General features: G+C 68.9%; 54 protein-coding genes (2 of these 54 cut by a window edge). 25 read left to right on the forward strand and 29 right to left on the reverse strand.

Translation table 11 applies throughout. The features are described 5' to 3' along the window. The 4 genes from SFB74_RS01935 to SFB74_RS01950 form a co-directional block, all read right to left on the reverse strand. Positions 1–104: the beginning of a response regulator gene (locus SFB74_RS01935; protein WP_432728981.1), read on the reverse strand. It extends 619 nt beyond the left edge of the window; the window shows 104 of its 723 coding nt (coding positions 1–104); it begins with the start codon at positions 102–104; its stop codon lies off the left edge, out of view. Between the two features lie 117 nt (positions 105–221). Beyond that, positions 222–1,088, reverse strand: a complete 867-nt coding sequence (locus SFB74_RS01940; RefSeq protein ID WP_432728982.1) for a beta-ketoacyl synthase chain length factor — start codon at positions 1,086–1,088, stop codon at positions 222–224. After that, positions 1,085–2,287, reverse strand: coding sequence for a beta-ketoacyl-[acyl-carrier-protein] synthase family protein (locus tag SFB74_RS01945; protein WP_432728983.1), 1,203 nt, complete (start codon positions 2,285–2,287; stop codon positions 1,085–1,087). The genes SFB74_RS01940 and SFB74_RS01945 overlap by 4 nt, the downstream gene beginning before the upstream one ends. Positions 2,288–2,485: 198 nt before the next feature. Continuing rightward, positions 2,486–3,868: an AmpG family muropeptide MFS transporter gene (locus tag SFB74_RS01950; protein WP_093206865.1), complete on the reverse strand. Its 1,383-nt coding sequence runs from the start codon at positions 3,866–3,868 to the stop codon at positions 2,486–2,488. 59 nt (positions 3,869–3,927) lie between these two features. Here SFB74_RS01950 and SFB74_RS01955 point away from each other — a divergent pair, with 59 nt between their 5' ends. From SFB74_RS01955 to SFB74_RS02015, 13 genes are all read left to right on the forward strand, one after another. Then, positions 3,928–4,791, forward strand: coding sequence for a M48 family metallopeptidase (locus SFB74_RS01955; RefSeq protein WP_432728984.1), 864 nt, complete (start codon positions 3,928–3,930; stop codon positions 4,789–4,791). Positions 4,792–4,927: 136 nt separating this feature from the next. Further along, on the forward strand, positions 4,928–6,664 hold the full coding sequence (gene atzF, locus SFB74_RS01960) for an allophanate hydrolase (RefSeq protein ID WP_432728985.1): 1,737 nt from the start codon (positions 4,928–4,930) through the stop codon (positions 6,662–6,664). A gap of 12 nt (positions 6,665–6,676) precedes the next feature. Next, entirely contained in the window at positions 6,677–7,684 is a 1,008-nt protein-coding gene (locus SFB74_RS01965; RefSeq protein WP_432728986.1) for an ABC transporter substrate-binding protein, read from the forward strand. A 5-nt stretch (positions 7,685–7,689) separates the two neighbouring features. Further along, a complete protein-coding gene (locus SFB74_RS01970) occupies positions 7,690–8,517 on the forward strand; it encodes an ABC transporter permease (protein WP_432728987.1) in 828 nt (275 codons plus the stop codon). A 123-nt stretch (positions 8,518–8,640) separates the two neighbouring features. Then, entirely contained in the window at positions 8,641–9,474 is an 834-nt protein-coding gene (locus SFB74_RS01975) for an ABC transporter ATP-binding protein (protein WP_432728988.1), read from the forward strand. Beyond that, positions 9,471–9,857 carry an oxalurate catabolism protein HpxZ gene (hpxZ, locus tag SFB74_RS01980; protein ID WP_432728989.1) on the forward strand — a complete coding sequence of 129 codons (387 nt, stop codon included), beginning with the start codon at positions 9,471–9,473 and terminating at the stop codon, positions 9,855–9,857. The genes SFB74_RS01975 and hpxZ overlap by 4 nt, the downstream gene beginning before the upstream one ends. A gap of 53 nt (positions 9,858–9,910) precedes the next feature. Continuing rightward, on the forward strand, positions 9,911–11,035 hold the full coding sequence (locus tag SFB74_RS01985; RefSeq protein WP_432728990.1) for a BMP family ABC transporter substrate-binding protein: 1,125 nt from the start codon (positions 9,911–9,913) through the stop codon (positions 11,033–11,035). 19 nt (positions 11,036–11,054) lie between these two features. Next, on the forward strand, positions 11,055–12,122 hold the full coding sequence (locus SFB74_RS01990; RefSeq protein WP_432728991.1) for an ABC transporter permease: 1,068 nt from the start codon (positions 11,055–11,057) through the stop codon (positions 12,120–12,122). Continuing rightward, on the forward strand, positions 12,119–13,042 hold the full coding sequence (locus tag SFB74_RS01995; protein WP_093301315.1) for an ABC transporter permease: 924 nt from the start codon (positions 12,119–12,121) through the stop codon (positions 13,040–13,042). Before SFB74_RS01990 ends, SFB74_RS01995 begins: the two co-directional genes overlap by 4 nt. Positions 13,043–13,047: 5 nt before the next feature. Continuing rightward, the gene (biuH, locus tag SFB74_RS02000; protein ID WP_432728992.1) at positions 13,048–13,740 is read left to right on the forward strand and encodes a biuret amidohydrolase; all 693 of its coding nucleotides are present in this window, start codon (positions 13,048–13,050) and stop codon (positions 13,738–13,740) included. A gap of 5 nt (positions 13,741–13,745) precedes the next feature. Next, positions 13,746–15,335, forward strand: a complete 1,590-nt coding sequence (locus tag SFB74_RS02005) for an ABC transporter ATP-binding protein (RefSeq protein ID WP_432728993.1) — start codon at positions 13,746–13,748, stop codon at positions 15,333–15,335. 259 nt (positions 15,336–15,594) lie between these two features. Further along, positions 15,595–16,284: a cysteine hydrolase family protein gene (locus tag SFB74_RS02010; RefSeq protein WP_432728995.1), complete on the forward strand. Its 690-nt coding sequence runs from the start codon at positions 15,595–15,597 to the stop codon at positions 16,282–16,284. A 29-nt stretch (positions 16,285–16,313) separates the two neighbouring features. After that, positions 16,314–17,057, forward strand: coding sequence for a GntR family transcriptional regulator (locus SFB74_RS02015; protein ID WP_432728996.1), 744 nt, complete (start codon positions 16,314–16,316; stop codon positions 17,055–17,057). A gap of 41 nt (positions 17,058–17,098) precedes the next feature. Here SFB74_RS02015 and SFB74_RS02020 read toward each other — a convergent pair whose 3' ends face one another. Together SFB74_RS02020 and SFB74_RS02025 are read right to left on the reverse strand one after the other, a co-directional pair. Beyond that, a complete protein-coding gene (locus SFB74_RS02020) occupies positions 17,099–18,076 on the reverse strand; it encodes a Bug family tripartite tricarboxylate transporter substrate binding protein (RefSeq protein ID WP_432728997.1) in 978 nt (325 codons plus the stop codon). Between the two features lie 44 nt (positions 18,077–18,120). Continuing rightward, positions 18,121–19,359, reverse strand: a complete 1,239-nt coding sequence (locus SFB74_RS02025; RefSeq protein WP_432728998.1) for a flavin-dependent oxidoreductase — start codon at positions 19,357–19,359, stop codon at positions 18,121–18,123. Positions 19,360–19,461: 102 nt separating this feature from the next. Between SFB74_RS02025 and SFB74_RS02030 the strand changes: the two genes are divergently transcribed. After that, complete coding sequence (locus SFB74_RS02030; RefSeq protein ID WP_432728999.1) at positions 19,462–20,367, forward strand: LysR family transcriptional regulator; 906 nt, start codon at positions 19,462–19,464, stop codon at positions 20,365–20,367. Positions 20,368–20,388: 21 nt separating this feature from the next. On the opposite strand, the gene SFB74_RS02035 is transcribed toward SFB74_RS02030, so the two are convergent. Continuing rightward, complete coding sequence (locus SFB74_RS02035) at positions 20,389–21,192, reverse strand: exodeoxyribonuclease III (RefSeq protein WP_126022399.1); 804 nt, start codon at positions 21,190–21,192, stop codon at positions 20,389–20,391. Positions 21,193–21,204: 12 nt separating this feature from the next. Here SFB74_RS02035 and pyrE point away from each other — a divergent pair, with 12 nt between their 5' ends. Both pyrE and SFB74_RS02045 read left to right on the forward strand, forming a co-directional pair. Further along, complete coding sequence (pyrE, locus tag SFB74_RS02040; protein ID WP_432729000.1) at positions 21,205–21,894, forward strand: orotate phosphoribosyltransferase; 690 nt, start codon at positions 21,205–21,207, stop codon at positions 21,892–21,894. 19 nt (positions 21,895–21,913) lie between these two features. After that, positions 21,914–22,612, forward strand: coding sequence for a DUF4124 domain-containing protein (locus tag SFB74_RS02045; RefSeq protein ID WP_432729001.1), 699 nt, complete (start codon positions 21,914–21,916; stop codon positions 22,610–22,612). Positions 22,613–22,712: 100 nt separating this feature from the next. On the opposite strand, the gene gatB is transcribed toward SFB74_RS02045, so the two are convergent. Genes gatB through gatC form a run of 3 tightly spaced genes read right to left on the reverse strand, consistent with a single transcriptional unit; the run spans position 22,713 to position 26,012 of the window. After that, entirely contained in the window at positions 22,713–24,197 is a 1,485-nt protein-coding gene (gene gatB, locus SFB74_RS02050) for an Asp-tRNA(Asn)/Glu-tRNA(Gln) amidotransferase subunit GatB (RefSeq protein WP_432729002.1), read from the reverse strand. Between the two features lies 1 nt (position 24,198). Beyond that, complete coding sequence (gatA, locus tag SFB74_RS02055) at positions 24,199–25,713, reverse strand: Asp-tRNA(Asn)/Glu-tRNA(Gln) amidotransferase subunit GatA (RefSeq protein WP_432731860.1); 1,515 nt, start codon at positions 25,711–25,713, stop codon at positions 24,199–24,201. Next, a complete protein-coding gene (gene gatC, locus SFB74_RS02060; RefSeq protein WP_432729003.1) occupies positions 25,713–26,012 on the reverse strand; it encodes an Asp-tRNA(Asn)/Glu-tRNA(Gln) amidotransferase subunit GatC in 300 nt (99 codons plus the stop codon). The genes gatA and gatC overlap by 1 nt, the downstream gene beginning before the upstream one ends. 215 nt (positions 26,013–26,227) lie before the next feature. Here gatC and SFB74_RS02065 point away from each other — a divergent pair, with 215 nt between their 5' ends. From SFB74_RS02065 to mrdA, 4 genes are all read left to right on the forward strand, one after another. Beyond that, positions 26,228–27,271 carry a rod shape-determining protein gene (locus SFB74_RS02065; protein WP_007833435.1) on the forward strand — a complete coding sequence of 348 codons (1,044 nt, stop codon included), beginning with the start codon at positions 26,228–26,230 and terminating at the stop codon, positions 27,269–27,271. Between the two features lie 86 nt (positions 27,272–27,357). Further along, positions 27,358–28,317, forward strand: a complete 960-nt coding sequence (mreC, locus tag SFB74_RS02070) for a rod shape-determining protein MreC (protein ID WP_432729004.1) — start codon at positions 27,358–27,360, stop codon at positions 28,315–28,317. After that, positions 28,314–28,835 (forward strand): rod shape-determining protein MreD, encoded by a 522-nt coding sequence (gene mreD / locus SFB74_RS02075; RefSeq protein WP_019655414.1) that lies wholly within the window; start codon positions 28,314–28,316, stop codon positions 28,833–28,835. The genes mreC and mreD overlap by 4 nt, the downstream gene beginning before the upstream one ends. 56 nt (positions 28,836–28,891) lie before the next feature. After that, positions 28,892–30,862: a penicillin-binding protein 2 gene (gene mrdA, locus SFB74_RS02080; RefSeq protein ID WP_432729005.1), complete on the forward strand. Its 1,971-nt coding sequence runs from the start codon at positions 28,892–28,894 to the stop codon at positions 30,860–30,862. Between the two features lie 43 nt (positions 30,863–30,905). Here mrdA and fahA read toward each other — a convergent pair whose 3' ends face one another. The 6 genes from fahA to SFB74_RS02110 all read right to left on the reverse strand — a co-directional run bounded on the left by fahA (position 30,906) and on the right by SFB74_RS02110 (position 37,534). Next, the gene (gene fahA / locus SFB74_RS02085; RefSeq protein WP_432729006.1) at positions 30,906–32,171 is read right to left on the reverse strand and encodes a fumarylacetoacetase; all 1,266 of its coding nucleotides are present in this window, start codon (positions 32,169–32,171) and stop codon (positions 30,906–30,908) included. A gap of 141 nt (positions 32,172–32,312) precedes the next feature. Then, positions 32,313–33,287: a Bug family tripartite tricarboxylate transporter substrate binding protein gene (locus SFB74_RS02090; RefSeq protein WP_432729008.1), complete on the reverse strand. Its 975-nt coding sequence runs from the start codon at positions 33,285–33,287 to the stop codon at positions 32,313–32,315. After that, positions 33,284–34,597 carry a homogentisate 1,2-dioxygenase gene (gene hmgA / locus SFB74_RS02095; RefSeq protein WP_432729009.1) on the reverse strand — a complete coding sequence of 438 codons (1,314 nt, stop codon included), beginning with the start codon at positions 34,595–34,597 and terminating at the stop codon, positions 33,284–33,286. The genes SFB74_RS02090 and hmgA overlap by 4 nt, the downstream gene beginning before the upstream one ends. A gap of 63 nt (positions 34,598–34,660) precedes the next feature. Further along, positions 34,661–34,870: a DUF2783 domain-containing protein gene (locus SFB74_RS02100; RefSeq protein WP_432729010.1), complete on the reverse strand. Its 210-nt coding sequence runs from the start codon at positions 34,868–34,870 to the stop codon at positions 34,661–34,663. 5 nt (positions 34,871–34,875) lie between these two features. Then, positions 34,876–36,513 (reverse strand): FAD-dependent oxidoreductase, encoded by a 1,638-nt coding sequence (locus tag SFB74_RS02105; protein WP_432729011.1) that lies wholly within the window; start codon positions 36,511–36,513, stop codon positions 34,876–34,878. Between the two features lie 61 nt (positions 36,514–36,574). Then, complete coding sequence (locus tag SFB74_RS02110) at positions 36,575–37,534, reverse strand: MBL fold metallo-hydrolase (protein ID WP_093206905.1); 960 nt, start codon at positions 37,532–37,534, stop codon at positions 36,575–36,577. Positions 37,535–37,680: 146 nt separating this feature from the next. Here SFB74_RS02110 and SFB74_RS02115 point away from each other — a divergent pair, with 146 nt between their 5' ends. Continuing rightward, positions 37,681–38,550 (forward strand): IclR family transcriptional regulator, encoded by an 870-nt coding sequence (locus SFB74_RS02115; RefSeq protein ID WP_432729012.1) that lies wholly within the window; start codon positions 37,681–37,683, stop codon positions 38,548–38,550. Then, complete coding sequence (locus SFB74_RS02120) at positions 38,547–39,314, forward strand: SIR2 family NAD-dependent protein deacylase (RefSeq protein WP_432729013.1); 768 nt, start codon at positions 38,547–38,549, stop codon at positions 39,312–39,314. Before SFB74_RS02115 ends, SFB74_RS02120 begins: the two co-directional genes overlap by 4 nt. 6 nt (positions 39,315–39,320) lie before the next feature. On the opposite strand, the gene SFB74_RS02125 is transcribed toward SFB74_RS02120, so the two are convergent. From SFB74_RS02125 to SFB74_RS02150, 6 genes are all read right to left on the reverse strand, one after another. Further along, positions 39,321–39,542: a hypothetical protein gene (locus tag SFB74_RS02125; protein WP_432729014.1), complete on the reverse strand. Its 222-nt coding sequence runs from the start codon at positions 39,540–39,542 to the stop codon at positions 39,321–39,323. A gap of 27 nt (positions 39,543–39,569) precedes the next feature. Continuing rightward, entirely contained in the window at positions 39,570–40,244 is a 675-nt protein-coding gene (locus tag SFB74_RS02130) for an ABC-type transport auxiliary lipoprotein family protein (protein ID WP_432729015.1), read from the reverse strand. A 31-nt stretch (positions 40,245–40,275) separates the two neighbouring features. Then, positions 40,276–41,235, reverse strand: a complete 960-nt coding sequence (locus SFB74_RS02135; protein ID WP_432729016.1) for an MlaD family protein — start codon at positions 41,233–41,235, stop codon at positions 40,276–40,278. A 9-nt stretch (positions 41,236–41,244) separates the two neighbouring features. Then, positions 41,245–42,069, reverse strand: a complete 825-nt coding sequence (locus SFB74_RS02140; RefSeq protein ID WP_432729017.1) for an ABC transporter ATP-binding protein — start codon at positions 42,067–42,069, stop codon at positions 41,245–41,247. Between the two features lie 163 nt (positions 42,070–42,232). Continuing rightward, positions 42,233–43,399, reverse strand: coding sequence for an MlaE family ABC transporter permease (locus SFB74_RS02145; RefSeq protein WP_432729018.1), 1,167 nt, complete (start codon positions 43,397–43,399; stop codon positions 42,233–42,235). A gap of 144 nt (positions 43,400–43,543) precedes the next feature. Then, on the reverse strand, positions 43,544–44,473 hold the full coding sequence (locus tag SFB74_RS02150; protein WP_432729019.1) for a LysR family transcriptional regulator: 930 nt from the start codon (positions 44,471–44,473) through the stop codon (positions 43,544–43,546). A 120-nt stretch (positions 44,474–44,593) separates the two neighbouring features. Here SFB74_RS02150 and SFB74_RS02155 point away from each other — a divergent pair, with 120 nt between their 5' ends. Continuing rightward, positions 44,594–46,102 (forward strand): CoA-acylating methylmalonate-semialdehyde dehydrogenase, encoded by a 1,509-nt coding sequence (locus SFB74_RS02155; protein ID WP_432729020.1) that lies wholly within the window; start codon positions 44,594–44,596, stop codon positions 46,100–46,102. 81 nt (positions 46,103–46,183) lie between these two features. Then, on the forward strand, positions 46,184–47,812 hold the full coding sequence (locus tag SFB74_RS02160; RefSeq protein ID WP_432729021.1) for a GMC family oxidoreductase: 1,629 nt from the start codon (positions 46,184–46,186) through the stop codon (positions 47,810–47,812). A gap of 9 nt (positions 47,813–47,821) precedes the next feature. Here SFB74_RS02160 and tetR read toward each other — a convergent pair whose 3' ends face one another. Then, the gene (gene tetR / locus SFB74_RS02165) at positions 47,822–48,514 is read right to left on the reverse strand and encodes a tetracycline resistance transcriptional repressor TetR (protein ID WP_432729022.1); all 693 of its coding nucleotides are present in this window, start codon (positions 48,512–48,514) and stop codon (positions 47,822–47,824) included. Positions 48,515–48,588: 74 nt separating this feature from the next. Between tetR and tet the strand changes: the two genes are divergently transcribed. Then, complete coding sequence (gene tet / locus SFB74_RS02170; RefSeq protein ID WP_432729023.1) at positions 48,589–49,809, forward strand: Tet(A)/Tet(B)/Tet(C) family tetracycline efflux MFS transporter; 1,221 nt, start codon at positions 48,589–48,591, stop codon at positions 49,807–49,809. Between the two features lie 7 nt (positions 49,810–49,816). On the opposite strand, the gene SFB74_RS02175 is transcribed toward tet, so the two are convergent. The 6 genes in view from SFB74_RS02175 to SFB74_RS02200 are tightly spaced (at most 21 nt apart) and all read right to left on the reverse strand, a layout consistent with a single transcriptional unit that may run on beyond the window. Next, a complete protein-coding gene (locus SFB74_RS02175) occupies positions 49,817–50,866 on the reverse strand; it encodes an ABC transporter substrate-binding protein (protein WP_432729025.1) in 1,050 nt (349 codons plus the stop codon). A 21-nt stretch (positions 50,867–50,887) separates the two neighbouring features. After that, the gene (locus SFB74_RS02180) at positions 50,888–52,042 is read right to left on the reverse strand and encodes an NAD(P)/FAD-dependent oxidoreductase (protein ID WP_432729026.1); all 1,155 of its coding nucleotides are present in this window, start codon (positions 52,040–52,042) and stop codon (positions 50,888–50,890) included. Further along, positions 52,039–53,442, reverse strand: coding sequence for an FAD-dependent oxidoreductase (locus tag SFB74_RS02185; protein WP_432729027.1), 1,404 nt, complete (start codon positions 53,440–53,442; stop codon positions 52,039–52,041). Before SFB74_RS02185 ends, SFB74_RS02180 begins: the two co-directional genes overlap by 4 nt. After that, positions 53,439–53,738, reverse strand: coding sequence for a (2Fe-2S)-binding protein (locus SFB74_RS02190; protein WP_432729028.1), 300 nt, complete (start codon positions 53,736–53,738; stop codon positions 53,439–53,441). The genes SFB74_RS02185 and SFB74_RS02190 overlap by 4 nt, the downstream gene beginning before the upstream one ends. 12 nt (positions 53,739–53,750) lie before the next feature. Continuing rightward, positions 53,751–54,545 carry an ABC transporter permease gene (locus tag SFB74_RS02195; protein ID WP_432729029.1) on the reverse strand — a complete coding sequence of 265 codons (795 nt, stop codon included), beginning with the start codon at positions 54,543–54,545 and terminating at the stop codon, positions 53,751–53,753. Positions 54,546–54,549: 4 nt separating this feature from the next. Continuing rightward, positions 54,550–55,364, reverse strand: partial view of an ABC transporter permease gene (locus tag SFB74_RS02200; protein ID WP_432729031.1) — the 3' portion only. Its footprint extends 46 nt past the window's final position; 815 of the gene's 861 nt are visible here — the last part of the coding sequence; its start codon lies off the right edge, out of view — the gene reads right to left on this strand; its stop codon occupies positions 54,550–54,552.

Below are 55,364 nucleotides of genomic sequence, written 5' to 3' on the forward strand. Positions count from 1 at the left end.
TGGTTGAACGCGAAGCCCGACTGCGTCAGGTACTCGCCCACCATCTGCGCCAGGCGGGCGTCGTCTTCGATCATCAGGAGTTGGGGGGTGCTCATGCGCTTCATGGTCGTCCACCGGGAGCAAGCGGGCTTGAACGCTCCGTAAAGTTGGGTAAACCTCGGCAACCCCTGTCAACCGGCCATGCTGCGAAAAGCATAGCGCCGGTTGCAGTGGCCGTGGGCTCAGCCCCGCGCGAGCGGCCGCAACTGCAGCCGCAGCGACAGGGACGCGGAAAGTGGCAGGTCGACCGGCATGCCCGCGCCGTCGCCATTGCCGTCATCGAGATGTGCCAGGGATTCGAAGAGACCCAGCGACTGGGCCATGGGGTTGATCTCGGCCAGCGACTTCGCGGCTTCGGAGCGCGGCTGCGTGGCCACAGGAGCCGTGCCGCCTTCGCTGACCAGCGACCAGTCGAGCGCCGCGACGGTGCGCTCGCTCGGCTCGCTGGCGATCACCAGCGCCACCGCGAGCAGGCCTCGGCTGTCGGTGACGGAAGTCAGCGCGCCCACGGTGGGGGCGTCGTAGCCCACCAGCAGCACCGGTTCCTGGTCGCAGGCGGATTGCACGGCAGCTTCGAGCAGGCCCGACGCGAAGCTGTGCTCGTAGGCAGAGACCGCGTTGCTGGCCGCCATGCAGCCCGTGCCGATGGTCCAGTAGCCCACGGCCGCGTTGTGCACCGAGTTGTGGAACTTGGTGGGCGACAGTCCCTTCGGATCGCTCGCGAGCGTGCTGCACATGTAGTCGTTGATCGACAGGTCGCCGTGCGCCGACGTGAACACGCAAGGCACGTCGGCCGCGTTGCGGCCGGAGCCGGCGAGGGCGGCGGCGGCCACCTCGAGCGCCAGCGCCACGGTGTCGGGCGCGCGGCGGCGCTCGGCCGGCGCCAGCACCTGCGGCGAGGGCCGCTTGGCGGGCGGATCGGTCAGCGTGCCTTCGCCGCGGAAGGCGGCGCGCGCGGCGTCCCAGCCGGGCAGGGTGGGCGTCCAGAAGGCAGGGCCTTCGATGTAGAGGGTGGGGGGCTTGGGTGCGGCCTGGTTCATGTCGTTCATGCCGCCTTGCCGAAAACGAGCGAGCAGTTGTTGCCGCCGAAGCCAAAGGAATTGCTGAGGGCGTAGCGCACTTCGCCGCGCGCGGGCTCGAGCCGGATCTGCGGGCCGAAGCCTTCGTCCAGCGTGTGGGTGTTGACGGTGCCCGGCATCAGGCCGCGCTCGATCGCCAGCAGGCTGATGACGGCTTCGACGATGCCCGCCGCGCCCAGCGTGTGGCCCATGAAGCCCTTGGTCGAGCTGGCGTGCGTGCGTGCCGGGAAGCGGCGCGCCACCAGCGCGCCCTCGACCTCGTCGTTCTTCTGGCTCGCGGTGCCGTGCATGTTGATGTAGTCGATGGCGTCGGGCGTGAGGCCGGCGCGCGCCAGTGCCTCGTCGAGTGCGCGCTCGGCGCCCAGGCCCTCGGGGTGCGGCGTCGACATGTGGTGCGCGTCGCTGGCCTCGCCGTAGCCCAGCAGGAGCAGCGGCGCGGCATCGGCGCCGGTCTGCACGCGCTCGACCAGCGCGAAGCCCGCGGCCTCGCCAAGGCTGATGCCCTTGCGCGCGGCATCGAAAGGCCGGCACGGCTCGCTCGACACCAGTTCGAGCGAGTTGAAGCCGAAGAGCACGCTGCCGCACAGCGTGTCGGCCCCGCCGACCACCGCCGCGTCGGCCAGGCCCAGGCGAATGAGCCGCTCGGCCGAGGCGAACACCTTGGCGCTCGACGAGCAGGCGGTGGAGATGGTCTCGCTCGGGCCACTGATGCCCAGCAGCTGCTGCGCGAACATGGCCAGCGAATGCGGCGTGTGCACCGCGGCGCGGCGCTGGTCGGGCGGGAACATGCCCTGCGCGTCGAGCTGGGTGTAGGCCAGTTCGGTCTCGCCGATGCTGGCGGTGGAGGTGCCCAGCACCAGCGCGATGCGCGAGGCGCCGTACTTCTCGCGCGCCGCGGCCACGGCCTCGAGGAAGCCGTCGGCCTGCAGGCCCATCCAGGCCAGCCGGTTGTTGCGGCAGTCCCACTGCGCGAGCGATTCGGGGAGCCGGACCTCCTCGACCCCGTCGACGCGGCCGATCCAGGTGGGCAGCGGCGCGTCGCCGAAGTCGTTGGCGCGCAGCCCGCTGCGCGACTGCGCGAGCGCGTCGGCCAGCACTTCCTTGCCGACACCGACGGCGCAGGTGGCCGTGTAGGCACTTATTTGAAGAGGAGAAATTCGGGACGGCACGATCTTGTAGGTGTTGGGCTGTCGGTCAGGCGGACGATGGGCGCGCGGGGAAGGCAAGCAGAACGGAAAGGGCGCGCCGGCGAGGAAAGGAGATTGAAAGAAATTTCGAAGGAAACGAATGTATACCGGTACAGCCTACCAGTTGCGCGGCCCGTGCAGCGTCGGCCGTTTCCTATAAGGCGCAGGCCCTGTAGACCCCTATTGACGGCCCTGGGGGCTTGTGGTCGTCAGCCGCGAGGCCAGCGCCACCAGCACCAGCACCGGCGCGCCCAGCAGCGCGGTGCCGACGAAGAAGCTGCTGTAGCCGTAGGCGTCGACGAAGGCGCCCGAATAGCCGGCCAGGAACTTCGGCAGCAGCAGCATCAGCGAGCTGAACAGGGCGTACTGCGTGGCCGAATAGCTGATGTTCGTGAGGCTCGACAGGTAGGCGATGAAGGCCGCCGAGGCGATGCCGCCAGCGAGGTTGTCGGCCGAGACCACCGCGATCAGCGCCGTCAGGTCGTGCCCGCGCGTGGCCAGCCACGCGAAGAGCAGGTTGCTGGCGGCGCTGAGCACCGCGCCCAGCATCAGCACGCGCATCACGCCCAGTCGCATCGAGAGCACGCCGCCGACGAAGGCGCCCACCAGCGTCATGATCACGCCGTAGATCTTGCTGACCGAGGCCACCTGGTCCTTGGTGAAGCCCATGTCCACGTAGAAAGGGTTGGCCATGATGCCCATCACCACGTCGCTGATGCGGTAGATGGCAATGAGCGAAAGGATCAGCACCGCCTGCCACTTGTAGCGGCGGATGAAATCGGCGAAAGGCTCGACCAGCACGTTGCGCAGCCATTCGGCGGCGCTGCGGGCCTTGGGCAGGGCGCCCGGCACCGGCTCGGGCGACAGCAGCACCGTGACCACGCCGACGGCCATCGAGGCCGCCATGACCAGGTAGGCCGTCTTCCAGGCGCCGTTCTGGTAGGCGGCGGCGCCCGTGGCTGCCACGGCGGGCGCCACCTCGGCCCAGGCCGCGACCCACAGCACGCCGGCACCGGCCCAGATCATCGCGAGCCGGTAGCCCGTCTGGTAGGCCGCTGCCAGCGCTGCCTGCTTGCGCGCCTCTGCCGATTCGATGCGGAAGGCATCGAGCGCGATGTCCTGCGTGGCCGAGCCGAAGGCCACCAGCAGCGCACACCAGACCAGCGGCGTAAGCCCGTGGCGCGGGTCGTTCACCGCCATGCCCGCCAGTCCGGCGATGACCATGCACTGCGCCAGCAGCAGCCAGCCGCGGCGGCGCCCCAGCAGCGTGGTGAGCGGCGGCAGCGGCAGCCGGTCGACCAGAGGTGCCCAGACCCACTTGAAGCCGTAGGCCAGCCCGACCCAGCTCAGGTAGCCGATGGTGGTGCGGTCGATGCCCGCCTCGCGCAGCCGGAAGCTCAGCGTGCCCAGCACCAGCAGCAGCGGCAGCCCCGCCGAGAAGCCCAGCGCCAGCATGCGCAGGGTGGCGGGTTCCAGGTAGACCTTCAGCGCGTCGCGCCAGGGCGGAGAGGGGGGCGTGGGGGTTTCTGCGGGCGAGGCGGACATGTGCCCCGGATTGTCCATGAGCGACGCCCCGGGTTCCCGGCCTTCTTGTCTTCATTTGTTCCTATGATCCCGCTCCTATGTGCACACGATGCGATCTCCCCGCTTCCATCCCGTCCGCCGCTTCCGGCTGGAACCCCAGGCGTGCCTTCCTGCTGGCGGCGGCCGGCGCGGCCAGTGCTGCCCTTGCAAGGCCGGCCCTGGCGCAGGTCGACGTGGGCAGGGCCTCGGTGGCGCGCAACCTGGTGCCGGCGGACCAGATCGAGGCGGCCGGCGTGCAGCAGTACGGCCAGCTGCTCGAGCAGGCACGCGCCAAGGGCGCGCTCGCGGGCGAGAGCAATCCGCAGCTGCAGCGCCTTCGCGCGATCGCCAAGCGGCTCATTCCCTTCGCGACGCCGTGGAACTCGCGCGCCCGCGACTGGAAGTGGGAGGTCAACCTGATCGGCAGCAAGCAGATCAACGCCTTCTGCATGCCCGGCGGCAAGATCGCCTTCTTCACCGGCATTCTCGAGCAGCTCAAGCTCACGGACGACGAGGTCGCGATGGTGATGGGCCACGAGATGGCCCATGCGCTGCGTGAGCACGCCCGCGCCCGCATGGCCAAGAGCGCGGGCACCGGCGCGGCGCTCTCCATCGGTGCGCAGCTGCTCGGATGGGGGCAGGTCGGCGACCTCGCCGCGCGCGCCGGCACGCAACTCATCACGCTCAAGTTCAGCCGCGGCGACGAGACCGAGGCCGACCTCGTGGGGCTCGAACTCGCGGCGCGCGCGGGCTACGACCCGCAGGCGTCGGTGTCGCTGTGGAAGAAGATGGCCACGGCGTCGAAGAACCAGGGCGGCCTGAACTTCCTCTCGACGCACCCGAGCGGGCCGGACCGCATCGCCAAGCTGGAAGCGAACCTGCCGAAGGTCGAAAAGCTCTACCGCGACGCCAGGAAGAGCTGACCTGCCCGGTTCCACCCCTCTCATATCCAGAGGGGCGGAAGTGAATTCCCTCCGTCATTCCTGACCAGCGCGACCTCGCGTCGCCGTTGGCATGCCGCTTGCATCTCAACTTGTACACATGTTTGGATGCCTGAAGATGGTGCATGAAGAAAACCCGAAAAGCGGATCGCCCGAAGCCGCCTGGATCGCCAGGTTCGCATCGCCGCTGGCGCATGCGAAGGCCGGCGAGGCGCTGGGTTTCGCCCTGCCGCTCGCCGGGCTGCGCTTCGCGGTCAAGGACAACATCGACGTGGCCGGCGTGCCCACCACCGCCGCCTGCCCGGCCTTCGAGCGCCTGCCCGAGGTGCACGCAGCCGTGGTGCAGCGCCTGCTCGAAGCCGGTGCATCGCTGGCCGGCAAGACCAACCTCGACCAGTTCGCCTGCGGCCTGAACGGCACCCGCTCTCCTTATGGCGAGGTGCCCAATGCCTTCGACGCGCGCTACGTGTCGGGCGGCTCCAGCTCGGGATCGGCCTACGTGGTGGCCACGGGCGAGGCCGACTTCGCCCTCGGCACCGACACCGCCGGCTCGGGCCGCGTGCCCGCCGGGCTCAACAACATCGTCGGCATCAAGCCTTCGCGCGGCCTGCTGAGCGCCTTCGGCGTGGTGCCTGCCGCGCAGAGCGCCGACTGCGTCTCCATCTTCGCGCGCACCGTCGCCACCGCGGTCGACGTGCTGCTCGCCGCCGCGGGCCACGACGCGCGCGACCCGTATTCGAGAGACATCGACCTGCGCCGCGAGCCGCTGCCCGCGCGCTTCCGCTTCGGCGTGCCCGACAGGCTGAGCTTCTTCGGCGACGCTGCCGCCGAACAGGCATTCGGCGACGCGGTCGCGCGGCTGCTCGCCATGGGCGGCACGCCCGTCACCATCGCCTACGCGCCGCTCGCCGAAGCCGCCGCGATGCTCTACGAAAGCGCGCTGGTCGCCGAGCGCTACGCCGCCGTGCGCGAGTTCTTCGACGCGCACGAAGGCGACGTGATCGAGCCCGTGCGCGGCATCCTCGCGAGCGGCCGCGACTACGACGCCGCCGACGTGTTCGAGGCCCAGGCCCGCCTGCGCGCCATCGCGCAGAAGGTCGAGCCGATGTGGCGCGCCATCGACGTGCTGCTCGTGCCCACCGCGCCCACGCACTACACCCGCGAGCAGATGCGCGCCGACCCCGTGGTGCTCAACCGCAACCTCGGCGCGTACACCAACTTCGTCAACCTGCTCGACTACGCCGCGCTCTCTGTGCCCAGCAGCCTGCGCGCGGATGGCCTGCCTTTCGGCATCACGCTGATCGGCCCCTGCGGCAGCGATCTCGCGCTGGCCGAGCTGGGCCAGCGCTATCACCACGCGACCGGTCTCGCGCAGGGCGCGACCGGCCAGCCGCTGCCCGCGCCGCGCGCCATTCCGGGGCTCGCCGCGCCGGGCGCCGGCCTGCTGCCCATCGCGGTGGTCGGCGCGCATCTCTCGGGCATGCCGCTCAACGGCCAGCTCACCGAGCGCGGCGCGACGCTGCTGCGTGCCACAACGACTTCGCCCTTCTACCGGCTGCATGCATTGCCGGGCACGGTGCCCCCCAAGCCCGGGCTGCGGCGCGTGGCCGTCGGGGCAGACGAAGGCGGTGCCGCCATCGCGCTGGAGGTGTGGGCCGTGCCGCTCGCCCAGGTCGGCAGCTTTCTCGCGCTCATCCCGGCTCCGCTGGGGCTGGGCAGCGTCGAGCTGGCCGACGGCAGCTGGGTGAAGGGCTTCATCTGCGAGGGCCATGCACTGGCCGGCGCGCAGGACGTGACCCATCACGGCGGCTGGCGCGCCTACGTCGCGAGCCTGGCCACCCCGAGTTCCAACTGATCAGGAGTTCCGATGAGCATTCAACAAGACTCTTCCGCCGCACGCCAAAGACGCCGGTTGCTGCAGGCCGGCGCCGCTGGGCTGGCCGTGCTGGCCGCGCCCGCCATCGTGCGCGCGCAGGGCGCGGCGACGAAGCTGCGCATCGGCTTCTGGCCGGTGGCCGCCGGCCTGCCGTTCTTCGCGGCGGTCGACAAGGGCTACTTCAGGGAGGCCGGCCTCGAAGTCGAGCCGCTGAAGTTCGCCGGCGCGCAGCAGGTGATGGAAGGCATGCTCGCCGGCCGCTGCGACGGCAGCGCCAACGGCACCGGCTCGGCCAACCTCGCCATCGGCGAGATCGCGCAGCCCGGCCTGTTCAAGATCTTCTGCACCAACCCGAGCAACGCGAAGTACGTGCTCGACGAATTCATCGTCGCCAAGGACAGCCCCGTGAAGAGCGTGGCCGAGCTGGCGGGCAAGAAGGTCGCCTCGGGCCCCGGCATCCAGAACGTCACGCTGTGCAAGACCATGCTGGAGCGCGCGGGCGCCAAGGGCGCGACCGTGAGCGAACTGCCCATCGGCCAGCACGTGGCCGCGCTGGTCGCGGGCCAGGTCGACGCCTGCTACACGCTGGAGCCCACCGGCACGGTGGGCCGCATGAACGGCACCACGCGCGTCGTCGAGGCCGGCGTGGTCGCCAGATACATCCTCGGCGACCCGATGGCGCCCTGGCACGGCGGCGCGGCCAGCCTCACCAGCGAGTTCATCAAGAAGAACCCCGAGATCGCGAAGAAGTACATCGCCGCCTACGCGCGCGGCGTGGAGCTGGTGCGCAGCAAGCCCGACGAGGCACGGCAGTTCATGAAGGGCTACACCGCCATCGAGGGCAAGCTCACGGCCGAGGTGCCGCTCGCGTCGTACATGCTCTACAACGAGTTCAAGCCCAGCGACGTCGCGTACTTCCAGAAGTTCTACGACCTGTTCACCGAGAAAGGCATCTTCGAGAAGAAGGTCGCGGTGGACGGCCTGCTCTACAAAGGCTGACGACCATGGCCGAAGCAAGCACGACCACGGCCGCGCCGTGGACCCCGTCGGCAAGTGCTGCCACCGCGGCACCGAAGCCGCCGCTGCGCGAGCGTATGCTGCCCTTCATCGGTCCGGCGGTGCTCTTCATCGTTTGGGACCTGGTGGTGCGGCTCGGCTTCATCAAGCCGATTCTTCTGCCCACGCCCGCCGACACCATCGCCGCCCTCATCACCGGCCTGGCCGGCGGCCCGTTGCTCACCGACTTCGCCATGACCGTGTGGCGCACCGTGCAGGCCTTCGTCATCGCGGCGGTCGTCGGCGTGCCGCTGGGCGTGCTGCTCGGCAGCAACGAGAAGGCGTACCGCAGCGTGGAGTTCCTGATCGACTTCTTCCGCTCCACGCCGTCGTCCGCGCTCATCCCGCTGTTCCTGCTGATCTTCGGCGTGAGCGACGTCAACAAGGTCGCCATCGCGGCCTTCGGCGCACTGCTCATCGTGGTGTTCAACAGCGCCTACGGCGTCATCAACGCCCGCAAGCAGCGCGTGATGGCGGCACGCGTCATGGGCGCCTCGCGCTGGCAGATCTTCAAGGACGTGCTCGTGTGGGAAAGCCTGCAGCCCAGCTTCGTGGGCCTGCGCTCGGCGGTGTCGATGGCGCTGGTGATCGTCATCGTGGCCGAGATGTTCATCGGCTCCGACACGGGGCTGGGCCATCGCATCATCGACGCGCAGCAGGTGCTCAACGTGAAGAGCATGTACGCGGCCATTCTTGCGGCAGGCGCGCTGGGCTACGCCCTGAACATCCTCTTCCTGATCGCCGAGCGTCGCATCGTGCACTGGAGCGGAAGGTAATGGACCACCCCCAGGCTTGCTCGCTACGCGTAGCCGCCAACCCCCTGCGAAGGGGCGCTGCCTGCGGCCCGGCAAAGCCGGTTCCGCGGCAGCTCACGCAAAGATCCCGACAGGAGCGCATCCATGCGAGCTTCAACTGACATCGTCATCAACGGCCCGGTATACGCCGACGTTCCGAAGCCTGCCTTCAGGCCCGGCCCGGCAGGCACGCACATCACGATCCGCGGGCTCACCAAGTACTTCGCGGGCTGGCCGCTGTACGAGAACTTCGATCTCGACATCCCGAAGCACGCGATCGTCTCGGTGTTCGGCCCCAACGGCTGCGGCAAGTCCACGCTCATCAACATGATCGCGGGGCTCATCCCCATCGACTCGGGCGAGATCCTGTTCGACGGCAAGCAGCGCAAGGACACCAAGATCGGCTACGTGTTCCAGAACTACCGCGAGGCGATGTTCCCGTGGATGCGCACCATCGACAACATCGCCTATCCGCTGAAGCTCGAAGGGCGCAGCAAGGCCGAGGTCGACCGGCGCATGGAAGAGCTGGTGGCGTCCTTCGACGTGAAGTTCGACCTGAAGCGCTTTCCCTACGAGCTCTCGGGTGGCCAGCAGCAGACGGCGTCGATCATGCGCGCGCTCGCGCCCAGCCCCGAGGTGCTGTTTCTCGACGAGCCCTTCTCGGCGCTCGACTTCGAGATGACGCTCTTCATCCGCGAGAAGCTGCAGGAAGTGTTCATGCAGACCGGCACCACCATGCTGCTGGTGTCGCACGACCTCGAGGAGGCCGTGTACCTCGCCGACGAGGTGCTGCTGCTCACCAAGCGGCCCACCAAAGTCGCCGAGATCCTGCGCTACGGCGACGCGCGCCCGCGCACCGTCGAGACGCTGAGCACTGAAAGCTTCGTCGCGACCAAGAAGCTCAGCCTCGACATCTTCCAGCGCGAGGTCCGCCGGTGACGCCCGAGATCAACATTCCCGAGGTGCTGGCTGAAGTGCAGGCCGTGTTCGCACGCTACGAGGCCGCGCTGGTCGGCAACGACCGCGCGACGCTCGACGAGCTCTTCTGGAACAGCCCGCACACGCTGCGCTACGGCTTCTCGGAGAACCACTACGGCCACGCCGACATCGCTGCCTTCCGCGCCTCGCTGCCCGTGCAGAGCCCGCCGCGCGAACTGCTGCGCACCGTCATCACCACCTACGGCCGCGACTTCGCGACCGCGAACGTCGAGTTCTGCCGCGAAGGCAGCGGCAGCAACCAGACCGGCCGCCAGAGCCAGACCTGGATGCGCACGGCCGAAGGCTGGCGCGTGGTCGCCGCCCACGTGAGCCTGCTCGGCTGAGCCCCGGCAAGGGCACGTTTTTTGCACCTCAACCTGTAACGGAGAAGAAAGCCATGACCAGCCAATTCAACCGCCGCGATTCGCTCAAGACCCTTGCCGCGCTAGGCGCGGCCGGCAGCCTGGGAAGCTGGAGCGCACTCGCGAGCGCGCAAGCCAAGCCCAAGCCGCTCACCGTCGGCGTGATCTACGTCGGCGCGCGCGACGACTACGGCTACAACCAGGCGCACGCCATGGCCGCCGCCGAGATCAAGAAGCTGCCGGGCGTGAAGGTCATCGAGGAAGAGAACGTTCCCGAGACCGCCGCGGTGCAGAAGACCATGGCCGGCATGATCTCGCAGGACGGCGCGGGCCTGCTCTTTCCCACCTCGTTCGGCTACTTCGACCCGCACATCCTCGCGGTGGCGCCCAAGAACCCCGACGTGCGCTTCTCGCACTGCGGTGGGCTCTGGACCGAAGGCAAGCACCCGAAGAACGTCGGCAGCTTCTTCGGCTACATCGACGAGTGCCAGTACCTCAACGGCGTGATCGCCGCGCACATGACGAAGAGCAACAAGATCGCCTTCGTCGCGGCCAAGCCCATTCCGCAGGTGCTGCGCAACATCAACGCCTTCACGCTCGGCGCGCGCTCGGTCAAGCCGAACATCACCTGCAGCGTGATCTTCACGGGCGACTGGTCGATGGCGGTGAAGGAAGCCGAGGCCACCAACAGCCTGGCCGACCAGGGCTGCGACGTGTTCACCATGCACGTGGACGGCCCCAAGGTGGTTGTCGAGACGGCGGCCAAGCGCGGCAAGATGGTCTGCGGCTATCACGCGAGCCAGGCCAAGCTGGCGCCCAACGCCTACCTGACGGGTGCCGAATGGAACTGGCTCACTGCCTACAAGACCGCCATCGAGGCCGCGCAGAGCGGCAAGCCGCATCCCAACTTCCTGCGCGGCGGCCTGAAGGAGGGCTACGTGAAGATGTCGGCCTACGGCCCCATGGTGCCCGACGCCGCGAAGAAGCATGCCGACGAGATCAAGGCGAAGATGATCGCGGGCAGCTTCGACATCTTCAAGGACGTTATCAAGGACAACAAGGGCGCGGTCGTGGTGCCCGCGGGCAAGGTCCTGAAGCAGACCGACCTCGAGCTCGAGAAGATGAACTACCTCGTCGAAGGCGTCGTGGGCGGCGTCTGACCTTCACTCCGTCGACGACATGTTGCGCCCCGCGCTCTTCAAGGAACTGGCCCTGCCGGTGTTCGCCATCGCGGCGGCGCTGCTGCTGTTCGGGCTGGTGGTGGCCTTCGCCGGCATCGACGCGGTGGAGGTGTGGGCCACGCTGTTCAAGGGCGCGTTCGGCGACTGGTTCTCCTGGCAGAACACGTTGCAGCGCGCCGCGCCGCTGATGCTCACCGCGCTGTGCGTTGCGCTGCCCGCGCGCGCGGGGCTGATCGTCATCGGCGGCGAGGGTGCGCTGGTGCTGGGCGGGCTGGCCTGTGCGGCGCTGGCGCACGCGGTGCCGCTGCCCGGCAACGCCATCGGCACGGCCATCGTGTGCATCGCGGGTGCCGTCGCCGGTGCGTTGTGGATCGTGCTCGCGGGATGGCTGCGCCAGTACCGAGGCATCAACGAGACCATCAGCAGCCTGCTGCTGGCCTACATCGCCATCGGCCTCTTCAAGCATCTGGTCGAAGGGCCGCTGCGCGACCCTGCGAGCCTCAACAAGCCTTCCACCTACGCGCTGAACGATGGGCTGCTGATCGGCGGCATAGGCGGCTCCGACGTGCACTGGGGCCTGGTGATCGGCGTGGTGGCCTGCCTGGGGCTCGGGTGGTGGCTGCGCGCCACGGCCTCGGGCTTCTCGGTGCGGGTGGTGGGCGGCAATCCGCGTACCGCGCAGCTCGTGGGGCTGCCGGCGACGCGGCTCATTCTTTCGGCTTGCGGGCTCGGCGGCGCATGCGCCGGGCTGGCGGGTGCCATCGAGGTGGCGGCGGTGCACACCAACGCCAATGCCTCGCTGATCGCTGGTTACGGCTACGCGGGCATCCTGGTGTCGTTCATCGCGCGGCACAACCCGGTGGCCATCGTGCCGGTGGCCATCCTGTTCGGCGGCTTCGGTGCGGCGGGTAGCCTGCTGCAGCGGCGCGTCGGGTTGCCCGATGCATCGGTGCTGGTGCTGCAGGGCATCGCCTTCGTGTTGATTCTCGCGAGCGAGGGCCTGCGCACCGTCGACTGGAAGAAGTTCGGCGATCGCATGCTGCCCGAAGCCAGGAGCTACACATGACGGCCGACCAGTGGATCGCGCTGCTCGCCGGCATCGTCGGCGGTGCGCTGCGCGTGGGCGCGCCGTTCCTCTTCGTGAGCCTGGGCGAGTGCCTCACGGAGAAGTCGGGGCGCATCAACCTGGGGCTCGAAGGCGTGCTGGTGCTGTCGGCCATGGCGGCCTTCGGCGGCGCCTATCTCACCGACTCCGCGTGGCTCGGCGTGCTGATCGGCGCGCTGGCCGGCGCAGCGCTCGCGCTGCTGCACGGGCTGCTGTGCTCGCTCGACCGCGTGAACGACGTGGCGACCGGCATCGCGCTGATGCTGCTCGGCACCGGGCTGGCCTTCTACCTCGGCAAGCCGCTGATCCAGCCGCAGGCGCCGCAGATTCCCGCGATTCCGCTGGGCTTCTGGAGCGACAACCCGGTGGTGCGCTCCGCCCTGCAGCTCAATGCGTTGGTGCCCGTGGGCGTGGCGCTCGCTGTGCTGCTGTGGTGGGGTTTTGCGCGCACGCGCGCCGGGCTGCTGGTGCGCATGGCGGGCGATTCGGCGCAGGCCACGCGCGCGCTCGGCTACTCGGTCTCGGGCCTGCGCATCGCGGCCACCACCGCTGGCGGCTTCATTGCCGGCCTCGGCGGCGCGTCGCTCACGCTGTTCTATCCGGGCAGCTGGAACGAGGGCATCTCCAGCGGCCAGGGCCTGATCGCGGTGGCGCTGGTGATCTTCGCGCGCTGGAGTCCGTTGCGCTGCGTGGGCGCGGCGCTGCTCTTCGGCGGCGCGGGTGCCATCGGGCCGGCGCTGCAGTCCATCGGCATCGGCTGGGGCTATCACCTCTTCAACACCGTGCCCTATGTGCTCACGCTGGTGATCCTCGTGCTCACGTGCAGGCCGGGCAGTGCCGCCGCCGGCAGCCCCGGCGAACTCTCATCGACAAGGAACTGATTGCCATGACGACAAAGACCGTCGCCGCCGAGCCTTACGCCTGGCCCTACAACGCCAACATGCGCCCCGAGAACACGGCGCTGATCGTCATCGACATGCAGACCGATTTCTGCGGCAAGGGTGGTTATGTCGACGTGATGGGCTACGACCTCTCGCTGGTGCAGGCTCCCATCCAGCCGATCGCGCGCACGCTGGCGGCGCTGCGGCCGCTGGGCTATCACATCATCCACACGCGCGAGGGCCATCGGCCCGACCTCGCCGACCTGCCGGCCAACAAGCGCTGGCGCTCGCGGCAGATCGGCGCGAACGGCGTGGGCATCGGCGACGACGGGCCTTGCGGTCGCATCCTGGTGCGCGGCGAGCCGGGCTGGGAAATCATTCCCGAGCTGGCGCCGCTGCCGGGCGAGGTGGTGATCGACAAGCCCGGCAAGGGCTCGTTCTATGCGACCGACCTGGAGCTGATCCTGCGCACGCGCGGCGTCGAGAACATCATCCTCGCGGGCATCACGACGGACGTGTGCGTGCACACCACCATGCGCGATGCCAACGACCGGGGCTTCGAGTGCCTGCTGCTGTCCGACTGCACGGCCGCCACCGACCATGGCAACCACCTTGCGGCGCTGAAGATGATCACCATGCAGGGCGGTGTGTTCGGCGCGCATGCCAGCTCGCAGGCGTTGCTGGCCGCGCTCGGCTGACCGCGATGGGCGCCGCGTCTTCCCCCCACGCGATCGGCGGCCTGCCCGCGGGCAGCGGCGCGCTCGCGCTCGACACCTACGAGCTCACCAAGCGCTTCGGCGACTTCACTGCGATGGATCGCGTGACGATGCGCGTGGAGCCCGGCACGGTGCACGCACTGCTAGGCGAGAACGGCGCGGGCAAGAGCACGCTGGTGAAATGCGTGGCCGGCTTCCAGCGCGCGGAGGAGGGCAGCATCCTGATCGACGGGCGCGAGCAGGACATCGCCAACCCGATCGTGGCGCGCGCATTGGGCATCGGCATGGTCTACCAGCACTTCACGCTGGCGCCGGGCATGACGGTGGCCGAGAACCTGCTGCTCGCGGGCGGCAAGACGCCGGCGCTGATCGACTGGAAGCGCAAGCGTGCGGAGCTGGAAGCCTTTCTGGCGACCACGCCGTTCAGCCTCGATCTCGACGTGCGGCCTTCGGAGCTCGCTGCGGGCGAGAAGCAGAAGCTCGAACTGCTCAAGCAGCTGTACCTGAAGCCGCGCCTCTTGATCCTCGACGAACCGACCTCGGTGCTCACGCCGCAGGAGGCCGACGAGGTGCTGGGCCATGTGCGCGAGTTCGCGCGCAGCGGGTTGTGCACGGTGCTGATCATCACGCACAAGTTCCGCGAGGTGATGGCGTATGCCGACAGCGTGACGGTGCTCAGGCGGGGCAAGGCGGTGCACCATTGCCGCGTGGCCGATACCAGTCCGGCGCAACTGGCGCAGGCCATGATGGGGGGCGAGCAGGTCGCCTCGTCGCCGGCGCAGGGGCCGGTCGACAGGAAGCCGGTGGCCGTTGGCGCGCCGGTTGCGCTGAAGGTCGAGGGGCTGAAGGCGCAGGGCGATCGCGGCACGCTGGCGCTGCACGAGCTGAGCCTGTCGGTTCGCGCCGGAGAGATCCTCGGCGTGGCCGGCGTTTCCGGCAACGGGCAGCGCGAGTTGGTGGAGGCGCTCGTCGGGCAGCGTCCGCGCCTGGCGGGCAAGGTCAGCGTGATGGGACGGCCCTACGCCGCGCATCGCGCCGAGAACCGCGAGCTCAAGGTTCGCAGTCTTCCGGAGGAGCCGCTGCGCAATGCATGCGTCGGCGATCTCAGCGTCGCGGAGAACATGGCGCTGCGCGACTTCGACCAGCCGCCCCTGTCGCGCGGCGGCGTGCTGAGCTTTCCGTACTGGCGCAGCCGCGCGCGCGAGTGGATCGCCGAATACGGCGTGAAGACGCGGGGCGAGGGAGCGCCGATTCGAAGCCTCTCGGGCGGCAACGTGCAGCGCGCGGTGCTGGCGCGCGAGCTGGCGGGCGACATCAATGTGCTGATCGCAGCGAATCCGGTGTTCGGGCTGGACTTCGCGGCCGTTGCGGAGATCCATTCGCGCATCGTGCAGGTGAGGGAGAAGGGCGGGGCCGTTCTACTCATCAGCGAGGACCTCGACGAGCTGCTCGAGCTGGCGGATCGGATCGTGGTGATGAGCGAAGGGCGGATCGTGTTCGAGACTTCGGCTTCCGGAGCCGAGCGGCATGTGATCGGGGCGCATATGGGTGGCGGGCATCACGAGGTGGTCGCATGAGTGCTCTTGCTGTCGTCTCGAGAGCGCCCGGCGGGCGGCACGGCGCGGCCGCCCCCACTATGCCGGCCGCTTCGCGGCTCCCCTGCGGTGCTCGCGTTTCGCGGGGTCTCGCAGAACTCGCTTCGCTCAGACAGCTGCGAGCCCTTGTCCGCGAAACGCTGCGCTCCTCGGCGGCACAGAGGGGGCGACCGCGCCGTGCCACCCGCCGGGCTTGGTCGTGGAGTGATTGCCGCAGCCTTGGAAACACATGAGGACGAGCATGCGCATAGCACTGGCCAATCCGTTCCCCTACGAGTTCGACATTGATCGGACCGCGCTCGTGCTGATCGACATGCAGCGCGACTTCATCGAACCTGGCGGCTTCGGCGAGACGTTGGGCAACGACGTTTCGCTGTTGGAGGCCATCGTCCCTGCGACGAAAGCCGTGCTGGAAGCATGGCGGGAGGCGGGTGGCCTCGTGGTGCACACGCGGGAGGCGCACAAGGCCGATCTTTCGGACTGCCCGCCGGCCAAGCGCAATCGCGGCAACCCCACGCTGCGCATCGGCGACGAAGGGCCGATGGGGCGCATCCTCGTGATGGGTGAGCCGGGCAACCAGATCATCGAGGCGCTCGCGCCGGTCGAGGGCGAGATCGTGATCGACAAGCCAGGCAAGGGTGCCTTCTACGCCACGGGCCTGCACGAGCTGCTGCAGGCGCGCGGCATCACTCACCTGCTGTTCGGCGGCGTCACGACCGAGGTCTGCGTGCAGACCAGCATGCGCGAGGCCAACGATCGCGGCTACGACAGCCTGCTGCTCGAGGACTGCACCGAGAGCTACTTCCCCGCGTTCAAGGCGGCGACGCTCGAGATGGTGCGCGCGCAGGGCGGCATCGTGGGGTGGACTGCGCCGGGTGCCGCGCTGCTCGCGGCGCTGGATGGTCGCTCCTCTTCTTCTGCTTTTTCCTGACGCCCCGGCCCTGCGACTACCATTTCAACGTGTCTACTGCCCGAACCCACCCCGAGACTCCCGTTGCCGCCGCCGATGCGGCCGTTTTCCGCACGCGGGCCGACGAGGTCTATGCGCAGCTCAAGCGCGACGTGGCCGACTTCATCCTCGTGCCGGGCGACCGCTTCACCGAGAGCGAGATCAGCGACCGGCTGGGCGTGTCGCGCACGCCGGTGCGGCAGGCGCTCTTCAGGCTGCAGCAGGAGGGCTTCGTGGAGGTGCTGTTCCGCAGCGGCTGGCGCGTGCTGCCCTTCGACTTCGACCAGTTCGAGCAGCTCTACGACCTGCGCATGGTGCTGGAGACCACCGCAGTGCACCGGCTGTGCGAGACCGATCGCCACATCGATCGAGGCCTGCTCGAGACGCTGGCCGACATCTGGCTCGTGCCAGCGGCGCAGCGCAGTGCCGACATGGCGCAGGTGGCGCAATGGGACGAGGCCTTTCACTGCTCGCTGGTGGCGGCCGCCGGCAATGCCGAGATGGCCCGCGTGCACGGCGACGTGACCGACCGCATCCGCATCATCCGCCGGCTCGACTTCACCAAGCAGCCGCGCATCGACGCCACCTACGACGAACACGCCAAGATATTGAAGGCTGTGCGAGCGAACCGCGGCGACCAGGCCGCGATGCTGCTGCGCGCGCACATCGAGACCAGCCAGGCCGAGGTGCGCAAGATCACGCTGCACCAGGTGCATCTGGCGCGGCACGCGGGGAAGGCCTCGACTGCGCGCTGACCGGGAAGTCCCCCGAGTTCAGGCGCAACGGGGCGGGCCGATCAGTCTGCAGTGATGTTGCCGCGCTTGACGACACCCGCCCAGCGGTCGGCATCCTTCTTCAGCAGCGAGCCGAACTCCGCGGGCGTCGAGCTCGCCGGCACCATGCCCTGCGACTCGAATGACTTCGCTACCTCGGGCTGCTTCAGCACCGCCGCGATCTCCTTGTTGAGCCGCGCCACCACGTCCGGCGGCGTGCCCTTGGGCGCGAGCACGCCGTACCACATGTCGACGTTGTCTGCGGTCACGCCGGCTTCGGCCAGCGTCGGCACGTCGGGCAGTTGCGGCAGGCGCTTGCCGCTGCCGGTGGCAATGGCCTTGAGCTTGCCGACCTGGATGTGCTGCAGCGCCACGTGCACCGGCAGGAACATGTAGTCGATGCGCCCGCCGAGCAGGTCGGTCACTGCGCCGGCGGTGCCCTTGTAGGGCACGTGCAGCATCTCGGTGCCCGTGCCCTGCATGAGCAGCGCCATCGAGAGGTGGTGCGGCGTGCCCACGCCCGGCGTGGCGTAGGTCAGCTTGCCGGGCTCCGCCTTGGCTGCGCTCACCATCTGCTGCACCGACGACACCTTCTGCACGTTCGGGTTGGTCACCAGCAGCAGCGTGCCCCACGAGGTGAGCGACACCGGCGCGAAGTCGGCCACCGGGTCGTAGCTCAGCGAACGGTAGAGGCTGCGGTTCATCACCAGCGTATTGACCTGCACCAGCAGCGTGTAGCCGTCGGGCTTGGCGCGCGCCACGCGCTCGCTGCCGATGTTGCCGCTGGCACCTGCCACGTTCTCGACGATCACCGGCTGGCCCAGCTTCGCGGGCAGGCGGGCCGAGAGCTGGCGGGCGACCAGGTCGATGCCGGTGCCGGGCGTGTAGGGCACCACCAGCGTGATGGGCTGGTCGGGCCAGGCGAATGCGCTGGTGGCGACAGTCGCGGTACTGGCAGCGACGAGCAGGGTGGCGAGGGTCTTCTTGATCAGCGAGCGCATGGTCTGTCTGTCTCCGTGTTCTTCTGTGGGTTGCCTGTTCAGGTTCAAAGGTAGGAAGCGCGGGCCTTCAGGGCCGCGGGGTCGTAGCCGGCCACGCGCTTGTAGTTGTCCGAGATGGCCTGCAGCTCGGCGACGGGCACGACCTCGTCGATGCTTTCGAAGCGCTTGCCGCCCGAGCGCTCGAACACTTCGCGCAGGATGGCGTCGGGCGGGTTGCTGCGGTTGGTCAGCACCACCTCGGTGGTGGCCTTGACGCGCACGCGGTCGTAGTTTTCGAGCGCGGCCGTGCCGACGCCCGTCTTCTTCAGCGCGCCCGCGAGGTAGCGCGCGTCGATGATCGCCTGCCCCGCGCCGTTGGAGCCGCGCGGCACCATCGGGTGCGCGGCGTCGCCCAGCAGCGTGAGGCGGCCATGGGTCCAGCGCGGCAGCGGGTCCTGGTCGACCATCGGGTACTCGAGGATGGTGTCGGAGGCGAGGATCAGCGCGGGCACGTCGAGCCAGTCGAAATGCCAGTCGGCAAAAGCCGGCAGGAAGTCTTCGAGGCGGCCCGCGCGGCTCCAGTCGCGCATGGCGGGCTGCGGCGCGTGGATCTCGGCGACCCAGTTCACGAGCTGGTTGCCCTCGGCGTCGATGTTGTCGCGAATCGGGTAGATCACCATCTTGCCGACCGAGAGCCAGCCCGCGCGCACCATGCTGCCGCCCGATAGAAAGGGTTTCCAGCGCGCGGTGCCGCGCCACATGTTCACGCCCGAGTAGCGCGGTGCACCCTCGTTCGGATAGAGCTGCTTGCGCAGGGCCGAATGGATGCCGTCGCAGCCCACGGCAACGGCGCCGCGCACTGGTGGCGCATCTGCGAAATGCACGGTGACGCCGTCCGCGGCCTGCTCCACGTGCGTGCAGCGGCGGCCGCACACCACGCTGTCGGGGCCGAGGCGCTTGAGCGTCTCTTCGTACAGCACCGTCTGCAGGTCGCCACGGTGGATGGAGAACTGCGGCCAGTCGTAGCCCGCGTGCTGGCCCGCGGCTTCGCGGAAGACCAGTTGGCCGTGCTCGGAGAAGAAGACCGCTTCCTGCGTGCGCACGCCCACCTTGTCGAGGGCCTCCAGCAGCCCGAGTTCGGTGAGTTCGCGCACGGCGTGCGGCAGCAGGTTGATGCCCACGCCCAACGGCTTCAGCTCGGGCACGGCTTCGTACACGCGGCAGGGAATGCCGGCCTGGTGCAGGCTCAGCGCGAGGGTCAGGCCGCCGATGCCGGCGCCAAGGATGATGACTTCGTTGCTCATGATGATCGGTCGTTGCGATGCGTTCCTGTCTCGGCCCGCATTAGGAACTTGGATCGATCATTTGGGAAATTTAGATGTGATATGGATTTATCATGAATCCATATGAATCTATCGATCCGCCAGCTGCGCGCCTTCCTGCAGGTGGCGCGCGTGGGCAACTTCACGCGAGCGGCCGAGCAGGCGCACATCACGCAGGCGGGGCTCAGCATCCTGATCCGCGAAATGGAAAAGCAGCTGGGCTGTCGCCTCTTCGACCGCACCACGCGCGTGGTGAGCCTCACGCCCGCGGGCCGGCGCCTGCTGCCGGTGGTGGAGCGCATGGTGACCGACCTCGACGACGTGGCTGCCGAGCTGGGCGCCGAGGGCGATGCCGCACGCCAGACGCTGCGCATCGCGGCCACGCCGCTGGTGTCGTCGAATCTCCTGCCGCAGGTGTTCGCCAGCTTCCGCGAGGCGCATCCGCAGGTGAGCCTGCGTCTGTTCGACGCCGACCTGCGCGACGTGGAGGCGATGGTGACGGCCGGCGAGGCCGACGTGGGGCTGGGCTTCTTCTTCAAGGCGGCGCCGGGGCTGGCTCGCGAGCCGGTGGGACGCTTTCACCTGATGCGCGTGGCACCGATGGACGAGGCCGGGGAGCCTGGGGCCGTCGGCTCCGCGCCGTGGTCGGCGTTGCGCGGCGCCGAGCTCGTCGGGCTGCCGCCGGGCAACCCGATCCAGAAGGTGATCGACCAGCATCTCGCAGCCATCGGCCGTGCCGACGCGCAGCGCACGGCCTTCAACTTCTTCGGCACGCTGATCTCGATGGTGGAGGCCGGCTTCGGCACCGCCGTGATGCCGACCTTCGCGCTCGCCGCCTGTCGTCGCCACCACGTGCGCACTGACGTGCTGACCAAGCCGAAGGTGGGGCTCGACTTCTATCGGATCACCAAGCGCGGGGCGTACGAGACGGAGGCCATGCAGGCCTTCGTCGCCACGCTGGAGAAGGCGCTGCCCGAGCTGTCGCGATGATCGGACGGGCGCCTCGGGGGCTTACAGCTTGAAGTCGTAGTCAACCGTGATCGGCGCGTGGTCGCTGAACTTCACGGTCTTGTAGATCTGCTCGGTGCGCGCCAGCGCCGCGATCTTCGGCGTGGCGAGGTGGTAGTCCAGCCGCCACCCCACGTTGTTCGCGTAGGCCTGGCCGCGGTTGCTCCACCAGGTGTAGGCCTCGGCGGTGGTGTCGGGCTTGAGCATGCGGTAGACGTCCACCAGGCCCGCGCCTTCGGCGCCGGCGTCAAGCAGCTTCGTCATCCAGGCGCGTTCCTCGGGCAGGAAGCCGCTGTTCTTCTGGTTGCCGCGCCAGTTCTTCAGGTCGATCTCTTTATGAGCGATGTTGATGTCGCCGCACAGCACGAACTCGCGCTCCTTCTTGAGTGCCACGAGGTGCGGGAAGAAGCCCTTGAGGAAGCGGAACTTGGCCTCCTGGCGTTCCTCGCCCGAGCTGCCGCTCGGGAAGTAGCAGCTGATGACGGAGAACTTGCGCTTGGGCGTGTCGAAGCGCAGTTCGAGATACCGGCCCTCGGCGTCGAACTCGGCGTCGCCCCAGCCCACCACGACCTGGCTCGGAGCGTGCTTGGTGTAGACGGCGGTGCCGGCGTAGCCTTTCTTCTCGGCGAAGTGGAAATGGCCCTTGAGGCCGGCCATTTCCTCGAACCGGCCCTCGATGTCGCTGGCCTGGACGCGGATCTCCTGCATGCAAATACAATCCGGCGCAAGTTCGGCCACCCAGTCGGCCACGCCTTTGGTTGCGGCCGAACGCAGGCCATTGAGATTGAGACTGGTCAGTTTGAACACAAGGAATTTCCGATGGCTGTAGATGGTGAGAAAAGCAAAAGCAGCGCGATCGCCCAGGATTTCGTCCAGTTCGCCCTGGATGCCGGCGTACTGCGTTTCGGGGAGTTCAAGACCAAGGCCGGTCGGATGAGCCCCTATTTCTTCAACTCGGGGCTCTTCGACGACGGCGGCAAGATCGCCCGGCTCGCCGGATTCTATGCAGACCGCCTGATCGAGAGCGGCCTCGAGTTCGACATGATCTTCGGCCCCGCCTACAAGGGCATTCCGCTGGGCGCCACGGTGGCGGCCGAGCTGGCCCGCCGGGGCCGCAACTATCCCTTCGCCTACAACCGCAAGGAAGCCAAGGCGCACGGCGAAGGCGGCAACCTGGTCGGCGCGCCGCTCAAGGGGCGCGTGCTGATCGTCGACGACGTGATGTCCGCCGGCACCGCGGTGCGCGAGTCGATCGCCGCCATCGAGGCCGCAGGCGCCACGCCGCATGCCGTGTCCATTGCGCTCGACCGGCAGGAAAAGGCCACCGAGAACGGCGTCGACGTGGACCACAGCGCCGTGCAGTACGTGCGCAACCAGCTCGGCCTGTCGGTGATCGCCATCGCCACGCTGGACGACCTGCTGAGCTACCTCTCGGGCGCCGCCGCGGCAGACCTGGGCGCGCACCGCGAGCGCGTGCTGGCCTACCGCGCTCGCTACGGCGCCAGCTGAAGAGGCAGGGCCGCCGAACATGCACCATCCCGCACGCGACGATCACGGTACTCCGGCCCGCCTGCTGGCGGCGGCATCATTTCTTCTCATTGCCTCCTCGTTCTGCGGCACGTTGCAGGCGCAATCGCAGAAAGTGGAAGGTGCCTCCGCCGGCATCTACACCTGCACCGACGCCCGCGGCCGCACCCTGACGGCCGACCGGCCCATCGCCGAGTGCAGCGACCGAGAGCAGCGCGAACTCAACCCGAGCGGCTCCGTGCGCCGCAAGGTCGAGCCGACCTACACCGCGCGCGAACTGCAGGAGCGCGAGGACCGCGCCCGCGAAGCCGCCATCGTGGCTGCGCGCCTGACCGACGAGCGGCGCCGCGAGCGGGCCCTGCTCGTGCGCTACCCGAACCTCGCCACGCACGACCGCGAACGCGGCGAGGCGCTCGCGCAGATCGATGCGGTGACGCAGGCGGCGAAGAAGCGCATCTCCGAACTCGGCGAAGACCGCAAGAAGATCGACGAGGAGATGGAGTTCTACAAGCAGGACCCCGGCAAGGCGCCGGGCGCGCTGCGCCGCAAGATCGACGAGAACACGCAGAGCGTGGCGGTGCAGAACCGCTTCATCGCGGAACAGGAAGACGAGAAGAAGAGGGTGAATGCGCGCTTCGACGAGGAGCGCACGCGCCTGAAGACGCTCTGGACGCCGCAGAACGGCGGGAACCCGAGGTAACCCCCCAGGCTGCGCGCACTTCGTGCGCTTCGCCAACCCCCTGCCGGGGGCAACACCTGCGGCCCGGCGGAGCCGGTTCCGCGGTGTTTCCCGAAAAGACTTAGCTGAGCTTGGCCTTGAGCAGTTCGGTCACTTGCGCCGGGTTGGCCTTGCCGCCGCTGGCCTTCATGACCTGGCCGACGAGGGCGTTGAGGGCCTTCTCCTTGCCGCCGCGGTATTCCTCGACGTTCTTGGCGTTCTTCGCGATCACCTCGTCGAGGATCTTGTCGAGCGCGCCGGCGTCGTTCATCGGCTTCAGGTCCTTGGCCTCGATGATCGCGTCGACGTCGCTGCCTTCGCCGGTCCAGAGGGCTTCGAACACCTGGCGTGCGGCGTTGTTGGGCAGCGTGCCATCGGCGATGCGCGTCACCAGCTGGGCCAGCTGCTGCGCCTTCACAGGGGCGGCCTCGATGCCGATCTCGGCGGCGTTCAGGCGGCGCGCCATCTCGCCGGTGATCCAGTTGCTCGCGAGCTTGGGCGTGGCGCCCGCGTTCACGGCTTCGTCGAAGTAGCCGGCGAGCGCCGCGCTCTGCGTGAGCTGCGCCGCGTCGTATTCCGACAGGCCGTGGTCGCGCACATAGCGCTCGGCCATGGCGCGCGGCAGCTCGGGCATGGCGGCCTTCACGCGCTCGATCCAGTCGGCGGCGATGACCAGCGGTGGCAGGTCGGGATCCGGGAAGTAGCGATAGTCCGACGAGTCTTCCTTGGCGCGCATGGCGCGCGTCTCGCCCGTGTCGGCGTCGAACAGCACGGTGGCCTGTTCGATCTTGCGGCCGTCCTCGATCTCGTCGATCTGCCAGCGGATCTCGTAGTCGATCGCCTGCTGCATGAACTTGAAGCTGTTCAGGTTCTTGATCTCGCGGCGCGTGCCGAGCTTCTCGCCGGGACGGCGCACCGAGACGTTGGCGTCGCAACGGAAGCTGCCTTCCTGCATGTTGCCGTCGCAGATGCCGATCCAGGTGACGATCTTGTGCAGTTCCTTCGCATAGGCCACGGCCTCGGCGGTGGAGCGCATGTCGGGCTCGGTCACGATCTCCAGCAGCGGTGTGCCGGCGCGGTTCAGGTCGATGCCGCTATGGCTGCCTTCGTGCACCGACTTGCCGGCGTCTTCCTCGAGGTGGGCGCGCACCAGGCGCACCGTCTTCTGCTCCTCGCCCACGAAGAACGACACCGAGCCGCCCTGCACCACGGGAATCTCGAACTGGCTGATCTGGTAGCCCTTGGGCAGGTCGGGATAGAAGTAGTTCTTGCGCGCGAACACGCTGCGCGGCGCGATGTGCGAGCCCAGCGCCAGGCCGAGCTTGATGGCGCGCTCGACCGCGCCCTTGTTCATCACGGGCAGCGTGCCCGGCAGCGCCAGGTCGACCGCGCAGGCCTGCGTGTTGGGCTCGGCGCCGAAGGCGGTGGAGGCGCGGCTGAAGATCTTGCTCGCGGTGGAGAGCTGCGCGTGCGTCTCGAAGCCGATGATGACTTCATAGCCGCGCACCAGCGGGCCGGTCGGGCGGCCTTGTTGTTGTGCTTCGAAGGTGTTCACTGTCTCGCTCATTTCAGAAGCCCTCGGGCGTGCGTGCGTGCCAGTCGGTGGCCTGCTGGAAGCGGTGCGCCGCGTTGAGCAGCTTCGCTTCGCCGAAGTAGTTGCCGATCAGCTGCAGGCCCACGGGCATGCCGCCGTCGAAGCCCGCGGGCACGCTCATGCCGGGCAGGCCGGCCAGCGATGCGGGCAGCGTGAAGATGTCGGCGAGGTAGTCGGCCACGGGGTCGTCGCCGTGCTCTCCGAGCTTCCACGCGGTGGTGGGCGCGGCGGGGCCGGCGATCACGTCGCACTGCTTGAAGGCCTGCTGGAAGTCGTCGGCGATCATGCGGCGCACCTTCTGCGCCTGCAGGTAGTAGGCGTCGTAGTAGCCGTGCGAGAGCACGTAGGTGCCGATCATGATGCGGCGCTTCACTTCGTCGCCGAAGCCTTCGGCGCGCGTGCGTTCGTACATCTGCGTGAGTGCGCTCTTCTTGCTCGCGGGGTCGATGAAGTCCTTGGCGCGGTGGCCGAACTTCACGCCGTCGAAGCGGCTCAGGTTGCTCGAGGCCTCGGCCGCGGCAATGATGTAGTAGACGGGAATCGACAGCTCGGTGCGCGGCAGCGTGACCTCGACGCGCTTCGCGCCGAGCTTCTCGTACTGCGCGAGTGCGGCGTCGATGGCCGCGCGCACGCCGGGTGCCACGCCTTCGCCGAAGAACTCCTTCGGCACGCCGATGCGCAGGCCTTCGAGCGAGTCGTTCAGCGAGCGGCCGAAGTTCTCGGCGGGCTTGTCGAGCGAAGTTGAATCGCGGTCGAGGTCGGGACCGCAGAAGGCCGACAGCAGCAGCGCGCAGTCTTCGGCCGAGCGGGCCATCGGGCCGGCCTGGTCGAGGCTCGAGGCGAAGGCGACCATGCCGTAGCGCGAGGCGCGACCGTAGGTCGGCTTGATGCCGGTGACGCCGCAGAACGATGCGGGCTGGCGGATCGAGCCGCCGGTGTCGGTGCCGGTGGCCGCGGGGGCCAGACGTGCCGCGACTGCAGCGGCGCTGGCGCCGGACGAGCCGCCGGGAATGCGGTCGCGGTTCCAGGGGTTCTGCACCGGCACAGCCTTGTCGTGGCCCACGGCGGGCACGGCGACGTTCTCGTTGGCGGAACCCATGGCGAACTCGTCGCAGCTCAGCTTGCCCAGCGTGACCGCGCCGGCCTCGGCCAGGCGGCGCACCACGGTGGCGTCGAAGGGCGAGCGGTAGCCCGCGAGCATCTTCGAGCCGGCGGTGGTGGCGAAGTCGGTGGTGACGAAGATGTCCTTGTGCGCGATGGGCACGCCGGCCAGCGCGGGGGCATCGCCCTTGGCGATCAGCGCATCGGCGGCGCGGGCCTGGGCCAGCGTGGCCTCCTCGTTCACGTCGACGAAGGTGCCCAGCGACTCGTGCGCCTTCATGCGGCCCAGGAAAGCCTGCGAGGCCTCGACGGCCGAAACCTTGCGTTCGGCCAGCGCCTTGGCCAACTCGACAACGCTCAATTGGTGCAATTCACCGCTGCTGCTCATCATTCAATTACCTTGGGCACGAGGAAAAGGCCGGCTTCGACGGCCGGGGCGCTCTTCTGGTTGGCTTCGCGGTTGTCGGGTTCGCTCACCACGTCGTCGCGTAGGCGCAGCGTGATGTCTTCGAGCGCGGCCACCGGATGGGCCAGCGGCTCGACGCCGGCGGTATCGACGGAACGCATACGTTCGACTAAGTCGAAAAAGCCATTGATCTGGCTGAGCATGCGCTCGCTTTCATCGGAGGCCAGCTGCAGCCTCGCCAGCGAGGCGATGCGCTCAATATCGGAAGCGGAGAGTGACATAGGTCGGAACGGCCCAAAAAAGCAGAGGTATTCGCACGCCGGAGCCGGTGCTAATACGGGAATCAGAGGGGATTCGGGTATTATCCCGCCTTTGCCGCAACCCCCGCGAACGCGCCGGCTTTTGCGCCAAAAACGATCAATTCACCCCGTCAAACGACCCAAAAAATAGAGCGACGACCTGCCGATGCGCAGGCCGTGCTCAGAGGATTCCGCACATGTTTGGAGCTTTCCGTCGGTACTTTTCCACCGACCTTGCGATCGACCTCGGCACCGCCAACACCCTGATCTTCGCCCGCAACAAGGGCATCGTGCTCGACGAACCCTCGGTCGTCGCCATCCGCCACGAAGGCGGTCCCCATGGCAAGAAGGTGATCCAGGCCGTCGGCCGCGAAGCCAAGGCCATGCTGGGCAAGGTGCCCGGCAACATCGAGGCGATCCGCCCGATGAAGGACGGCGTGATCGCCGACTTCGTGATCACCGAGCAGATGATCAAGCAGTTCATCAAGATGGTGCACCCGCGCACGCTGCTCACGCCGAGCCCGCGCATCATCATCTGCGTGCCCTGCGGCTCCACCCAGGTCGAGCGTCGCGCCATCAAGGATGCGGCCGAAGCGGCAGGCGCCACCTCCGTCTACCTCATCGAAGAGCCCATGGCCGCGGCCATCGGCGCCGGCCTGCCCGTCAGCGAAGCCTCGGGCTCGATGGTGGTGGACATCGGCGGCGGCACCACCGAAGTGGGCGTCATCTCGCTGGGCGGCATGGTCTACAAGGGCTCCGTGCGCGTGGGCGGCGACCGCTTCGACGAAGCCATCATCAACTACATCCGCCGCAACTACGGCATGCTGATCGGCGAGCCGACGGCCGAAGTCATCAAGAAGAACATCGGCTCGGCCTTCCCGGGCTCCGAAGTCAAGGAAATGGAAGTCAAGGGCCGCAACCTTTCCGAAGGCGTGCCGCGCAGCTTCACCATCAGCAGCAACGAAGTGCTGGAAGCCCTGACCGATCCGCTCAACAACATCGTCTCGGCCGTGAAGAACGCGCTGGAGCAGACGCCGCCCGAGCTGGGCGCCGACATCGCCGAGCGCGGCATGATGCTGACCGGCGGCGGCGCGCTGCTGCGCGACCTCGACCGCCTGCTGGCTGAGGAAACCGGCCTGCCGGTGCTGGTGGCCGAAGACCCGCTGACCTGCGTGGTGCGCGGCTGCGGCATCGCCCTCGAGCGGATGGATCGCCTCGGCAGCATCTTCACGAGCGAGTAAAGGGCGAAAGCCATCATCGGCCGGCCTCTGCTTGCGCAGGCCGGCTTTTTGTTATTTGATTCCGCACCACCGTCGGGTCTGAATTCATGCCTCTGGGCACGCTCGATCGCACAGCGCCACCCCTGTTCAACCAGGGGCAGTCGGCACTCAGCAAGCTGATCTTCTTCGGCGCGCTTGCGCTGTTCCTCATGGTGGCCGACGCGCGCTTCCACATCGTGCAGCCGATCCGCGCGGGCATCGGCGCGGTGCTCTATCCGGTGCAATGGCTGGCGCTGAAGCCGGTGCAGGCGGTGCTGGGCGGCGGGCGCTATTTCGAAGACCTGCAGACCGCGCAGCGCAACGAGGACGACGCCCGCAAGGCGCTGATGATGCAGGCCGAGCGCGCTGCCCAGGCCGATACGCTCGCCCAGGACAACGCCCGCCTGCGCGAGCTGCTAGAACTGCGCCAGACCACCACCACACCGGGCCGTGCGGCCGAGGTGCTCTACGACGCGGCCGACCCCTACACCCGCAAGATCGTCGTCGACCAGGGTCTGGCCCAGGGCGTGCAGCCCGGCTCGCCGGTGATCGATGCGCGCGGCGTGCTCGGGCAGGTCACGCAGGTGCTGCCTTTCACGAGCGAGGTCACGCTGGTGATCGACCGCGACCTTTCCATTCCCGTGCAGAACACCCGCACCGGCGTGCGCAGCGTGGCCTTCGGCGACGCCTCGGCCCACGGCGGCGGGCTGGAGCTGCGCTTCATGGCCGCCAACGCCGACCTGCAGGAGGGCGACCTGCTCTCCACCAGCGGCGTCGACGGCATCTACCCCGCGGGCCTGCCGGTGGCGAAGATCGAGCGCATCGAGCGCCGCGCCGACTCGGCCTTCGCCCGCATCTACTGCGTGCCGCTGGCCCACGTGACGGCCGCGCGCTACGTGCTGGTGCTCGAACCTACCGGCACGCCCGCCGCGCCGCCGCCCCCGACGCCCGCCGTCACCCAGCGCAAGCGCCCCGAGGGCAAGCCCGGCGCCGGCAAGAACGAGAAGAAACCGGGAGCGCGCCCATGATCAAGCGTCCAGGCCAGCAGCAGCTCCTGCTGCCCGTCAGCCCGGTCTTCATGTGGAGCAGCCTCGTGGTGGCGCTGCTCATCAACATGATCCCGATCGGCCGCGCCGTCTGGATGCCCGACCTGCTGGCGCTCGTCATCGTGTTCTGGGGCGTGCACCAGCCCGCGCGCGTGGGCATCGGCGCGGCCTTCGTGTTCGGCCTGTGCATGGACGTGCACCAGTCGTCGATGCTGGGCCAGCATGCGCTGTCCTACACCACCCTGGGCTTCTTCGCGATCACCATCCACAGGCGGCTGCTCTGGTATCCGGTGGCCTCGCAGGCGCTGCAGGTGCTGCCGCTTTTCGCGCTGTCGCAGCTGATCGAAGTGGTCACGCGGATGATCGGCGGCGGCGTGTTCCCGGGCTGGACGGTGCTGGCCTCGCCGGCCATCGAGGCCGCGCTCTGGCCATTGGCCACCGCGCTGCTGCTGGCCCCCCAGCGAAGAACGCCGGAACCGGACGAGAACCGCCCCCTCTAAGCCCAGCCTTTCCCGCATTTGCCTTCGCACCTGCGCGCGCCTAAGCTCCCATCGCCATGACCGAAATCCGCAATGTCGCCGCCGACCTCGCGCGCTTCAAGCGCCGCGTGATCGTCATCGGGTTGGCGGTGCTCTTCGCGTTCGGGCTGCTGTGCGCGCGACTGGTCTACCTGCAGGTCACGCGCCACGAAGACCTGGCCGAGCAGGCCGAGAGCAACCGCACGGCGGTGGTGCCGGTGGTGCCCAACCGGGGGCTCATCCTCGATCGCAACGGCATCGTGCTGGCCTCCAACTACTCGGCCTACACGCTGGAGATCACGCCCTCGAAGGTGGGCGACGTCGAGGAGACCATCGACAGCCTCACCCAGGTGCTCGAAGTCTCGCCGCGCGACCGCCGCCGCTTCAAGCGCCTGCGCGAGGACTCGCGCAGCTTCGACTCCATTCCGATCCGCACCCGCCTGAGCGACGAGGAAGTCGCGCGCTTCGCGGCCCAGCGCTACCGCTTCCCGGGCGTGGAGATCAAGGCGCGCCTCTTTCGCAACTACCCGCAGGGCGAGCTGGCCTCGCACGTGCTCGGCTACATCGGCCGCATCAACCAGCGCGAGAAGACCGCGATGGAAGACTGGGACGAGGAAGACCAGGCCAACTACAAGGGCACCGACTACATCGGCAAGCTCGGCATCGAGCAGAGCTACGAGAAGACGCTGCACGGCCAGACCGGCGTCGAGCAGATGGAAACCTCCGCCGGCGGCCGCGCCGTGCGCCGCCTCGCCAGCCATCCCGCCACGCCGGGCAACACGGTCATGCTGTCGCTCGACATCAAGCTGCAGAAGCTGGTGGAGGACATGTACGGCGAGCGCCGCGGAGCGCTGGTGGCCATCGACCCCAAGACCGGCGAGATCCTCGCCTTCGTGAGCAAGCCCACCTTCGACCCGAACCTCTTCGTCGAAGGCATCGACAACGAAAGCTGGGCCGCGCTCACCGAGTCCATCGACAAGCCGCTGCTGAACCGCGCCCTGCGCGGCACCTACCCGCCCGGCTCCACCTACAAGCCCTTCATGGCGCTGGCGGCACTGCAGACCGGCAAGCGCGGCCCCAGCGTGGTGGTGAACGACCCCGGCTACTTCAACTTCGGCGGCCACCGCTTCGGCAGCCCCGAGGGCAACCTGGGCGGCGTCGACATGCGCCGCTCGATCCAGCTGTCGAGCAACATCTACTACTACTCGCTGGCCAACGAGATGGGCGTGGACTTGATCCACGACTTCATGAAGCCGCTGGGCTTCGGCCAGATCACCGGCATCGACCTCGGCGGCGAGGTGCGCGGCGTGCTGCCCAGCACCGAGTGGAAGCGCAACACCTACAAGCGGCCCGAGCAGAAGAAGTGGTACGCGGGCGAGACCATCTCGCTGGGCATCGGCCAGGGCTACAACAACTTCACCATGCTGCAGCTGGCGCAGGCCACCGCCGTCATCGCCAATGGCGGCCTCAAGCACAAGCCTCATCTCGCGCTGGCCACGCGCGACACCGTGAGCGGCAACGTGGTGCCCCTGCCGCAGCCCGCGGCGGAGAACCTGGGCTTCACGGCGGCCAACATCTCGGTGATCCGCGAGGGCCTGACCAGCGTGGTCACCAGCGGCACCGCGCGCGGCGTGTTCGCGGGTGCCAGCTACCAGGCGGCGGGCAAGACGGGTACGGCGCAGGCCGTGTCGATGGGCCAGAACACCAAGTACAACGCGCGCGCGCTCGAGGAGCACCAGCGCGACCACGCACTCTTCATGGCGTATGCGCCGGTGAACGACCCGAAGATCGCCCTGGCGGTGATCGTGGAGAACGCGGGCTGGGGCGCAGGCGCGGCCGCTCCCATCGCGCGCCGGGTGTTCGACTACTGGCTCGCCGACCAGTACCCGAGCGAGGCCGACATGGCCGCCATCAAGATCGGCAAGGCGACAGCGCCGATCGGCAAGCCGCGCATCGCGAGCGAAGTGGCCTGGCCCGCGGCCTCGGCCACGCCCGCTACTGCGCCCTGACCCGGCATTGCCCCCTCTCCCGGAGGCAGAGGGGAAAAGACACTCAGACCACCGTTCCGCTGACTTCGCCCAGGCCGATGCGCACCACACCCGCGCGCTCGCAGTAACCGCGGATCACCAGCGTGTCGCCGTTTTCCAGGAAGGTGCGCTTCTCGCCGTTCGGCAGCGTGATCGGCTGCTTGCCGCCCAGCGTCAGTTCCATCAGCGAGCCGGCCTCGTCGGGCTTCGGGCCCGACAGCGTGCCCGAGCCCAGCAGGTCGCCCGGCTGCAGGTTGCAGCCGTTCACCGTGTGGTGCGCGACGAGCTGCGCGGCCGTCCAGTAGCAGGCCTCGGTGGTGTTGCCGCGCGTGAGGCGCACCGGCGCCACGCCCTCGGCGCGCATCTTCGCGGTCTGCAGCAGCACTTCGAGCGTGATGTCGAGCGCGCCGCTCTCGCGGTTCGCGGGCGAGTCGAGATACGGCAGCGGCTGCGGGTCGCCAGCCGGGCGCTCGAACTTCGCGCGGAACGGCGCCAGCGCTTCCATCGTCACGATCCACGGCGAGAGCGCGCTCGCGAAGTTCTTCGAAAGGAAGGGGCCGAGCGGCTGGTATTCCCAGGCCTGCAGGTCGCGCGCCGACCAGTCGTTGAGCAGCGTCACGCCGAACAGGTGCTCCTCGGCGTCGGCGATGGCGATGGGCTCGCCCTGCGCGTTGCCGCGTCCGACGAGGAAGCCCAGCTCCAGTTCGTAGTCGAGGCGCTTCGAGGGGCCGAAGCTCGGCTCGGCGGCGTCGGGCGCCTTGGTCTGGCCATGCGGGCGCTTGAAGACCTGGCCGCTCACGCCGATGGACGATGCGCGGCCGTGGTAGCCGATGGGCACCCACTTGTAGTTGGGCATCAGCGGCTGGTCGGGACGGAACAGCTTGCCGATGGTGGTGGCGTGGTGGATGCCCGTGTAGAAGTCGGTGTAGTCGCCGATGCGGCAGGGCACGGTCATCTCGGCCTTGGCCTGCGGCAGCAGGGCCTTCGACCATGCGGCCTGCTTGTCGCTGCCTTCGGCGAGGCCGGCGGAGATGGCGGCGCGCAGCGCCTGGCGCTCCTTCGTGCCGGCGTCCATCAGCGCGTTCATGTCGTCGGTGTCGACGAGGCCCGCGGCGCGCAGGTCCAGCACCTGGTCGCCGATGGCGACGCCGATGCGGAAGGCCTCGCTGCTGCCGGCCGTGCGGAAGCGGCCGAAGGGCAGGTTCTGGATCGGGAAGTCGGTGCCGGCCTCGTTGGCCGATGCGACCCAGCTGCGCAGCTTCGGGTCATGGGTGGCGTTCAGTGCGGTCATGGAGGATGTCTTTCAGGCAAATGTTCTAAAGGGTCCGGACTCTTTCGGGGAACACCGCGGAACCGGCTTTGCCGGGCCGCAGGTGTTGCCCCCGGAAGGGGGTTGGCGGTCACACGAAGTGGGCAAGCCTGGGGGTGAGCTTTACTCTGCGGTCATGCCAGCCTTCTTGGCGACGTCGCCCAAGCGCTTGTATTCGGTCTCGGTCAGCGTCGTCAGCTCCTGAGCGGTCGAGCCGCGCGGCGAGAAGCCGGCCTGCGCCAGCTTGGCCTTCACGTCCGGCATCGCGAGCGCCTCGACGAAAGCTTCGTTCAGCGCCTTCACGACCGGCGCCGGCAGCTTCGCCGGGCCGTACACGCCGAACCACGGCTCCAGCGCGTAGCCCTTCAGGCCGGCCTCGGCCATCGTCGGCACGTCGGGCAGCGAGGGCGAGCGCGTGGGGCCCGCCACCGCCAGCGCGCGCAGCTTGCCGGCCTGGATGTGCGGCAGCGAGGCCGGCAGGTTGTCGAACATCACGCCGATGTTGTTGCCCAGCATGTCGGTGATGGCCGGGCCGCTGCCCTTGTAGGCGACGTGCACGAGATCCGTGCCGGTCATCTGCGCGAACATCACGCCGGCCAGGTTCATCGAGGTGCCGGCGCCCGCGGTGGCGTAGGGCATGCCCGGGTTCTTCTTCGCGGCGGCGATCAGGTCGGGCACCGATTTCACCGCCGAAGCCGCCGGTACTTCGAGCACGATGGTCGAGGTGCCCAGCAGGCTGATGGCGGTGAAGTCCTTGCGCGGGTCGAAGGCCATCGACTTGTAGATGTGCGGGTTCAGCGCATTGGTCGAGATCGCGCCGAAGCCGATCGTGTAGCCATCGGGCGCGGCCTTGGCCACCGCGTCCATGCCGATGTTGCCGCCCGCGCCGCCGCGGTTGTCGATCAGCACCGGCTGGCCCAGCTTCTCCGACACCTTCTGGCCCACCGTGCGCGCCACAAGGTCGGTGGTGCCGCCGGGGGTGTAGGGCACGATGAAGCGGATGGGCTTGGACGGATAGTCGGCGGCGTGCGCCAAGAAAGGTGCAGCGAGCAGGGCCACGGCCGCCGCGCGGCGTGTGAGGGTGAACACGGTCTTCATGCCTTGAATTGGTCTTTCAGACCGGCCCAGCAGTCGGCGTAGTCGGTGTCGAGCGCGGGGCTCTTGAGCGCGAAGTTCGTCGGGATGAACCGGTAGCGGCTCTCGAACATGAAGGCCAGCGTGTTGTCCAGCTTGTGCGGCTTCAGGTCGGCGTGGGTGGCCTTGTCGAAGGCTTCCTCGTCGGGGCCGTGCGGCACCATGCAGTTGTGCAGGCTGGCGCCGCCGGGCTTGAAGCCGCCCGGCTTGGCGTCGTACTCGCCCAGCACCAGGCCCATGAATTCGCTCATCAGGTTGCGGTGGAACCATGGCGGGCGGAAGGTGTTCTCCATGACCATCCAGCGCGGCGGGAAGATCACGAAGTCGCAGTTGGCCGTGCCGGGCGTGTCGCTGGGCGAGGTCAGCACGGTGAAGATCGATGGATCGGGGTGGTCGAAGCTGATCGAGCCGATCACCATGAAGTGCGCCGTGTCGTACTTCACCGGCGAGAGGTTGCCGTGCCAGGCGACCACGTTGAAGGGCGACTGCTTCATCGGCGCCTGCCAGAAGCGGCCGCCGAACTTCTTGACGATCTCGTAGCCGCCTTCTTCCGTTTCGAAGACCGCCACCGGCGCCTGGAAGTCGCGCGCGTTGGCAAGGCCGTTCGAGCCGATCGGGCCGAGCTCGGGCAGGCGGAAGTGCGCGCCGTAGTTCTCGCAGACGTAGCCGCGAGAGAGACCGTCGGGCAATGCGACCTTGAATGCCATGCCGCGCGGCAGCACGGCGATTTCGCCGGGCTTCACGTCGAGCACGCCCAGTTCGGTTGTGATGACGAGGCGGCCCTGCTGCGGCACCACCAGCATCTCGCCGTCGGCGTTGACGAAGGCGCGGCGCTCCATCGAGCGGCCCGCGAGGTACATCAGCGAACCGATGCCGACCTGCGACTCGGCATCGCCGTTGGCCGCGATGGTGCGCATGCCGTCGATGAAGTCGGCCTTCGCCGCCGACTCGTCCAGCGGCTGGGGATGCCAGCGCAGCGGCTCCGGCGGCAGCGCGACTTCGCGGTCGGCGCCGGTGGTCCACAGCGGCTGCGCGTACGGCTGGTAGCGGCCCGACACCACCGAGGGTTGGCGGCGATACAGCCAGGTGCGGCGGTTCTCGTGGCGCGGCGCGGTGAAGGCGGTGCCGGAGATCAGCTCGGTGTACAGGTCGAAGGGGCCGCGCTGCGGGTTGTTGCGGCCCTGCGGCAGTGCGCCGGGCACTGCCTCGGAGGCGTATTCGTTGCCGAAGCCGCTCTGGTAGCGCCGTTCGGAGGACGGGGTTGCTTGGGTCATGTGCTTGCTCTTTCGGGAGTCGCGATGAGGTTGGAATGTGTTCCGGGCCGGGCGAATCTGCGCTCAGCCGGCGCGCGCCGCGTCGAAGGCCTCGCGCAGCACGGTCAGCGAACCGACGTGGTTGGCCAGCACGAGCACGAGGCGCGCGTTGAAGGCGTGGCTCTCCTCCGTGGAAAGCCCCTGGTGCGCCTCGATGAGCGCTTCGTAGAAGTCGTCGGGCGCCTCGAGGTTCGGCGCGGTGATCAGGTGTTGCTGTTGTTGATGCTGCTGCATGGTGTTCACGCCTTTGCCAGTGCGCGGTCGACGGCCGCACGGATATCCGCCGCCGAAGGCTGCCGCCAGCGTGCGCACACGTGCTGGTCGGGCCGCAGCAGGTACACGGTGCCGGGCCGCGCGTCGTAGCGCTGCGTGGCGAGCTCGCTGCCCTTGGCGCCGTCCTCGACGCGCACCACGTGCAACGGCAGGTCGCTGGCCTTCAGCTCGCCGAGGCTGCGCTCGGCCGCCTCGCCCTGGCCGAACACCAGCGCGGTGAACTGCGAGACATGGCATTCGCGCAGCAGCCAGCCGGTGCTGCCGTCTGTGTGCACCACGGGTGCGTCGGCGGCGGCGGCGCCCGGCACCATCGCGCCCGAGAAGGCGTCGGCGTCCGGCGTGTTGAGCGGCGAATCGCGCAGCACCGAAGGCACCGACAGCCGCCCGCTGTTGACCAGCGTGCGCGCGAAGGCGTGGCGCTTCGTCAGCTCCAGCACCGCGTCACGGAAGAGCCGGCTCACCTCGCTCTTGGGCGTGATGAAGTCGGTCGCACGGGTGGAATTGCGGATGTTCTCGTCGGCGGCGTACTCGCGCTCGCTGGCGTAGCTGTCGAGCAGCGCCTCGGGCGCCTGGCCCTGCACCACGGCGGCGAGCTTCCAGGCGAGGTTGTCTGCGTCCTGCACGCCCGAGTTGGCGCCGCGCGCGCCGAAGGGCGAAACGCCGTGCGCCGAGTCGCCCGCGAACAGCACGCGGCCGTGGCGGAAGCGCTCCATGCGCTGGCAGGCGAAGGTGTAGACGCTGGCCCAGCCGATCTGGAACTGCACGCCCTCGAAGCCGATGCTGTCGAGCAGGGCGCGCACGCGCGGCGTGATGTTCTCGGGCTTGCGCTCTTCCACCGGGTCGGCGTCCCAGCCGAGCTGGAAGTCCACGCGCCACATGCCGTCGGCCTGCTTGTGCAGCAGCACGCTCTGGCCGGGGTGGAACGAGGGGTCGAACCAGAAGCGGCGCTCGGTGGGCAGGTGCGCGTCCATCGTGATGTCGGCGATCAGGAAGCGGTCGCGGAACACGCGGCCCTTGGCTTCCAGGCCCAGCATCTGGCGCATGTTGGAGCGCGAGCCGTCGCAGGCGGCGACGTGGCCGGCCTGCAGCCGGTAGCTGCCCTCGGGCGTTTCCACCGTCAGCACCGCGCCGTCGTCGCCCTGCTCGATGCCGGTGACCTTGTTGTTCCAGCGCAGGTCGATCAGCGGCAGCGCCGCCGCGCGTTCGACGAGGTAGCCCTCGACGTAGTACTGCTGCAGGTTGATGAAGGCCGGGCGTTCGTGGCCGGGCTCGGGAAGCAGGTCGAAGCGGTAGACCTGCTCGTCGTGGAAGAACACCTTGCCCACGTTCCACGACACGCCCTTGTCGACCATGCGGTCGCCGCAGCCCAGGCGGTCGAACACTTCCAGCGTGCGCTTGGCGAAGCAGATCGCGCGCGAGCCGCTCGAAAGGGTGTTGTCGTTGTCCAGCAGCACCACGGGCACCTGCCGCAGCGCGAGGTCGATGGCCAGCGTCAGCCCGACCGGGCCGGCGCCGACGATCACCACCGGGTGGCGCGCAGGCGTGGCCGCGTCCTGGTCGGCGTGGCGGCGGTAGTCGAAGCGCAGGCTCTGATAGTCGATCACGTACTTGTCTCCGTGTCTTTGGTCTTCTTGCTCCTCCCCGTTCGGGGAGGGCTCGCCGTGATCAGCCTTCGAGGGCCTTCCACATCTCGACGTCGCGCTCGGCCGTCCATATGCGCGGGTCGGCATGGCCCGAGGCCTCGTCGTAGGCGCGGCTCACGTCGAAGGGCATGCAGTGGTCGAAGATCACCCACTGGCTGTACTTGGGCTTGAGCTTCTCGTAGGTTTCCTTGTAGACCGCGTTCAGGTCGCGCCCGGCCTTCACGCCTGCCTGCACGCTGGCGTAGACGTCGGAGATGAAGTCGCGCGTGCCGGTGAGACCTTCGGACACGGCCTCGGGCGTGGTCAGCGCCGCGCCGCGGCCCGGCACCAGTGCCACGGGCTTGAGCGCGGCGATGTTGTCCAGCGTCTGCGGCCAGTCCTTGAAGTAGGCGTCGCCGGCGTACGGCGTGGCGCCGAACTCGACCAGGTCGCCCGACAGCAGCGTGCGCTCCTGCGGCAGCCAGACGACGGTGTCGCCCTTGGTGTGGCCGCGGCCGAGCTGGATCAGCTGCACCTCGAGCTTGCCCAGCCACAGCGTCATCTTGCCGGTGAAGGTCATGGTGGGCCAGGTCAGGCCCGGCGGCACCGTCTCGACGTTCTGGAACAGGCGCGGGAAGCGGCCGATCTCGCTGGCCTTGTCCTGCTCGCCGCGCTCGACGATCAGGTCGCGCGTGTCCTGGCTGGCCAGGATGTGCTCGGCACCGTAGCCGGCCGCGCCCAGCACGCGCACCGCGTGGTAGTGGGTGAGCACCACGTACTTGATGGGCTTGTCGGTCACCTCGCGGATGCGGCGCACCACGTCGGCCGCCATGGCGGGGGTGGCCTGGGTGTCGGCCACCAGCACGCAGTCGTCGCCGATCACGATGCCGGTGTTGGGGTCGCCTTCGGCGGTGTAGGCCCAGGCGTGTTCAGAGATCTGGCTGAAGGTGACCTTCTTCTCTTCCATGTCGGCCTGGCTGGCGAATTTCTTGGCTTGGCTCATCGGTGTCTCCGTCGGTGGGGGTGGAATCTTGAAATTCGTTTAAGTCGAACGAATTTGCAGTTAACGAATGGCCGCAGTGTAAGCCGCAGATCAGTTAATGTCTAATCCCTTCTTCATGAACGAACGACCGGAAGGCGAGGCAGGCCATGGCAGCCAGTGACAACGACCGCGCCCAGCGCGGCATCCAGAGCATCGAAGTCGGCGGCCAGCTGCTGCGCGCGCTGGTGCATCACGGCCGGCCCATGGCGCTGAAGGACCTGGCGCGCGAGGCCGACATGACGGCCGCCAAGGCGCACCCGTACATGGTCAGCTTCGGGCGCCTGGGCCTCATCGAGCAGGACCGCGCCAGCGGCCACTATCTGCTCGGCCCGCTCGCCTTGCAACTGGGCCTCATCAGCCTGCAGCAGGCCGACCCGGTGCACATCGCCACCCCGCTGATCGCCCAGCTGGCGCAGCAGATCGGCCACACCGTGGCGCTGGCCGTGTGGGGCGCGCGCGGCGCGACCATCGTGCGCACGGCCGAGTCGCCCTCGCCGGTGCACGTGAACATGCGGCACGGCACGGTTTTCTCGCTCACGAACACCGCCTCGGGCCGCGTGTTCGCCGCCTACCTCGATGCCGGCGTGGTGCGCCAGCTACTCGAGGAAGAGCGCCAGCGCCAGAAGCAGCGCAAGGGCGCCGAGCCTGCCCCGACGGCCGGCATGCCGCCGGTGCAGCCGCTGCCCTCGTGGAGCGACTTCGAGCGCCAGCTGCAGGAAGTGCGCGCGCATGGCATCAGCCGTTCCGATGGCGAGGTCATCGAAGGCGTCAGCGCCATGGCGGCGCCGGTCTTCGATCACACTGGCGCCATCGTGCTCGCGGTCACCGCCATCGGCCCGGCCGGCATCTTCGACACTGCGTGGGACGGCGAGATCTCCCGCGCGCTCAAGGCCAGCGCCGACACCGTGTCGCAGCGCCTGGGCGCCACGCCGGCGCAGGCGGCTGCAGCAGCCAATTCCCCCAGAACAGAGAGATGACGCCAGTCACACCGGATATTTCTTCTTTTCCCATTTCCTCTCCCATCCGCGCCGCCACCGAGCTGCTGGCCAATGCCCGGCGCATCGTCGTCTTTTCCGGCGCGGGCCTGTCGCGCGCCTCGGGCATTCCCACCTACCGCGATGCCGACGGCCTCTGGAAGAGCCAGAACGCGCTGCAGTTCTCGCACGCCGAGGACCTGGCGCGCGACCCTTCGGGCTTCACGAAGTTCTGGGGGCAGCGCCAGTCGGTGATCGAGTCGGCCCAGCCCAACCCGGGCCACACCGCGCTTGCGCTGCTGCAGCGGCTGCGTCCCGCCACGCGGCTGGTCACGCAGAACGTCGATGGGCTGCTCACGCTGGCCGGTGGCCAGGATGTGCTCGAGCTGCACGGCTCGCTGCGCCGTTGGCGCTGCGACCGCTGCGGCAACCGCAGCGGCCCATGGCCTTTTCACCGCTGCCTGCGCTGCGGTTCGCACGCGCGGCCCGACGTGGTGATGTTCGGCGAGATGCTCAATGCCGGCGTGCTGCTCGACGCGCAGGTGGCTGCGCAGGAGTGCGATCTGTTCATGGTGGTGGGCAGCACCGCCATCGTCTACCCGGCGGCCGAGCTGCCGCAGACGGCGCTGTCGCACGGCGCGAAGCTCATCACGCTGAATCTGGAGCCGCTGCCGCACCTGGACGACGCGGCTGCCGTGGTGCTGCGCGGTACTTCCGAAGAGCTGCTGCCGCAGCTGCTGGCGGGTGTGCCGGGCTCGAGAGGCTGAGGGGGCTCAGCCCTTCCTGCCCCCGAGCAGCACCAGCGCTCCGCCCACCACGATCACGGCCACGCCGGCCCACACCGGCAGGTTGACCGTTTCCTTCTCCTTCACCGAAAACTCCAGCGGCCCGAGCTTGGCCTGGTGGGTTTCCTTGGTGAAGCTGAAGCTGCCCATGGCCAGCGATGCGATGCCGGCCACGATCAGCAGGATGCCGACGATGCGTGTTGCGTTCATGGTGTCGATCCTCCGTCCGTTGAATGGCTACTGCCGGGGCTGCTGCGGGGCTTGCTGCTGCAGTTGATCCACCCATTGCACCACCTCGGCCACGGCCGCGTCGCTGGCCGCGATCAGCGCCTTCACGCCGCCGGGCGCGTCCGCGCTGGGCGCGGGGCGGCGCACCGTGAAGAGGCGCTGGCCCAGCACCCGGTCGCCGCCGGTCGTGGTGCGGACCAGCGTGGCGCGCAGCCGCACCAGGCCCACGCTGGCGCTCGCGGATTCGAAGTAGTGGCTGAACTCGTCCAGCGAGATGCGCAGCGTGTCCGGCGTTTCGCCCCGGCCGCGCGAGATGGTGGCGGCCTCTTCCGGGCCGAGCACCATGCGGCGTTCCGAGAGCGTGTCGCGCAGCCGCTGGCGCAGCAGCTGCGAGGGCGGCAGGCTCCAGCGCGACTGGCCGTAGGGCCGCAGCTCGTTGGCATCGGCATAGCCCAGGCGGTAGAGGATCTGCGTGCCTTCCAGGCGCGTATTGCTCTCGAACTCGGCCAGCGAAAGCGTGGGAAGGCTGGCCGGGGCACTCGCCGCGGCGGGCATCGCCGGGCCGGGGCCGAAGTCGTAGAGCGTGGTGCGCGCGGGCTTGTCGGGCAGCGCGCCGCAGCCGGCGGCCAGCAGCAGGGCGCAGCCGAGCGCGATGGCGGCAGGGGTCTTGCGAATGGCGTTCATGGTCGGTGATCCTCCCGCGTTTCGAGTCCAGTCAGGGCCGCGTCGCCGCCGGCGCGTGGAAGCCCGGCTCGCCCGGGCCCGCGGCCGCGCCGCCGTTGCCGAACAGCAGCGATTGCGGGTTGTCGTTGATGCTGTCCGCCGCGCGGCCCAGCCGGCGCACGGCGTGCGAGGTGTCGTCGGCCACGCGGTTCACGCGCGGCAGCGTGGCGGCGTTGAACGAATCCACGGCCTGCGCCAGCGCCTTGGTGCCGTCGCTCAGTCGCTCGACCGGGCCGTCGGGCGCGTTCAGGCGGCCCACCGTGGTGTTGAAGTTGTTGGCCACGCGAGAGACGTCGCCGGCGGCCTTCTTCACCGAGGCCATGGTGTCGGGCAGCTTCGTCAGCGCGGGGTTCAGGCCGGTCTTCACCGTGTTGTCCAGCGTCTTGAGCAGCGTGTTGGCGCTGGCCGAGGCGGCCGCGATGTTCTCCAGCGCATCGGCGGCGCGCTTCTGGTTGGGGTCGCTCAGCAGCTGGTTGGCGCGCTTGGTCACTTCCTCGACCTGGTTGATGATGGCCTCGCCGCGGTCCTGCAGCTGCGCCAGCACCGAGGGCTTGAGCGGAATGCGCGGCGGGTCGTCGTTGTCCGGCTTGAGCGAGACGGTCGATTCGCCCTTGTCGTCCAGCGCGATGAAGGCCAGGCCGGTCACGCCCTGGTAGCTCAGCGTGGCGAAGCTGGAGGTGGTGAGCGGCACGCGCTCGTCGACCGTGATGCGCACCCGCACGTTGCCCTTGACCTTCGGGTCGAAGTCGATCGACGCCACCTTGCCCACCGCGATGCCGCGGTAGCGCACCATGGCCTGCGGCTGCAGGCCGCTGACGGCGTCGCGCGTGGAGAGTTCGTAGATGTTGCGCACGGTGCTGTCGCGCGTGAACCAGACCACCAGCGCGACGAGCGCGGCGATCAGTCCGAGCACGAAGGCTCCGGCGGCGATGGCGTGGGCCTTGTTTTCCATGGTGCCTACCTACCTTTCAGCGGCCCCCTCGGGGGCCGGCTTGTCATGCAGCGCTTCGAGGGCGCGCTGGCCGCGCCCGCCGAGAAAGTATTCGTGGATGAAGGGATGCGGGTACGCGATGACCTCGCGCGCCGCGCCGGTGACGATCACCTTCTGGTCGGCCAGCACCGCGATGCGGGTGCTCAGGTCGAACAGCGTGTCCAGGTCGTGCGTGACCATCACCACCGTGAGGCCCAGCTCGCGGTGCAGGCCGCGCAGCAGGTCGCAGAAGCTGTCGGAGGCCTCGGGGTCGAGGCCGGCCGTGGGCTCGTCCAGCAGCAGCAGCGGCGGGTCCATGATGAGCGCGCGCGCCAGCGCCACGCGCTTGATCATGCCGCCCGAAAGATCGGCCGGGCTCTTGTTGGCATGTTGCGGGCCCAGGCCCACCATCTGCAGCTTGACCAGCGCCGCGTGGCGGATGAGTTCGTCGGGCAGCAGCTTCAGCTCGCGCAGCGGAAAGGCTATGTTCTCCAGCACGCTGAAGGCCGAGAACAACGCGCCGTGCTGGAACAGCATGCCCACGTTGGCCGCGCCCGATGCGCTGAGCTCGCCGGGTTCCTGGCCCAGCACTTCGACATGTCCGCGCGTCGGTTTCTCCAGCCCGAGGATCTGCCGCAGCAGCACCGTCTTGCCCGTGCCCGAGCCGCCCACCAGCGAGAGCACCTCGCCGCGGTCGATGTGCAGCTGCAGGTCGCGATGCACCACCTGCTCGCCGTCGGCGCTCTGGAACACGGTCCACAGGCCGCGGATGTCTACCACGGTGGCGTCGGTGTCGGGGCGCACGGGCATGCTCATCCGACTGCTCCATTTCGCCAGAGAGGCGCGCGATCCGGGAACACCGCATGGCCGAGGCCAGGGACACCGCGGAACCGGCTTTGCCGGGCCGCGGGTGTCGCCCCCGGCGAGGGGGTTGGCGAAGCGACACGAAGTGCGCGAAGACTGGGGGAGTACGTCATGTTCACGCCCGGAAGCCGATGCCCTTGAAGAGCACGGCGAAGAGGGCGTCGACCAGGATCACGGCCGTGATCGAGGTGACCACCGACGAAGTGGTGCCGCGCCCCAGGCTCTCGGTGTTCGGCTTCACCTTCATGCCGAAGTGGCAGCCGATTAGCGCGATCAGGATGCCGAACACCGCCGACTTGGCCATGGCCAGCCACAGGTTCGAGATCGGCACCGCGCGCGGCAGCGCCGAGAGGAAATAGGCCGGCGAGATGTCGAGCGCCGCGTCGGCCGCCAGCATGCCGCCCGCGAGCGCGGCCATCGAGGTCCACAGGCTGATCAGCGGCATCGCGATGGCCAGCGCCAGCACGCGCGGCATCACCAGGCGGAAACCGTGCGGGATGCCCATCACGCGCATGGCGTCGAGTTCTTCCGTCACGCGCATCACGCCGATCTGCGCGGTGATGGCGGAGCCCGATCGGCCGGCGATCAGCACGGCCGCCAGCACCGGCCCCAGCTCGCGGATCAGCGAGAGGCCGAGGATGTTCACCACGAAGGTCTCGGCGCCGTACTGGCGAAGCTGCTGCGAGATCAGGTAGGCCAGCACCACGCCGATCAGCAGGCCGACCAGCGCCGTGATGTGCAGCGCCGTCGCGCCGAACTGATAGAGGTGCCCCGAGAAGTCGCGCCACGGCCCGCGGTGCGGCGCGCGCGCCAGCCGGCACAGGTCGAGCGCGAGCTGGCCGATCAGCGCGGTGAAGTCGCGCATCACGTACATGGCACGCGGCCCGTTGTGCGAAAACGCCCGGATGCGGTCGTTCAGGGAGGGCGAGGGCTCGTCGGGCGTGGCGACGGTGTATTGCGCCACCTGGTCGAGCACGGCCTTGTGCTGCGGCGACAGCTCGATGGTGGCGGGCCACTCGTGGCGCCAGTGCTCCCACAGGAGCTGCGCGCCGATGTGATCGAGCTGCTCGATGGGGCGCAGGTCCCAGGCGCGGTCGTCGGCGGGCGGGGCCGCCTTCAGGCTCTCGGCCAGCGCCTGCCAGGCCGGCTTGGACGACATCGCCAGCGTGGTCCAGCGGCCGCTGGCCACCGTCCACCGGCGGCCTTCCTGCTCACGTTGCCCGACGCGGGGCCACGCGCTGTCGGCGGCGGAGGCGTCGGCAGGCGATGGGGCGGGAGACATGGCTGGATGAAAAATGAGGCGGGTGAGCGGGAAAGTTAACAAAACCCGGTCCGGGTGCGCGCATCGTAACCGCGTGCATCCGGAGTCAAGGTGAGCCAGACCCTTCGTTTGCGTAGGGCACCACGCCGTTTCTTCATGTTTTCTTCAGGGCGCGAAGCCATCGGACAGGGCTTCGCGCAGCCAGCCCACGAATGCGGTCACCGCCTGCGGCACGTGCGTGGCGTAGGGCCGGATTGCATACAGGCGCTCGCCGAAGGCCCCCACCGAGCGCCACTGCGGCAGCACCTGCTGCAGCTTGCCCGACTGCAGCGCCGCCTGCGCGCTGAAGTCGGGCACCAGCGCGATGCCCAGGCCGCTGAGCGCCGCGTCGCGCAGCGCCTCGCTGTTGTTGGCGACCAGCGGGCCCGACACCGGCACCGTGATGCGCGGCGCCGAGGCCTTGGTCTCGAAATGCCAGGTCGGTGTTTCCTGCGCGCGCGGGTAGTGCAGGCAGTCGTGGCCGGCCAGCGCCTGGGGCTCGCGCGGCGTGCCGCGGCGGCGCAGATAGGCGCGGCTGGCCACCAGCACCGAGCGGGTTTCGCACAGCGTCCAGGCCACGTGCGTGTCGGGCGGCGCGGCCGTGTGGCGGATGGCAAGGTCGAAGCCTTCCATCGCGAGCGAGCTGAGCCGGTCCGACAGGTCGAGTTCGATGCGCACCTCGGGCTGCGCGCGCAGGAAGTCGGCCAGCCTGGGCACCAGCTGCTGGCGTGCGAAGGCCACCGGCGCCGTCACCCGCACCAGCCCGCGCGGCACGCCCGCGAGGTCGCGCACGCCGGCGAAGCTGTGGGCGATCTGCTCGAAGGGCGCGCGCATGTCCTCCACCAGCCGCTGGCCGGCCTCGGTGAGCCGCACGCTGCGCGTTGTGCGCTGCACCAATGGCGCGCCGGCGGCGCGCTCGAGCTCAGCGATGCGCTGGCTCATGGCCGCCTTGCTCACGCCCAGGCGCAGCGCGGCGGCGGTGAAGCTGCCCTGTTGCGCCAGCACCGTGAGCCAGTGCAGGTGCGTCCAGAGCGACTCGATATTTTGGGGTTTCATGGTTCGATTGTTCGTTATTTTGAACAATAAGTTCAGTCTTCGTGACTAGGCGAGGAACAACGCGCTGCCTAAACTGGCCGCACTCTTCCTTCGGACACAGCCTCTTTCAGGGTTCTCCCCATGCCTACTTCCATCGACCACTTCATCGGCGGCAAGCTCGTCGCCAACACCTCCGGCCGCACGCAGGACGTGACCAACCCCGCCACCGGCGCCGTCACCGGCAAGGCCGGCCTGGCCGACGCCGCGCAGGTCGACGCCGCCGTTGCCGCCGCGCAGGCCGCCTTCCCGGCCTGGGCCGACACGCCGCCGATCCGCCGCGCGCGCGTGATGTTCAAGTTCCTGCAGCTGCTCAACGAGCACAAGGACGAGCTGGCCCACATGATCACCGCCGAGCACGGCAAGGTCTTCACCGACGCGCAGGGCGAAGTCAGCCGCGGCATCGACATCGTCGAGTTCGCATGCGGCATCCCGCAGCTGCTCAAGGGCGACTTCACCGACCAGGTGAGCACCGGCATCGACAACTGGACGCTGCGCCAGCCCCTGGGCGTGGTCGCCGGCATCACGCCCTTCAACTTCCCGGTGATGGTGCCGATGTGGATGTTCCCGGTGGCCATCGCCGCGGGCAACACCTTCGTGCTCAAGCCCAGCCCGACCGACCCGACGCCCTCGCTGCGCATGGCCGAACTGCTGAAGGAAGCCGGCCTGCCCGACGGCGTGTTCAACGTGGTGCAGGGCGACAAGGCCGCCGTCGACGCGCTGCTGGAGCACCCCGACGTCAAGGCCGTCAGCTTCGTCGGTTCCACGCCCATCGCCAACTACATCTACGAGACCGGCGCCCGCCACGGCAAGCGTGTGCAGGCCCTGGGCGGCGCGAAGAACCACATGGTGGTGCTGCCCGACGCCGACATCGACCAGACGGTCGACGCGCTGATCGGCGCCGGCTACGGCTCGGCCGGCGAACGCTGCATGGCCATCAGCGTGGCGGTGCTGGTGGGCGACGTGGCCGACAAGATCATCCCCAAGCTCATCGAGCGCACGAAGACGCTGAAGGTGCTCAACGGCGAGAACCTCGCGGCCGAGATGGGCCCGATCGTCACCCGCGCCGCGCACGAGCGCATCACCGGCTACATCGCGCAAGGCGAGAAGGAAGGCGCGAAGCTGCTCGTGGACGGCCGCAAGTTCGACGGCAACACCGCGGGCGAAGGCTGCGGCGACGGCTTCTGGATGGGCGGCACGCTCTTCGACCACGTCACGCCCGAGATGCGCATCTACAAGGAAGAAATCTTCGGCCCGGTGCTCAGCTGCGTGCGCGTGGCCAACTTCAAGGACGCGATCGACCTCGTCAACGCCCATGAGTTCGGCAACGGCGTGAGCTGCTTCACCCGCGACGGCAACGTGGCGCGCGAATTCAGCCGCCGCATCCAGGTGGGCATGGTCGGCATCAACGTGCCGATCCCGGTGCCCATGGCCTGGCACGGCTTCGGCGGCTGGAAGCGATCGCTCTTCGGCGACATGCACGCCTACGGCGAAGAGGGCGTGCGCTTCTACACGAAGCAGAAGTCGGTCATGCAGCGCTGGCCGGAGAGCATCGGCAAGGGTGCCGAGTTCGTCATGCCTACGGCAAAGTAGCATGCAGGGCGGCGCGAGGGGCGCCGCTTTTTTTGTCGAAAAACCCGTCGAACAGAACAAAGAGAGACAAGGCAGCACGCCATGAGCGACACCCAATTCGACTACATCGTCATCGGCGCCGGCACCGCCGGCTCGCTCATGGCGAACCGCCTGAGCGCCGACAAGAACCGGCGCGTGCTGCTCATCGAGGCGGGCCGCAAGGACGACTACCACTGGATCCACATCCCGGTCGGCTACCTGTACTGCATCGGCAATCCGCGCACCGACTGGCTCTACAGCACCGAGCCCGACGCCGGCCTCAACGGCCGCGTGCTGCGCTATCCGCGCGGCAAGACGCTGGGCGGCTGCTCCAGCATCAACGGCATGATCTACATGCGCGGCCAGTCGCGCGACTACGAGCACTGGGCCGACCTCACCGGCGACGAAGGCTGGCGCTGGCAGAACGTGCTGCCGGCCTTCAGGAAGCACGAGGACCACTACCTGGGCGCCGACGAGATGCACGGCGCGGGCGGCGAGTGGCGCGTCGAGAAGCAGCGCCTGCGCTGGGACATCCTCGACGCATTCGCCGAAGCGGCGGTGCAGGCCGGCGTGCCGCACTCCACCGATTTCAATCGCGGCAACAACGAGGGCGTGGGCTACTTCCAGGTCAACCAGAAGAACGGCTGGCGCTGGAACACCGCCAAGGCCTTCCTGCGCCCGACCTGCTACGGCAGGCCCAACTTCGAGCTCTGGACCGGCGCGCAGGTCTCGCGCCTGCTCTTCGAGACGCAGCCCGACGGCACGCGCCGCTGCACCGGCGTCGAGGTGTGGAACGGCACCGAGAAGGTCACGGCGCTGGCTACGCGCGAAGTGGTGCTGAGCGCGGGCGCCATCGGCTCGCCGCAGATCCTGCAGCTCTCGGGCGTGGGCCCGGCCGAGTTGCTGAAGCAGCACGGCGTCGACGTGGTGATCGACGCGCCCGGCGTGGGCGCAAACCTGCAGGACCACCTGCAGATCCGCGCGGTCTACAAGATCTCGGGCGCGCCCACGCTCAACGTGATGGCCTCGTCGATGATCGGCAAGGCGAAGATCGGCCTCGAATACGTGCTCAAGCGCAGCGGCCCGATGAGCATGGCGCCCTCGCAGCTCGGCGCCTTTACGCGCAGCTCGCCCGATCGCGAATGGCCCAACTTGCAGTACCACGTGCAGCCGCTGTCGCTCGACGCCTTCGGCGATCCGCTGCACAGCTTTCCGGCCTTCACCGCGAGCGTGTGCAACCTCAATCCGACGAGCCGGGGCTCGGTGCGCATCCGCAGCAACCGCTTCGAGGACGCGCCGGCCATCGCGCCCAACTACCTGAGCACCGATGAAGACCGCAAGGTGGCGGCCGAGTCGCTGCGCGTCACGCGCCGCATCGCCGAGCAGCCCGCGCTCGCGAAATACAAGCCGCAGGAATGGAAGCCCGGCGTGCAGTACCAGACCGACGAAGACCTGGCGCGGCTGGCCGGCGATATCGCCACCACCATCTTCCATCCGGTGGGCACCACCAAGATGGGCGCCGACAACGATCCGACCGCGGTGCTCGATTCGCGCCTGCGCGTGCGCGGCGTGAAGGGGCTGCGCGTGGTGGATGCTGGCGCGATGCCCACCATCACCAGCGGCAACACCAACAGCCCGACGCTCATGATGGCCGAGAAGGCCGCGGGCTGGATCGTCGAAGACAACCGCTGAGCGGCGCGACTATCGGCGCCGCGCGGGCGGCCTCGGCGCGTCCGCCGGCGGGTTCTCCATCGCCGCGCGGCGGCGTGCGGCCGGCGCATTGCCCGCCATGCGCGCCTTCGCGCCTTCGAGCATGAGATCGACGCCGATCTCGAAGAGCGCGTCGGGCCCGGCCCGGCGGTAGTTGGCGAAGGCTTCGGCCAGCAGCGGCCGTGAGGCTGCGGCGGCGTCGAGCACCTGCTGCTGCTCGGCCGCGTCGGGCGGCGTCGCCTGCTGTTCCAGCACGCAGCCCACGGTGTAGCGGCCCAGCGCGATCAGCAGCGTCATCGCCTGCGGCGCCGGCAGGCCCAGGCGGACCACGGAAGCGAGTTGTTCCTCGACCATGTCGAGGTCGGCCGGATCGGGCTCGGAGCCCGCATGCAGCCGCGCGCCGTCGCGCCGCGCCAGCAGCGCCCGGCGGAAGCTGCGCGCGTTCTCGCGCAGGAAGGCGTCCCAGGTCTCGCCGGGCTGCGGCAGCTTGCGCTCGTGCACGCGGCGCAGGATCTCGCCGTTCATCGCGTCGAGCAGTGCGCGCTTGTTCCTGAAATGCCAGTACAGCGCGGGCTGCTGCACGCCGAGCCGCTCCGCCAGCAGCCGTGTGCTGAGCTTGTCCATTCCAACCTCGTCGAGCAGCGCGAGCGCCGTCTCGAGGATCACTTCGCGGTCCAGTTTCATTCCGATGTGCGTGCCGATGTCGACCGGGGAGGGTACTTCACAGCCTGGAATTTATCGCTGATAATTCCTTATCAATGATAAATTACAACACACTCCCAACCCCTTTCGCGAGCGGCCGCCATGCGCATGCCGTGATCCTCGCGATCGTCACGCTCGACGCGATCGGCATCAGCCTGGTCATGCCGATCGTGCCGAGCCTGCTGCGCGAGGTCGGCCACACCGGCGACCTCGGCTGGCGCTTCGGCGCATTTCTTTCGCTCTACGCGCTGATGCAGTTCCTCTGCGCACCGGTGCTCGGCGCGCTCAGCGACCGTTTCGGCCGCCGTCCGGTGCTGCTGGTGTCGGTGGCGGGCGCCGCAATCGACGCGCTCTTCATGGCCTTCGCGCCGTCGCTGTGGCTGCTGTTCGTGGGCCGCGCGATCGCCGGCATGACGGGCGCGAACATGGCGGTGGCCTCCGCCGCCATCGCCGACCTCACGCCCGAGAACCAGCGCGCGCGCTGGTTCGGCCGCATGGGCGCCTGCTTCGGCATCGGCTTCATCGCGGGGCCGGCGCTGGGCGGCGTGCTCGGCGACCACGGCGTGCGGCTGCCGTTCATTGCCGCTGCGGTGCTCAACGGACTGACCTTCCTCGCGGCCTTGCTGCTGCTGCGCGAATCGCGCCCGCCGAGGCTCGCTTCGCAGCCCTTCGATCGCGGCGTGCTGCATCCGCTCGCGCCGCTGCGCTGGGCGAAGAGCTTCCCGGCGCTGCTGCCGATCCTCGGTGTGTTCACGGTGTTGATGCTGGTGGGCGAGGTCGCGGGCACGACCTGGGTGCTCTACGGCGAGGACAAGTTCGCCTGGAACGGCACCATGGTCGGCGTCTCGCTCGCGGTCTTCGGACTGATCCAGGCGCTGATGCAGGGCTTCGTGGCGGGTCCGCTGGTCGAGCGATGGGGCGAGCGCGCTGCCATCGCCATCGGCACCGCGGCCGACTGCACCGCCTACGCGCTGCTGGCTTTCGCTACGCAGGGCTGGATGGCGCTCGCGCTGCTGCCGCTCCTGTGCACGGGCGGCATCGGAGCGCCCGCGATGCAGTCGATGCTCTCGGCCCGCGTGGGCGAGGCAGAGCAGGGGCGGCTGCAGGGCGTGCTCGCGAGCCTGTCCAGCCTGGCCTCGGTGTTCGGGCCGCTGCTCATCAGCCAGCTCTACTTCGCCTTCCGCGTGCGCTTTCCCGGCATCGTGTGGCTGGCAGGTGCGGTGGTCTACCTGCTGTGCATGCCGGTGCTGCTGCGCAGGCGCGAAGCGCGCGGCTGAAGAAGCATCACTTCTCTATCGTCTTGTTCCAGCGCGCGTTCCAAGCCGGGCGGTTCGCGTTGATGCTTTCCCAGTCGATGGTCACGGCCGTCTTCATCCACTTGTTGATGTCGGCCACCTGCGCCACGCCGTCGCCCACCACCGGCGCCTTCGGGTTGGTCGGGATCTGGGCGCCGTACTGCAGCACGTTGGCTTGAGCCAGCGGGCTCAGCAGGAACTCGGCGAGCTTCTGCGACAGCTCGGGCTCGGTGTTGTTGGCGATCACGCACTGGCCCACCATGAGCACCACCGCGCCTTCCTTGGGCGGCGCGTACTCGACCGGGATGCCCTTGCTCTTCATCGCCGCCACGGCCGTGGGCGTCAGCGGGAAGATCGCCGCCTCGCCGGTCTGCACCATCTCCGAGAGCTTGGCCGAGCTCGGGATGTACTCCAGCACGTTCGGCCCGATGGAGGTGGGCCAGGCCTTGAAGCCGGGCTCCACGTTCTTGTCGTTGCCGCCCTGGATGCGGTTGAACATCAGGAAGCCGTGCAGCCCGAAGGAAGACGACGACATCGACTGGAACACCACCTTGCCCTTGTACTTCGGGTCGGCCAGGTCCATCCACGAGGTGGGCGCGGCCCAGCCCTTCTCCTTGAACATCTTGGCGTTGTAGGCCAGGCCCGTCATGCCCAGGCTCACGCCGCTGGCCATGTCGTCCTTGAAGCGCGCGGCCGGGTAGATCTCGGAGAGCGACTGGCTGGGCTTCTGCTTCTGGCACAGGCCCATGCCGATGGCGCGAACCATCACGCCGTCGTCGAGGAACATCACGTGTATCTGCGGCCTGTCCTTGTTGGCCTGCGCCTTCGCGAGGATGTCGGAGGAAGTGCCGGGCACCACCACCACCTTCGCGCCGTAGGCCTTCTCGAAGGCGGGGAAGACGTACTGCGTATACGCCTTCTCCATCGTGCCGCCGTTCATGCCGATGTAGAGGGTCTTGGTCTGCGCACCGGCGATGCCGGCGGCCGCGAGCAGCGCGGCCAGGAGCGGGAGGGTTCTGATCGTGGACTTCGGGGACATGGCGATGCTCTCCATTCAGGTTCAGGTGTGGGAAACGGTGAGGGACTCTTCTGTTTTCTCGTCGTCGAATCGCCCGATGGCGAAGGCGTCGATGGGCGTCTCGGTGCGCCCGTCGCGCGCGAGGTCGGCCAGCACCTCGCCGGCGGCCGGGCCGATCTGGAAGCCCGCGCCCGCGAAGCCGAAGCCGTGGAACAGCCCGGGCGTGGTGCGGCTGGGGCCCAGCACCGGTTCGCGGTCGGTCAGGTAGCCCTCGGTGCCGCCCCAGGTGCGGATGATGTGCGCATGGCGCAGCACCGGCAGAAGCTCCACCGCCTGCACCGCGAGCGTGGCGATGCCGTCGCGTTCGGCGCGCGAGCGTTCGGCATCCAGCGTGATGCCCGTGCCGCCGCCCAGCACCACGTTGCCGCGCTCGACCTGCCGGCAGTAGATGCCGCCGCCTTCGACGCCGAGGCTCCATTTCATGAAGCGCGGCACCGGCTCGGTCACTGCCATCAGCGGGCTGCGCGCAAACATCGGCGGCGTCTCGCCGAACTGGCTCGCAATGGCGCCGGCCCATGCGCCCGCGCAGTTGAGCAGCACCGGCGCCTGCACCTCGAGCGCATTGCCGCTGCGCACCATGAACATGGCGCCGTCGTGCGCCACTTCGTCGACCTTGTGGCGCTCGAAGACCTGCGCGCCCGCGCGCTGCGCCGCGAGTGCGAAGGCCGGGGACACCAGTCGCGGATTGGCCTGCCCGTCTTCCGCGCACAGCGAGCCGCCCACCGCGCGCGTGCCGAGCCAAGGGCACTGCTCGCGAAGCCGCGCGCCGGAGATCAGCTCCAGGCCCAGGTCGAAGTCGCTGCTCAGCGCGCGGTAGCGTTCGAGCGAGGCCATGTCCGATTCGCTGCGCGCGATCTTGAAATGGCCCGAACGGATGTATTCGCCGTCGGTGCCCAGCAGCCCGGCCAGGTCGCCCCAGATGCGGTGTGCGCGCTGCGCCAGCGGCAGCTGGCTCACCGGCCGGCCCTGGCGGCGCACGCCGCCGTAGTTCACGCCGCTGGAACGCGAGCCGCAGAGGTCGCGCTCCAGCAGCACCACGCCGAGGCCCATGCGGCGCAGGGCCAGCGCGGCGGAAGAGCCGACGATGCCGCCGCCGACGATGGCGACATCGGTGCGCAGCTTCTTGATCGAACTCATGCGCCGCTCCCTTCGACCGGCACGAGCCTGATCGGAATCGGCTTGATCGGCGCCTGCCCGCGCAGCCGGCCCACCTGTTGCAGCGGCTGCCGCGTCGCGTGCGCGAGGATTTCGGCAGCGGCCGCGCCGCACATGCGGCCCTGGCAGCGGCCCATGCCGACGCGCGACAGGGCCTTGAGGCGGTTCATCTCGTCGGCGCCGGTGCTGGCGATGGTCTGGCGCAGCGTGCCGGCGGTGACGTTCTCGCAGCGGCAGATGACGAGGTCGTCGCTCGCGTTCTCCGCCCAGTCCTGCGGCACGGGGAAGGCGCGTTCGAGGCCCCGGCGGAAGCCTGCGAGCTTGTCGAGCTTGTGTTCGAGCCCGGATGCGCGCGCCGTGTCGATGGCGATGCCCGCGTCCTGCAGCAGTGCCAGCGCAGCGCGCTCGCCCGCCCACTCGGCCGCGTCCGCGCCCATGATGCCGGCGCCGTCACCCGCGAGGTACACGCCCTCCACGCTGGAGCGCCCCGCCGCGTCGCGCACCGGAAGGTGTGCGCGATGCAGCGGCGCGTAGTCGAAGCGGCAGCCGAGCAGGTCGGCCAGTTGCGTCTCGGAGCGCAGCGCGTAGCCGAAGCCCACCGCATCGCAATCGATCGTGCGTTCGGTCTCGCCGTCGAGCCAGGCCACGCCGGTGACGCGGCCCTGCGCCTCGTCGCCGAGCACGCGCAGCGGACGCACGCCGCCATGCAGCGCAATGCCGTGCGCGCGCAGCCAGCCCACGTAGTACATGCCCTTGGCGAGCACGGCAGGCTGCGCCAGCATCGCGGGCGCGGCGGCGACCTGGTCGGCGAGACGCGCGGTGTCGAGCACCGCGGCCACGTTCACGCCGGCCTTCGCATATTGATAGGCCACCAGGTAGAGCAGCGGCCCCGTGCCCATGAACACCACGCGGCGCCCGATGGCGCAGCCCTGGAACTTGAGCGCGACCTGCGCGCCGCCCAGCGTGTAGACGCCCGGCAGCGTCCAGCCCGGCACGGGCAGCACGCGGTCGGTGGCGCCGGTCGCGACGATCAGGTGGCTGTAGGGCACGCGGCGGTTGCCGCGCGTGGGGTTGTGCATCACGTCGAGCACCTGGTCCTGCGCGTTCCACGCGAGGCTGTCGGGGTGGTGCTCGATGCGGCCCTGCAGCGCGTCGAAGGCGGCGTGCACCGCGTCGGCACGCTTCGACTCGAAGCCGTAGAGCGTCTGCTTGTCGCGCGCGGCCAGGCTCGGAGGAGGCCGGCGGTAGATCTGGCCGCCGGCGCGCGAGGCCTCGTCGATCACCACGGGCTTCAGGCCGTGCGCCACCAGCGTCTGGGCCGCGCGCACTCCGGCCGGACCGGCACCGACGATCACGGGGCGGATTTCGCTCGGCGCCGTCATGCGCCATCCCTTCCGGTGACCAGCGCCATGCCCGGTGCGATGAAGGTCGAGCAGGCGCGAAAGCGCTCGCCCTCGCTGGTGGAGATCCAGCAGTCCTGGCAGGCGCCCATCATGCAGAAGCCCGCGCGCGGCAGGCCGCTGAACTCGTTGCGGCGCAACTGGCCGCACTGCGTGAGCACGGCGGTCAGCACGGTGTCGCCGGCCAGCGCGCTCGCGGGCACGCCGTCGAGCGTGAAGGGCACGGCCTCGCGGCCGGTCTTCTCGGCCACGCGATGCAGCAATGCGTGTGCGGTCATGGTCGTCTTCATCTATCTGCGCCCCACCAGGACGCGGTCGAGCCCGTACACGCGGTCGAGCAGCACCATCGCGAAGGCCGTCACCACCACCATCAGCGCAGACACGGCGGCCATCAGCGGGTCGATGGACTCCGTCGCATACATGTACATGCGCACCGGCAGCGTGACCGTGCTCGGCGAGGTGACGAAGATCGACATCGTCACTTCGTCGAAGCTGTTGATGAACGACAGCATCCAGCCGCCCGTCACGCCCGGCAGGATCATCGGCAGCGTGATGCGGCGGAACACCGTGGCCTGGCTCGCGCCCAGCGAGAGCGCGGCCTGCTCGGCGCTGCGGTCGAAGCCCACCAGCGCAGCCACCACCAGGCGCAGCGTGTAGGGCGTGACGATCAGCGCGTGCGCCAGCACCAGCCAGCCGAAGCTGCCCGCCCCGCCCACCAGCGAGAACAGGCGCAGCAGCGCCACGCCCAGCACCAGGTGCGGCACGATCAGCGGCGAGAGGAACAGGCCGTTGAGAAAGTTGCGCCCCGGAAACTCGTAGCGCGTGATCGCCATGCCGGCCGGCACCGCGAGCAGCGTGGCGATGGTGGCCGAGCTCAGCGCGAGCCACAGGCTGTTCCAGAACGACTGCATGAAATCGGGGTGCGCGAACACCGCCTCGAACCAGCGCAGCGAGAAATGCGTGGTCGGAATGGTCAGCGTGTTCTCGGGCGTGAACGCCACCACGCACACCACCACCAGCGGTGCCAGCATGAAGACGATGACGAGCGCGTTGAACGCGAGGGCGATGGGGCCGTTCTTGCTCATCGGTTCACCCCAATGCCTTCTTGTAGCGGCCTTCTACCAGCCGGTTGTAGCTCAGCATCACCGCGAGATTGGCGACGAGCAGCACCAGTGCCACCGCCGCGCCCAGCGGCCAGTTGAGCTCGCTCAGGTATTCGTCGTAGACGATGGTCGCGACCATCTTCAGCCGCCGTCCGCCCAGCAGGCCCGGAATGGCGAACGAACTCGCGGCCAGGCCGAACACGATCAGGCTGCCCGAGAGAATGCCCGGCATCACCTGCGGCAGCACGATGCGCCGCAGCGTGGTGAAGGGCGTGGCGTTGAGCGAGAGGGCGGCGTTCTCCACGCCGGGGTCGAGCTTCTGCAGCGAAGTCCACACCGGGATCACCATGAAGGGCAGCATCACGTGCACCAGCGCGATGACCACCGCCGCGTTGGTGTAGAGGATCTTCACGGGGCCGATGCCCACGAGCTGCAGCAGCGCGTTCACCGCGCCCTCGGGGCCCAGCAGCATGCTCCAGCCGAAGGCGCGCACCACCACCGACACCAGCAGCGGCGCGAGCACCACCAGCAGAAGCGCCGAGCGCCAGGGGTTGCGCATGCGGCTGAGCACATAGGCCTCGGGCGCGCCGACCAGCACGCAGATCAGCGTGACCAGCGCGGAGACCCAGAAGGTGCGCCAGAAGATGCCGAGGTAGTAGGAGTCGGAGAACACCAGCGCGTAGTGCGCGAGCGTGAACTCGCCCGACTTCGGCCCGGTGGCCGGGTCGTACACGTTGAACGACAGCACTGCCGTGAGCCCGAGCGGCACCACGAGCAGCACCGTGAACAGCAGCAGCGCGG

Source organism: Variovorax xiamenensis, from assembly GCF_050916385.1.
Classification (GTDB): Bacteria; Pseudomonadota; Gammaproteobacteria; order Burkholderiales; family Burkholderiaceae_C; genus Variovorax.

Bases quoted from the DNA above. Each gene is read 5' to 3' on its own strand.
- SFB74_RS01940 (WP_432728982.1), bottom strand. From the start codon at position 1,088: ATGAACGACATGAACCAGGCCGCACCCAAGCCCCCCACCCTCTACATC.
- SFB74_RS01950 (WP_093206865.1), bottom strand. From the start codon at position 3,868: ATGGACAATCCGGGGCACATGTCCGCCTCGCCCGCAGAAACCCCCACG.
- SFB74_RS01955 (WP_432728984.1), top strand. From the start codon at position 3,928: ATGTGCACACGATGCGATCTCCCCGCTTCCATCCCGTCCGCCGCTTCC.
- atzF (WP_432728985.1), top strand. From the start codon at position 4,928: ATGGTGCATGAAGAAAACCCGAAAAGCGGATCGCCCGAAGCCGCCTGG.
- SFB74_RS01965 (WP_432728986.1), top strand. From the start codon at position 6,677: ATGAGCATTCAACAAGACTCTTCCGCCGCACGCCAAAGACGCCGGTTG.
- SFB74_RS01970 (WP_432728987.1), top strand. From the start codon at position 7,690: ATGGCCGAAGCAAGCACGACCACGGCCGCGCCGTGGACCCCGTCGGCA.
- SFB74_RS01975 (WP_432728988.1), top strand. From the start codon at position 8,641: ATGCGAGCTTCAACTGACATCGTCATCAACGGCCCGGTATACGCCGAC.
- SFB74_RS01985 (WP_432728990.1), top strand. From the start codon at position 9,911: ATGACCAGCCAATTCAACCGCCGCGATTCGCTCAAGACCCTTGCCGCG.
- SFB74_RS01990 (WP_432728991.1), top strand. From the start codon at position 11,055: ATGTTGCGCCCCGCGCTCTTCAAGGAACTGGCCCTGCCGGTGTTCGCC.
- SFB74_RS01995 (WP_093301315.1), top strand. From the start codon at position 12,119: ATGACGGCCGACCAGTGGATCGCGCTGCTCGCCGGCATCGTCGGCGGT.
- biuH (WP_432728992.1), top strand. From the start codon at position 13,048: ATGACGACAAAGACCGTCGCCGCCGAGCCTTACGCCTGGCCCTACAAC.
- SFB74_RS02005 (WP_432728993.1), top strand. From the start codon at position 13,746: ATGGGCGCCGCGTCTTCCCCCCACGCGATCGGCGGCCTGCCCGCGGGC.
- SFB74_RS02010 (WP_432728995.1), top strand. From the start codon at position 15,595: ATGCGCATAGCACTGGCCAATCCGTTCCCCTACGAGTTCGACATTGAT.
- SFB74_RS02020 (WP_432728997.1), bottom strand. From the start codon at position 18,076: ATGCGCTCGCTGATCAAGAAGACCCTCGCCACCCTGCTCGTCGCTGCC.
- SFB74_RS02025 (WP_432728998.1), bottom strand. From the start codon at position 19,359: ATGAGCAACGAAGTCATCATCCTTGGCGCCGGCATCGGCGGCCTGACC.
- SFB74_RS02030 (WP_432728999.1), top strand. From the start codon at position 19,462: ATGAATCTATCGATCCGCCAGCTGCGCGCCTTCCTGCAGGTGGCGCGC.
- pyrE (WP_432729000.1), top strand. From the start codon at position 21,205: ATGGCTGTAGATGGTGAGAAAAGCAAAAGCAGCGCGATCGCCCAGGAT.
- SFB74_RS02045 (WP_432729001.1), top strand. From the start codon at position 21,914: ATGCACCATCCCGCACGCGACGATCACGGTACTCCGGCCCGCCTGCTG.
- gatB (WP_432729002.1), bottom strand. From the start codon at position 24,197: ATGAGCGAGACAGTGAACACCTTCGAAGCACAACAACAAGGCCGCCCG.
- gatA (WP_432731860.1), bottom strand. From the start codon at position 25,713: ATGAGCAGCAGCGGTGAATTGCACCAATTGAGCGTTGTCGAGTTGGCC.
- gatC (WP_432729003.1), bottom strand. From the start codon at position 26,012: ATGTCACTCTCCGCTTCCGATATTGAGCGCATCGCCTCGCTGGCGAGG.
- SFB74_RS02065 (WP_007833435.1), top strand. From the start codon at position 26,228: ATGTTTGGAGCTTTCCGTCGGTACTTTTCCACCGACCTTGCGATCGAC.
- mreC (WP_432729004.1), top strand. From the start codon at position 27,358: ATGCCTCTGGGCACGCTCGATCGCACAGCGCCACCCCTGTTCAACCAG.
- mreD (WP_019655414.1), top strand. From the start codon at position 28,314: ATGATCAAGCGTCCAGGCCAGCAGCAGCTCCTGCTGCCCGTCAGCCCG.
- mrdA (WP_432729005.1), top strand. From the start codon at position 28,892: ATGACCGAAATCCGCAATGTCGCCGCCGACCTCGCGCGCTTCAAGCGC.
- fahA (WP_432729006.1), bottom strand. From the start codon at position 32,171: ATGACCGCACTGAACGCCACCCATGACCCGAAGCTGCGCAGCTGGGTC.
- SFB74_RS02090 (WP_432729008.1), bottom strand. From the start codon at position 33,287: ATGAAGACCGTGTTCACCCTCACACGCCGCGCGGCGGCCGTGGCCCTG.
- hmgA (WP_432729009.1), bottom strand. From the start codon at position 34,597: ATGACCCAAGCAACCCCGTCCTCCGAACGGCGCTACCAGAGCGGCTTC.
- SFB74_RS02100 (WP_432729010.1), bottom strand. From the start codon at position 34,870: ATGCAGCAGCATCAACAACAGCAACACCTGATCACCGCGCCGAACCTC.
- SFB74_RS02110 (WP_093206905.1), bottom strand. From the start codon at position 37,534: ATGAGCCAAGCCAAGAAATTCGCCAGCCAGGCCGACATGGAAGAGAAG.
- SFB74_RS02115 (WP_432729012.1), top strand. From the start codon at position 37,681: ATGGCAGCCAGTGACAACGACCGCGCCCAGCGCGGCATCCAGAGCATC.
- SFB74_RS02120 (WP_432729013.1), top strand. From the start codon at position 38,547: ATGACGCCAGTCACACCGGATATTTCTTCTTTTCCCATTTCCTCTCCC.
- SFB74_RS02125 (WP_432729014.1), bottom strand. From the start codon at position 39,542: ATGAACGCAACACGCATCGTCGGCATCCTGCTGATCGTGGCCGGCATC.
- SFB74_RS02130 (WP_432729015.1), bottom strand. From the start codon at position 40,244: ATGAACGCCATTCGCAAGACCCCTGCCGCCATCGCGCTCGGCTGCGCC.
- SFB74_RS02135 (WP_432729016.1), bottom strand. From the start codon at position 41,235: ATGGAAAACAAGGCCCACGCCATCGCCGCCGGAGCCTTCGTGCTCGGA.
- SFB74_RS02140 (WP_432729017.1), bottom strand. From the start codon at position 42,069: ATGAGCATGCCCGTGCGCCCCGACACCGACGCCACCGTGGTAGACATC.
- SFB74_RS02145 (WP_432729018.1), bottom strand. From the start codon at position 43,399: ATGTCTCCCGCCCCATCGCCTGCCGACGCCTCCGCCGCCGACAGCGCG.
- SFB74_RS02150 (WP_432729019.1), bottom strand. From the start codon at position 44,473: ATGAAACCCCAAAATATCGAGTCGCTCTGGACGCACCTGCACTGGCTC.
- SFB74_RS02155 (WP_432729020.1), top strand. From the start codon at position 44,594: ATGCCTACTTCCATCGACCACTTCATCGGCGGCAAGCTCGTCGCCAAC.
- SFB74_RS02160 (WP_432729021.1), top strand. From the start codon at position 46,184: ATGAGCGACACCCAATTCGACTACATCGTCATCGGCGCCGGCACCGCC.
- tetR (WP_432729022.1), bottom strand. From the start codon at position 48,514: ATGAAACTGGACCGCGAAGTGATCCTCGAGACGGCGCTCGCGCTGCTC.
- tet (WP_432729023.1), top strand. From the start codon at position 48,589: ATGATAAATTACAACACACTCCCAACCCCTTTCGCGAGCGGCCGCCAT.
- SFB74_RS02175 (WP_432729025.1), bottom strand. From the start codon at position 50,866: ATGTCCCCGAAGTCCACGATCAGAACCCTCCCGCTCCTGGCCGCGCTG.
- SFB74_RS02180 (WP_432729026.1), bottom strand. From the start codon at position 52,042: ATGAGTTCGATCAAGAAGCTGCGCACCGATGTCGCCATCGTCGGCGGC.
- SFB74_RS02185 (WP_432729027.1), bottom strand. From the start codon at position 53,442: ATGACGGCGCCGAGCGAAATCCGCCCCGTGATCGTCGGTGCCGGTCCG.
- SFB74_RS02190 (WP_432729028.1), bottom strand. From the start codon at position 53,738: ATGACCGCACACGCATTGCTGCATCGCGTGGCCGAGAAGACCGGCCGC.
- SFB74_RS02195 (WP_432729029.1), bottom strand. From the start codon at position 54,545: ATGAGCAAGAACGGCCCCATCGCCCTCGCGTTCAACGCGCTCGTCATC.